This is a genomic window from Streptomyces sp. NPDC024555 (assembly GCF_055559335.1).
Map to the genome: position 1 here is coordinate 280,474 of NZ_JBVHKV010000009.1, position 56,821 is coordinate 337,294.

A 56,821-nucleotide genomic window follows, 5' to 3' on the forward strand; every position below is an offset into this window, starting at 1 on the left:
ACCGGCACACCGCCGGACGGCGCGTAGGAACCGGGATCGCCTTCCAGAGCCCCGGGCCGGGCGTAAGCGTCGCGACCGCTCTCCCCCGCCCCGGACGAGGCGTAGGAGTCGGAGCCCCCCTCCGGAGCCCAGGGCCGGGCGTAAGCGTCGAGACCGCTCTCATCCGCCCCGGACGGCCCGTGGGAATCGGCACCAACGTCCGAACTCCCGGGCCCGGCGTAGGAATCGAGACCGCTCTCCCCCGCCCCGGACGACGCATAGGCGTCGGAACCACCCTCCAGGGCCCCGGGCCGAGCCTGGGCGTCCGGTCCGGCCTCCAACGCCCCGGGCCTGCCGTAGGCGTCGTGGCCGCCCTCCAGGGCCTCCGCCCGGGCGTAGGCGTCCGGCCCGGCCTCCAGTGCTCCGGGCGCGGGTGGTCCGTAGGGGCCGGCCTGTCCGGTGGGGCCGGGTTCCAGGCCCGGCGGGACGTACGGGCCGGTGGGGCCCGACTCTATGCCCGGCGGGCCGTACAGGCCCTCGCCGTCGTCGTCGCGCGGCATCGGCACATAGCCGCACAGCGCCTCCTCCGCCGCCCCGGCCGCGAGGCCGGTCAGCACCACGCGGCCGTCGTCGCAGACGAGGACCGTGCGCACGGTGATGTTGCGGTGGGTCCAGCCGTGGGCGTGCAGCACATGCAGCGCGGCCAGCACGTCGGAGCCGATCTCGGCGGCCCGGAACGGGTTCAGCGGGCGTTCCGCGAGCAGCGCCGCCAGCGGCCGGGCCGCCACCAGTTCGCTCACGATCCACAGCGAGCCCGCCTCGGCGAACACGTCGAAGACCTGGTCCAGACGGGGGTGGTCGGGCACCTGGGCCGCCGCCTGGGCGGCCTCGATGGCGCGCCGGACGGCCGGATCGGAGGAGCGCCGCACGGTCCGCCCGCTGGTGCGCCGTGCCGCCGTCGGCTGTCCGTCCGCGTCGAGCACCTCGGCGTCCACGACCTCCGGCAACGGCACCTGCCGGACCAGGACTTCCTGGCCGCTGTAGGTGTCGAACGCCCGGGTCTCGACCAGTTCGTACTCGTCGGACGGGGGCAGCGGAAGGCGGTACCGGTCGGCAAGCACCCGACCCGCGTAGTCGTCCACGACGCCTCCCCAGAGCGCGCTGTTCCCCCGGTCACCCGAACCGCACGAAGCCGTCAATTACGGTCGTCCGCCGTGGCCTTGACGTGCGATCCGGCTGCGTACGGTCTTCGGCCTCTCACCATACGTGGCAGGAGGCCGCCGCGCGGCAGGGTCGGCGCAACCCGGCCGGACGGCGGCGCCCCGGGTCGGGGCCCGGGGCGCGACTTTCGGACAGTCCCTAGTCGAGGGGCTTGAACGTGTCGAACGCGGTCTTGCGCAGGGAGCGGCATTCGGCGCCGTCCCAGGCGTCGGCCGGGCAGCTGATCATGATCGCGTAGCCGTGCGTGGCGTCGACCTTGAAGCCGCGGTTGATGACCCGGACCCGCTGGCCCTGCTGGGTGCGCTCGAACTGCCAGTCGGCGACCGTCGGGTAGCCGTTGTACTGGACCGTGTTGATGCCCAGGTGGTGGTAGTCGTTGCTGCTGCCCGCGACGGCGCCCCTGGCCGCCCGCCAGGACCCGGCGGCGTCGCCGCCGGGCGAGGACGTGAAGTCGACCTGGATACGGGGGAAGCCGCCGTCGACGTTGTAGATGGCGCCGGAGTTGGCGCCCGCCGTCTTGTTGAAGCGGAAGTCCTCGGGCATCGCGAGGCTGAAGTGGAACTTCTTGTTCTCGACGGTGCGGAATCCGGCCGGGACCGCCTCGTCGTCCTTCTTCTTGCCGTCGCCCCGGGAGTCGTCCGCGCCGGAGCCCTTGCCGCCGGTGCCGTCCTGCCCGTCCTCGCCCTTGGCGTCCTCGCCCTTGCCCTGCTCCTTGCCGCTGCCCTGTTCGCTGCCCGCGGTGCCGGCGGAGCCGCCGTCGGAGGGGCCTGCCGTGGCGGTCGCCCCGACCGCGCCCTTGCCCGCGCCGTCGGAGTCCTTGTCGTCCCCGCCGAGGCTGAGGGCGAGGATCGTGCCGAGCACGGCGAGCACGACGACGGCCGCGATGATCGCGAGCGTGCGGCGCGGCACCACATCGGTCAGGGAGGCCCGGGGCGGCGGCACCGGGGAACTCGCCGGACGCGGCGGCGGCACGGCGGCCGAGGCCCCCGCGGCGCCGCCCCGGCCGGCCGGGGCGGCGGGCCCCGTCCTGGCGTTGCGGACCGAGCGCAGCGCCCCGCGCAGCCGTTCGCGGCCCTCGCCCGCCCCGGTGGACACGGCCGTGGGCTTCGCGGCCTTCGCGGGTGCCGGGGTGCCGCTCGCCGGAAGGGCCATCACCTGGGTGGCCTCGGCCGGCGGCGGGACCGGCGCGTCCGTCGTCCCGGGGGCGTTGATGACGTCGTTGAGCAGGGCGCGGGCGCCCGCGTCGTCGAGCCGCTGCTCCGGGTCCCGGGCGAGCAGCCCGTAGATGACCTCCTCCAGCGGGCCCGCGTTCTTCGGCGGGTCCAGCGGTTCGGTCATCACCGCGGTGAGGGTCGCGATGGCGGAGCCCTTGTCGTAGGGCGGGCAGCCCTCGACGCTCGCGTACAGCAGTCCGCCGAGCGACCACAGGTCGGCGGGCGGTCCCGGCTTGTGCCCGCGGGCGCGCTCCGGGGAGATGTACGAGGGGGCGCCGACGAGCATGCCGGTGGAGGTGACCGAGGGGTCGCCCTCGACCTGGGCGATCCCGAAGTCGGTGAGGACGACCCGGCCGTCCTCGGCGATCAGCACGTTGGACGGCTTCACGTCGCGGTGCAGGATGCCCTCGCGGTGGGCGGAGCGCAGCACGTCGAGGATGGCGAGGCCGACCTCGGCGGCGCGCCTCGGCGTCAGGACGCCGTCCTCGCGGACCGCTTCGGCCAGCGACTTGCCCTCGATGAGCTCCATGACGATCCACGGGCGGTCGTCCTCGTCGACCACGTCGTAGACCGTGACCGCGCCGTTGTTGCGGATCCGGGCGATCGCCTTGGCCTCGCGCAGGGTGCGCGTGATGAGCCGGCGCTTCTCGTCCTCGTCGATGGCCGAGGGAAAGCGCAGTTCCTTGACCGCGACCGTGCGGCCCAGCGTCTCGTCCACGGCACGCCAGACCGTGCCCATACCGCCCCGGCCGAGCACCTCCCCGAGCCGGTAACGCCCCGCAAGGAGTCGTGCGTCCTTGTCCCGCTGGGGCTCCCGTGCCTGCTCAGCCTCCGACATGCGTCCCCTCTGCGATCAACCCGCCCTGGCAGAGCGTTCATTGTCCCTCACCCCCGGGCCGCCTCCGGTGCCGGGGCCGGGGAGCGTGCCGACGGGCCCGGCGGGGGCCTGTCCCCGCCGGATCGGCACCGCGCGGGGCGCTGCCCGCGCCCGCCCGTGAACCCCTGCCCAGCGAACCACATCTCACGCGGTGTCCGGTGCCGCACCCCCGGAATCGGACGCGGTACGGCCCGCCGCCCGGATCCGGGGCCCGGCTCAGAGCGGCACGATGTCGGGCGCCCCGAGCCGGGCCGCGTCCGCCGTCAGATCGTCCGGCTGGCGCTGCGACTCCCGTTCCGCCTCCACCCGCTTCTCGTAGTGCGTGACCTCCCGTTCGATCTGGTCGGTGTCCCAGCCGAGCACCCGGGCCATCAGTTCCGCGCAGAGCCGGGCGGAGCGGGTGCCCCGGTCGAAGGTCTCGATGGAGATCCGGGTCCGCCGGGTCAGGACGTCGTCGAGGTGGCGGGCGCCCTCGTGGGAGGCGGCGTAGACGATCTCCGCCTTCAGGTAGTCGTCGGCGGCCGGGAGCGGTTCGCCCATCACCGGGTCGGCGACGATCAGTTCCAGGATCTGCTCGGTCATCGAGCCGTAGCGGTTCAGCAGGTGCTCGACCCGGGCGACGTGCAGTCCGGTGCGGGCGGCGATCCTGGCGCGCGCGTTCCACAGGGCGCGGTAGCCCTCCGCGCCGAGCAGCGGGACGTCCTCGGTGACGCAGGCGGCGACGCGCTGGTCGAGGCCGTGCACCGCCTCGTCGACGGCGTCCTTGGCCATGACCCGGTACGTGGTGTACTTCCCGCCCGCGACGACGACGAGGCCGGGCAGCGGATGGGCCACGGTGTGCTCGCGCGAGAGCTTGCTGGTGGCGTCGGACTCGCCGGCCAGCAGCGGGCGCAGCCCGGCGTAGACGCCCTGGACGTCGTCGCGGGTGAGCGGGGTGGCGAGGACGGCGTTGACGTGTTCGAGCAGGTAGTCGATGTCGGCGCTGGACGCGGCGGGGTGGGCCTTGTCGAGGTCCCAGTCGGTGTCCGTGGTGCCGACGATCCAGTGGCGCCCCCAGGGGATGACGAAGAGCACGGACTTCTCGGTGCGCAGGATCAGTCCGGTGGAGGAGTGGATGCGGTCCTTGGGGACGACCAGGTGGATGCCCTTGGAGGCCCGGACGTGGAACTGGCCGCGCTCCCCGATCAGGGCCTGGGTGTCGTCCGTCCAGACACCGGTGGCGTTGACCACCTGTTTGGCCCTGACCTCGTACGTCCCGCCCGCCTCGACGTCCTCCACCCGGGCGCCGACGACGCGCTCGCCCTCGCGCAGGAAGCCGACGACCCGTGCCCGGTTGGCGACGTGCGCGCCGTAGCCCGCGGCGGTGCGCACCAGGGTGGCGACGTAGCGGGCGTCGTCCATCTGGGCGTCGTAGTACTGCAGGGCGCCCACCAGCGCGTCGCGCCGGAGCGCCGGGGCGACGCGCAGGGCCTGCCGGCGGGAGAGGTGCCGGTGCACGGGCAGTCCGCGGCCGTGGCCGGAGGAGACGGACATCGCGTCGTAGAGCGCCACGCCCGAGCCCGCGTACAGCCGCTCCCACCCCTTGTGCTGCAAGGGGTAGAGGAACGGCACGGGCCGCACCAGATGGGGGGCCAGGCGCTCCAGCAGCAGTCCGCGCTCCTTCAGGGCCTCGCGGACGAGGGCGAAGTCGAGCATCTCCAGATAGCGCAGCCCGCCGTGGATCAGCTTGCTCGATCTGCTCGACGTGCCGGAGGCCCAGTCCCGCGCCTCGACGAGTCCGGTGGAGAGGCCGCGCGTGACGGCGTCCAGCGCCGTCCCGGCGCCGACCACTCCCGCCCCCACGACCAGCACGTCCAGTTCGCGCTCGGCCATCGCGGCGAGCGCCTCGGCGCGCTCCGCGGGTCCCAGTGTCGCTGTCCTCACCGCTGCCTCCCGGTCGGTCGGGCTGGTCCGGCACGGGGATGCGGCCCCGGCCGTCCGGCGGGGCCCCGTGCCCACCCCTCGATTCTGTCCGCGCTCCGCGACTTCAGCCACCGCCTGTGGACAACACCCGGACGACGAGACCCACACAATGCGACATATAGGTCATATTTACGCCTAGTCTGACATTGCGTTGTCCCCAGCAGTTGCGCAATCCGTCTCCCGGCCCTAGGGGAGGAGCCCTCCACCATGCCCGCAGACCTCGCCGTCATCGGTCTCGGCCACCTCGGCCTGCCCCTCGCCCAGGCCGCCGTGGCCGCCGGCATCCAGACGGTCGGCTACGACACCGACCCCCGGGCCTACACCGAGCTGTCCGCGGGCCGCACCCCCGTCGAGGGCTCGCTCACCGCCTCCGAGGTCCGCCGGATGCTCTCCGGCGGCTTCCGCCCCACCACCGACCCGGCCGAACTGGGCCGGGTCCGCACGGCCGTGATCTGCGCCCCCACCCCCCTCGGCCCCGACCGCACCCCCGACCTCACCGCCGTCGGCGACGCGGCCCGCGCCCTGGCCGCCCGGCTGCGCCCGCACACCACCGTGCTGCTGGAATCGGCCGTCCCCCCGGGCACCACCGAGAACGTCCTGCTGCCCCTCCTGGAGGAGGGCTCGGGGCTGCGCGCCGGCCGCGACTTCCACCTCGCCCACTCCCCCAGCCGGCTGGACCCGGGCAACCGCACCCACGGCTACACCGGCACCCCCAAGGTCATCGGCGGCCTCACCCCCGCCTGCACCGAGTCGGCCGCCGCCTTCTACGGCCGGCTCACCGACAAGGTGGTCCGCGCCCGGGGACCGCGCGAGGCCGAGATGACGAAGGTCCTGGAGACCAACTTCCGGCATGTGAACATCGCCCTGGTCAACGAGATGGCGGTGCTCTGCCACGACCTCGGCGTCGACCTCTGGGACGTCATCCGGTGCGCCGAGACCAAACCCTTCGGCTTCGAGCCCTTCCGCCCCGGTCCGGGCGTCGGCGGCCACGGCGTCCCGGTCGACCCGGGCTTCCTCCCGTACGCCGGCCGCACCGCCGGCCCCCCGCTGCGGATGGTCTCGCTCGCCCGGGAGATCAACGACCGGATGCCCGGCTATGTGATCCAGCGCTGCGCCACACTCCTCAACGAGCACGGGAAATCCGTGCGCGGCGCCCGGGTCCTGCTGCTCGGGGTCACCTACAAGCCCGATCTGGCCGACCAGGAGGGCTCGCCGGCCCGCGAGATCGCCACCCGGCTGAGGGAGATGGGCGCCCAGATCGGCTACCACGATCCGCACGTCCTGGACTGGCGGCTGCGTGAACTCCCGGTCCCGCGTGCGGAATCGCTCTACGAGGCCGCGGCCGGCGCCGACCTCACGGTGCTGCTCCAGCACCACCGCACGTACGACCTCCAGGGTCTCGCCGTGAAGGCCCAGCTCCTCCTGGACACCCGCGGAGCGACCCCCGCCGGGGCCGCGCACCGGCTCTGATCCCAGTTCTCCCAAGGATTCCGCTGGGTCGATGTCGGATCCGGCTGCTAGCCTGCGGCGTCACTCCTCGCACATTCGTGCGCGCCACCGCCCCAGGGGGAATCCACCATGAGCACGCCCGTTCCACCGCCGAACCCGTACGACGGCCAGCAGCAGCAGCCCTACGGCGCCCCGCAGCCCCAGGGGGGCAACCCGTATCCCCCGCACCCGGGCCAGCCCCAGCCCGGCAATCCCTTCGGCGGCCAGCAGCAGCCCGGCGCCCCCTTCGGCGGTGGCGCCCCGTTCGCGCCCGCGGCCCCGACGCGGGAGAACCCCGGGCTCGGTGTGCTGATCGCGTTCGTCGCGGCCGTCGTCGCGGCCGGGATCTACGGCGCCATCATCGGCGCCACCAAGCACGAGATCGGCTACGCGGCCGTGGGTGTCGGCGCCGTCGTCGGCTTCGCCGCGGGCAAGCTCGGCGGACGCAACCCCGTCCTGCCCGTCGCCAGCGCCGCCTTCGCGCTGATCGGTGTCTACCTGGGCCAGCTGCTCGGTGAGGCCATCATCATCAGCAAGCAGCTGCCACTCTCGGTCACCGAGATCTTCTTCGACCACTTCAGCGACCTGAACAAGGTCTGGAAGGAAGACTCCGACTTCCTCAGCGTGGTCTTCTTCGTGATCGCCGCCGTGGTCGCGTTCTCCACCACCAAGAAGGTGGCCGAGTAGCACGGCCGGGCGACCGCCCGAACACGCCGAAGGGCCCGGACCGCGCGTGCGGTCCGGGCCCTTCGGCGTACGGGAAGGTCAGCGGCGGTGCTGCGAGTCCGCCACCGTCACCTCGACGCGCTGGAACTCCTTGAGCTCGCTGTAGCCCGTCGTGGCCATCGCCCGGCGCAGCGCGCCGAAGATGTTCATCGAACCGTCCGGGGTGTGCGAAGGACCGGTCAGGACCTCCTCGGTCGTCCCGACCGTGCCGAGGTCGACCAGCTTGCCGCGCGGCACGTCCTCGTGGACGGCCTCCATGCCCCAGTGCCGGCCGCGGCCGGGGGCGTCCGTGGCACGGGCCAGCGGGGAGCCCATCATCACGGCGTCGGCGCCGCAGGCGATGGCCTTCGGCAGGTCGCCGGACCAGCCGACACCGCCGTCCGCGATCACGTGCACGTACCGGCCGCCGGACTCGTCCATGTAGTCGCGGCGGGCACCGGCGACATCGGCGACGGCGGTCGCCATCGGGACCTGGATGCCGAAGACGTTGCGCGTGGTGTGCGCGGCGCCGCCGCCGAAGCCGACGAGGACACCGGCCGCGCCCGTACGCATCAGGTGCAGGGCCGCGGTGTACGTGGCGCAGCCGCCGACGATCACCGGGACGTCCAGCTCGTAGATGAACTGCTTCAGGTTGAGCGGCTCGGCGGCGCCCGAGACGTGCTCGGCGGAGACGGTGGTCCCGCGGATGACGAAGATGTCCACGCCCGCGTCGACGACGGCCTTCGAGAACTGGGCGGTGCGCTGCGGGGAGAGCGCGGCGGCGGTGACGACGCCGGAGTCGCGCACCTCCTTGATGCGCTGCCCGATCAGCTCCTCCTGGATGGGGGCGGCGTAGATCTCCTGGAGCCGGCGGGTCGCGGTCGCGGCCGGCATCTCGGCGATCTCGTCGAGCAGCGGCTGCGGGTCCTCGTAGCGCGTCCACAGCCCTTCCAGGTTGAGGACGCCCAGACCGCCCAGCTCGCCGATGCGGATGGCGTGCTGCGGGGAGACCACGGAGTCCATGGGAGCGGCCAGGAACGGCAGCTCGAAGCGGTAGGCATCGATCTGCCAGGCGATCGAGACCTCCTTCGGGTCGCGCGTACGGCGGCTCGGGACGACGGCGATGTCGTCGAACGCGTACGCCCGGCGGCCGCGCTTGCCCCGCCCGATCTCGATCTCAGTCACGATGATGTGGCCTTTCCCTCTACGTCTGCGCTGTCCAGTATCCCCGACACACAGGTGAGGGGCGGTCCCGGGAACCCCGGTCCGCCCCTCACCTGCGCCGTCGCGTTACTTCCTGCTGTAGTTCGGTGCCTCGACCGTCATCTGGATGTCGTGCGGGTGGCTCTCCTTGAGGCCCGCCGAGGTGATCCGGACGAAGCGGCCCTTGCTCTCCATCTCGTCGATGGAGGCGGCGCCCACGTAGCCCATGGTCTGGCGCAGGCCGCCGACGAGCTGGTGCAGCACGTTGGCCAGCGGGCCGCGGTAGGGGACCTGGCCCTCGATGCCCTCGGGGACGAGCTTGTCGTCGGAGGAGACCTCGGCCTGGAAGTAGCGGTCCTTCGAGTACGACCGGCCCTGGCCGCGGGACTGCATGGCGCCCAGCGAGCCCATGCCGCGGTACGACTTGAACTGCTTGCCGTTGATGAAGAGCAGCTCGCCCGGGGACTCCTCGCAGCCCGCGAGGAGCGAGCCCAGCATCACGCTGTCGGCGCCGGCGGCGAGCGCCTTGCCGATGTCGCCCGAGTACTGCAGGCCGCCGTCGCCGATGACCGGGACGCCCGCCGCGCGGGCGGCCAGGGCGGCCTCGTAGATCGCGGTGACCTGCGGGACGCCGATGCCGGCGACCACGCGGGTGGTGCAGATGGAGCCGGGGCCGACGCCGACCTTGACGCCGTCGACACCGGCGTCGATCAGGGCCTGGGCGCCGTCGCGGGTCGCGACGTTGCCGCCGATGACGTCCACGTTCACGGCCGACTTGATCTTGGCCATCCAGTTGAGCGCGTTGCTGTTGTGGCCGTGCGAGGTGTCGACGATCAGGAAGTCGACGCCCGCCTCGGCCAGCGCCTGGGCGCGGTCGAGCGCCTCGGGGCTCGCGCCCACGGCGGCGCCGACGAGCAGCCGGCCGTCGGCGTCCTTCGCCGCGTTCGGGTACTGCTCGGCCTTCTTGAAGTCCTTGACCGTGATGAGGCCCTTGAGCAGACCCGCCTCGTCGACCAGCGGAAGCTTCTCGATCTTGTGGCGGCGCAGCAGCTCCATGGCGTCCACGCCGGAGATGCCGACCCGGCCCGTGACCAGCGGCATCGGCGTCATGACCTCGCGCACCTGGCGCGAACGGTCCGACTCGAAGGCCATGTCGCGGTTGGTGACGATGCCGAGCAGCTTGCCGGCCTGGTCGGTGACCGGGACGCCGCTGATGCGGAACTTGGCGCAGAGCGCGTCCGCGTCGCCGAGCGTGGCGTCCGGGCCGACCGTGATCGGGTCGGTGACCATGCCGGACTCGGAGCGCTTCACCAGGTCGACCTGGTTGACCTGGTCCTCGACGGACAGGTTGCGGTGCAGCACGCCGACGCCGCCCTGCCGGGCCATGGCGATGGCCATGCGGGCCTCGGTCACCTTGTCCATCGCGGCGGAGAGCAGCGGGATGTTGACCCGGACGTTGCGCGAGATGAGCGTCGAGGTGTCGACCGCGTTGGGGAGCACCTCGGATGCGCCCGGCAGCAGCAGCACGTCGTCGTATGTCAGCCCGAGCGTCGCGAATTTCTCGGGCACTCCGTCGACGTTTGCAGTCATGACACCTTCCCCAAATGGCCTTGATCGGTGCGGATGTCCATGCTAACGGCCTCAGGAGGTGTCTCATTCCACGAGCAAGATCACCTGGAGGTTCTGTAGCTTCCTACGGCGGTGCCGTACGCCCCCGGGGCCCTGCCCGAGGCCCGATTCACTGTTCCGCGAGGGCCCTCAGCCGGCTCAGCGCGCGGTGCTGGGCGACCCGGACCGCGCCCGGGGACATGCCGAGCATCTGCCCGGTCTCCTCGGCGGTGAGTCCGACGGCGACCCGGAGGACCAGCAGCTCGCGCTGGTTCTCCGGAAGGTTGGCGAGGAGCTTCTTGGCCCAGGCGGCGTCGCTGCTGAGCAGGGCGCGCTCCTCCGGGCCGAGGGAGTCGTCCGGCCGCTCCGGCATCTCGTCGGAGGGCACGGCGGTCGATCCCGGGTGCCGCATCGCGGCCCGCTGGAGATCGGCCACCTTGTGGCCGGCGATGGCGAAGACGAAGGCCTCGAAGGGCCTGCCGGTGTCCTTGTAGCGCGGCAGCGCCATCAGCACCGCCACGCAGACCTCCTGGGCCAGGTCCTCCACGAAGTGGCGGGCGTCACCGGGCAGCCGGTTGAGCCGGGACCTGCAGTAGCGCAGCGCGAGGGGGTGGACATGGGCCAGCAGATCGTGCGTGGCCTGCGCGTCCCCCTCGACGGCACGGTGCACCAGAGCACCGATCACCGTCGTTCCGTCGTCGCGCATCGAACCATGGTGCCCCGGCGCGGCGCCGTCCGCGGCACCGCGTCCGTAGTTGTGCACCGAAGCGTTATGAGCGGGTGCGCCGGAAGTCATGTCCTGCGCCCTCCCCTTCCGCTCGACCGAATCGTTCCCGAGGAACTCCACGTATCAAGGATGCGTCATCGGCCGGGAAGCGTCACATGCCGCCGTGGCGGCGGGGTGCGGCCGGGGCCGGACCCCTCCGGACGGGGGCCTGCCCGGGTCTCCCCGTCCGCCGGCTTGCGGACGGGGCGTGGATGCGCCGGCCGGTCACGGCCGGTCCGTCATCGGACCAGGCCCCAGCGGAAGCCGAGCGCCACGGCGTGCGCGCGGTCCGAGGCGCCGAGCTTCTTGAAGAGCCGCCGGGCGTGCGTCTTCACCGTGTCCTCGGAGAGGAACAGCTCGCGCCCGATCTCCGCGTTGGAACGGCCGTGGCTCATCCCTTCGAGGACCTGGATCTCCCGGGCGGTGAGCGTGGGCGCCGCCCCCATCTCGGCCGACCGCAGCCGGCGCGGGGCGAGCCGCCACGTCGGATCGGCCAGCGCCTGGGTGACGGTCGCCCGCAGCTCGGCCCGTGAGGCGTCCTTGTGGAGATAGCCGCGGGCCCCCGCGGCGACCGCGAGCGCGACGCCGTCCAGGTCCTCCGCGACGGTCAGCATGATGATCCGCGCCCCCGGATCGGCGGAGAGGAGCCGCCGGACGGTCTCCACACCCCCCAGTCCGGGCATGCGCACATCCATGAGAATCAGATCCGAACGGTCGGCGCCCCAGCGGCGGAGGACTTCCTCGCCGTTGGCCGCCGTCGTCACACGCTCGACGCCGGGCACGGTCGCGACCGCGCGACGGAGCGCTTCTCGGGCAAGCGGGGAGTCGTCGCAGACGAGGACGGAAGTCATGACCGCCCTCCGCAGCTGATGCGCGTCACCTTGAGCCTCCAGGCTGTTACAAGTCGTCACCTGTGCGGTTGACGCTCTCGGACACCTGCCCGATCGCTTTCTCTGTCAACCGCTTCCGCCCTCTCAACGATGGTCACTCGAAAGAGTTACGGGTCGGACAACCGAATTCGGCACTCTACGTGAGGTCGCGTGTACGGAGGAGAGCGCCACGGGTTTGTCCAGTCCTCAACCGAAACTTTTCGCGAACACATGCCCCATTTAGCGGGATTTCTTCCCTTTTGCTGGTGTCTGTGGCTAGATTCGCAATCAGTCATATTTACATCTACTAGCACCGTAGATGTACGGTCATGGGCACAGTCTCAGACGATGACCACGACGCTTCCGACTCAGCACGGTTTCGAGGAGACAAGCAATGGCAGATTTCTCCCGCCTTCCCGGACCCAACGCCGATCTGTGGGACTGGCAGCTGCTGGCGGCCTGCCGAGGAGTCGACAGCTCGCTCTTCTTCCACCCCGAGGGGGAACGCGGAGCCGCCCGGAGTGCCCGCGAGACCTCCGCCAAGGAGGTCTGCATGCGGTGCCCGGTGCGCGCCGAGTGCGCGGCCCACGCCCTGGCCGTCCGCGAGCCCTACGGAGTGTGGGGCGGCCTGACCGAGGACGAACGCGAGGAGCTGATGGGCCGCGCCCGCAACCGGCTGATCACGGCCGCCGCGCCCGCGTCCCCGCCGGGACACGGCTGACTCTTCCGTACGACAGCAGGGAAGAAACGTTCCTTCAAACGTTCTTTCACCGCATCGCCGCACCATGGGCACACGCTCAGCGGGCGGCCGCCAGGGAGAGCTGGTCCAGGGTGGCCGCCACGGCCGGGACCTGCGCCAGATCGGGCAGGGTCAGCGCGACGATCTCGCGCTCGATGGCCGGCTCCACCGTGACGGTCCTGGCACCCATCGGGCGTACCGACTCGATCGCGAGGGCCGGCAGCACCGCGACCCCGAGCCCGGCGCCCACCAGCCCGACCACCGCCGGGTAGTCGTCGGTGGCGAAGTCGATGCGCGGGGTGAAGCCGGACTCCTCGCAGACCTCCACGAGCTGGCGGCGGCAGCGCGGGCAGCCCGCGATCCACGATTCCGCGGCCAGTTCGCCGATGCCCACCTCGGTCCGGTCCGCGAGCGCGTGCCCGTCCGGGACCAGGCCGGTCAGCCGGTCGGTGAGCAGCGGCCGGACCACCAGGTCGTCCCATTCGGCGCCCGGAGTGCCGTAGCGGAAGGCCAGCGCGATGTCGCAGTCGCCCTCGCGCAGCATCTCCACCGAGCGGGGCGGTTCGGCCTCGACCAGGGAGACCCGGGTGCCCGGATGGGCGGCCCGCAGGGCCGCGAGGGCGCCCGGGACCAGGCCGGAGCTGCCGCTGGGGAAGGAGACCAGCCGGACCCGGCCGGCCCGCAGTCCGGCGATGGCGGCGACCTCCTCCTCGGCCGCGGTGAGCCCGGCCAGGATGCCCGAGGCATGGCGCACCAGCGCCTCTCCGGCCTGGGTCAGCCGCATCTCGCGTCCGGTGCGGATCAGCAGCGGGGTGCCGGCGGAGGCCTCCAGGGCCTTCATCTGCTGGCTCACGGCGGGCTGGGTGCAGCCCAGCTCGCGGGCCGCGGCGGAGAAGGATCCGGTGGTGGCCACGGCGCGCAGGACGCGGAGATGACGGGCTTCAATCACCCTTCGACTATAAGTGATGCTTGGGTAAGGTGCGAATTATTGACCAGCATCTTTGGGTCAGGAGTCGCTAGCGTGCGGGTATGAACGCGATGACTGTGCTGACCGTGAACGCGGGGCGCCCCACCAGGTCCGTCCACACCGACTCCCCGGGCGGCGTGACCGGGATCGACAAGCACCCCGTGGAGGGTTCCGTCCACGTCGCGGACCCCGGGGCCAAGGGGGAGGGCGGCAGCGGCGTGGCCGGCGACGCGGTCTGCGACCTGCGCCACCACGGCGGCTCCGACCAGGCCGTGTACGCCTTCGCCCGCGAGGAACTCGACGCCTGGGAACGGGTGCTGGGCCACCCCCTGGCCAACGGCGCCTTCGGCGAGAACCTGACCACGCGCGGAGTGACCGTCAGCGGCGCGCTGATCGGGGAGCGCTGGCGGATCGGCGACGAGCTGGTCCTGGAGGTGACCTCCGGCCGGATCCCCTGCCGCACCTTCGCCGGCCACCTCGGCGCCGAGCGGTGGGTCAAGCGCTTCACCCGGGCCGGCGCCCCCGGGGCGTACCTCCGGGTGATCACTCCGGGCAGCATCCGGGCCGGCGACCCGGTGGAGATCGTGCACCGCCCCGGCCACGAGGTGACGGTCGAGATGCAGTTCCGGGCCGTGACCACCCGGCGCGACCTGCTGCCGCGCATCCTCGCGGCCGGTGAGGCCCTGCACCCCGAATCACTGCGCAGGGCGCGGGAGTACGAGGAGAAGCGCGCGACGGTCTCCTGAGCCGTCCGCCCGCCGCCTAGGGGCCCGGTCAGGGGCGCGTCAGGGATCGGCCCCATGTGCCGGGGTGCCCGGGGGCGGAAGCCTGGACGCCATGGAGAAGAGCAGGGGACGGCGGCGGCTGCGACGGGTGCTGATCACGGTGGCCGTGGTGCTGGGGGTACTGGGGGCGGCGGCCGGCGGCGGGTTCGCCTGGCTGTGGACGCGGGCCGATGTGAGCACGGTGGGAAAGGTCGACTTCAACCGGCGGCTGGCCGTGCCGCCCCTGGCGGAGTCCACCGTGACGGCGGACGGCACCCGCGTCTTCGACCTCCGCATGCAGTCGGGCGAGACGGAGTTCCGGCCCGGCCGGGCGACGCCGACCTGGGGGTTCAACGGCAGCTATCTGGGCCCGACGCTGCGCGCGAAGCGCGGTGAGCGCGTGAAGGTGCGGGTGCGCAACGCCCTGGACGAGGCGTCCGGCGTGCACTGGCACGGCATGCACCTGCCCGCCGCGATGGACGGCGGCCCGCATCAGACGGTGGCGGCGGGCGGGAGCTGGTCGCCGTCGTGGACGGTGGACCAGCCGGCCGCGACCCTCTGGTACCACCCGCATCCGCACGGGGCGACCGAACGGCACGTCCAGCGCGGGCTGGCCGGGATGTTCCTGCTCGACGACGACCGTTCCCGGGACCTCGCGCTGCCGAAGACGTACGGCGTGGACGACCTGCCGGTCATCGTGCAGGACGTCCGCTTCGACGGGGACCGCCTCGACCACGGGCACTCCTTCCTCGCCAACACCGGCTTCCTCGGGGACCGCACACTGGTCAACGGCACCCTCGGCCCGTACGCCGAGGTCCGCGACGAACGCGTACGCCTGCGGCTGCTCAACGCGTCCACCGCCCGTATCTACACCTTCGGCTTCGACGACGACCGCTCCTTCGACCTGGTCGCCACCGACGGCGGACTGCTGGAGAAGCCCGCACCCCTGGACCGGATCCAGCTCTCGCCGGGCGAGCGCGCGGAGGTCGTCGTGACGATGCGGCCGGGCGAGCGGACCGTGCTGCGCAGCCATCCGTGGCGCCGGGGCGACTTCTGGGAGAAGCGGTTCAACGGGGGCGACGACTCCTTCGACATCCTGCAACTGCGCGCGGCGAAGACCCTGCGCCCCTCCCCCGCCGTCCCCGCCGCGCTCGGCGAGCCGGGGCTGGAGCTGCCCGACGGCGCGAACGCCGCGCACGGACGGTACTTCGAGCTGCGCCGGTCCGGCATCAACGGGAGGCCGATGGCCATGGACCGGGTCGACGAGACGGTGGTGCGCGGCACCACGGAGACCTGGACGGTCCGCAACGGCGGCGACATGACGCACAACTTCCACGTCCACGACGTGCAGTTCAGGGTCCTGGAGGTGAACGGGCGGCCCCCCGCGCCCGAGTTGCGCGGTCGGAAGGACACGGTGGCGGTCCCGATGGGCACCACGGTGAAGCTCGCGCTGCGCTTCGACGGACCCGCCGATCCGGACACCCCGTACATGTACCACTGCCATCTGCTCTCCCACGAGGACACCGGGATGATGGGCCAGTTCGTCGTGGTCGACCGGGGACAGCGGGCCGGAACCCCGGGTGCGCACGGGGACCACCGGGGCACGCGTTAACGTGCCGCGTATGACGACTGCACTGATTACGGGCGCGACCGCGGGCATCGGGGCCGCCTTCGCACGGCGGCTCGCGGCCCAGGGTCACGATCTCGTGCTGGTGGCCCGTGACACCGAACGGCTGCGGGAGCAGGCCACCGAACTCCACGACCGGCACGGCGTCGAGGCCGAGGTGCTGACCGCCGACCTGTCCCGGGACGACGGGATCGCCTCGGTCGAGAAGCGGCTCGCCGACCCCGGCCGCCCGGTCGATCTGCTGGTCAACAACGCCGGGTTCGGCAACAAGGGCCAGTTCCTGGACGTGCCGATGGCCGACGAGCTGACGATGCTCAAGGTGCACTGCGAGGCGGTGCTGCGGCTGACCTCGGCGGCCTCCGCGGCGATGAGGGAGCGGGGCAGGGGCGGGGTCGTCAATGTGGCCTCCGTCGCCGCGTTCGTGCCGCGCGGCACCTACGGGGCCTCGAAGGCGTGGGTCGTGCAGTTCACCCAGGGCGCGGCGCGGGACCTGGCCGGTTCCGGGGTGCGGCTGATGGCCCTCTGCCCCGGCTTCGTCCGTACGGAGTTCCACCAGCGGGCCGGGATGGGCACGGAGAACATCCCGGGCTGGATGTGGCTGGACGCCGACAAGCTGGTGGCGACGGCGCTGGCGGACCTGGCGCGCGGGAAGTCGCTGTCGATTCCCGATCCCCGGTACAAGGCGCTCATGGGACTGGTGAAGGTGACGCCGCGCGGACTGCTCGGCGGGGTCACCTCCCGTACCGGCCGCAAGTACGGCCCGCGGTAGGTCACCGCGACGGCCGGACCGGGACCGGACGCGCGAAGGCCCGGCACCCCGAGGGGGTGCCGGGCCTCACCGCTGGTGCGGAGGGTGCCGTGCGTCAGTGCGCGTGGCCGTGACCGTGACCGGCCTCCGGCTCCTCCTCGGCCGGCTTCTCGACGACCAGGGTCTCGGTCGTGAGCAGCAGGGAGGCGATGGAGGCGGCGTTCTCCAGGGCGGAGCGGGTGACCTTGACCGGGTCGATGACGCCGGCCTTCACCAGGTCGCCGTACTCGCCGGTGGCGGCGTTGAAGCCCTGGCCCTTGTCCAGCTCGGAGACCTTGGAGGTGATGACGTAACCCTCCAGGCCGGCGTTCTCGGCGATCCAGCGCAGCGGCTCGACGGCGGCGCGGCGGACGACCGCGACACCGGTGGCCTCGTCGCCGGTCTTGTCGAGGTTGCCCTCGAGGACCTTGACGGCGTGGACGATGGCGGAGCCACCACCGGAGACGATGCCCTCCTCGACCGCGGCGCGGGTCGCGGAGATGGCGTCCTCCAGACGGTGCTTCTTCTCCTTGAGCTCCACCTCGGTGGCCGCACCGACGCGGATCACGCAGACACCGCCGGCCAGCTTCGCCAGGCGCTCCTGGAGCTTCTCGCGGTCCCAGTCGGAGTCCGTGGCCTCGATCTCGGCCTTGATCTGGTTGACGCGGCCGGCGACCTCGTCGGACTTGCCGCCACCGTCGACGATGGTGGTGTCGTCCTTGGAGACGGTCACGCGGCGGGCGGTGCCCAGCACGTCCAGACCGGCCTGGTCGAGCTTGAGGCCGACCTCCTCGGCGATGACGGTCGCACCGGTGAGGGTGGCGATGTCGCCGAGCATGGCCTTGCGGCGGTCGCCGAAGCCCGGGGCCTTCACCGCGACGGCGTTGAAGGTGCCGCGGATCTTGTTGACGACCAGGGTCGACAGGGCCTCGCCCTCGACGTCCTCGGCGATGATCAGCAGCGGCTTGGAGCCACCGGCCTGGATGACCTTCTCCAGGAGCGGCAGCAGCTCCTGGATCGAGCCGATCTTGCCCTGGTGGATCAGGATGTACGGGTCGTCGAGGACGGCCTCCATACGCTCCTGGTCGGTCACCATGTACGGCGACAGGTAGCCCTTGTCGAAGGCCATGCCCTCGGTGAAGTCGAGGTCCAGACCGAAGGTGTTGGACTCCTCGACGGTGATGACGCCGTCCTTGCCGACCTTGTCCATCGCGTCCGCGATGAGCTCGCCGACCTGGGCGTCCTGCGCGGAGAGCGCGGCCACGGCGGCGATGTCGGACTTGTCCTCGATCGGGCGGGCGGTCGCGAGGAGCTCCTCGGACACGGCCTTGACCGCGGCGTCGATGCCCTTCTTCAGGGCGGCCGGGGAGGCACCGGCGGCGACGTTGCGCAGACCCTCGCGGACGAGCGCCTGGGCGAGGACGGTGGCGGTGGTCGTACCGTCACCGGCGACGTCGTTGGTCTTGGTCGCGACCTCCTTCACCAGCTGGGCACCGAGGTTCTCGTACGGGTCGTCCAGCTCGACCTCGCGCGCGATGGTGACACCGTCGTTGGTGATGGTGGGGGCACCGAACTTCTTGTCGATGACGACGTTGCGGCCCTTGGGGCCGATCGTCACCTTGACCGTGTCGGCAAGCTTGTTGACGCCGCGCTCGAGGGCGCGACGGGCGTCCTCGTCGAACTTCAGGATCTTCGCCATGGAGCTGAACTGTCCTCTCGAAACAAGAACTGCGCCCCTGCCGCCCGGCTAGTCATTTCGCTGGGGGCCAGGGGCGCAGAAGAAAGCGATGGTGGGTGAATTACTTCTCGATGATCGCGAGAACGTCGCGAGCCGAGAGGACGAGGTACTCCTCGCCGTTGTACTTCACCTCGGTGCCGCCGTACTTGCTGTACAGGACGACATCGCCGGTCTTGACGTCGAGCGGCAGACGCTCGCCGTTCTCGAAGCGGCCCGGACCCACGGCCAGGACGACGCCCTCCTGGGGCTTCTCCTTGGCGGTGTCCGGAATAACCAGGCCGGAGGCCGTGGTCTGCTCGGCGTCGAGCGGCTGGACCACAATGCGGTCCTCGAGCGGCTTGATCGCAACCTTGGAGCTGGCGGTCGACACGATCCGGTCTCCCCCTTCGGAGATCTCACGGGGTCAAAAGTGTGGGGTGGCGACCGCATGGGCCCGTCGTCGCGGGTGCCGGACCGGTCGGTCGCACGGAACTGCTGGCACTCTCCCTCGGGGAGTGCCAGAACCGAGACTATGACCGCGATTAGCACTCGGTCAAGCGGAGTGCCAACGCGCGCCGCTCGTGGCGGCCCGGGATCCCCCTCCGGGGCGACGGTACGCACGGCTGCGCGCCCGCAACGTTCGGGTCACCGTAAGGACAACGCGGGGGCCGGGCGGAGCGTTCCGGTGGACGGTGGCCCCATGCGCCCCCGTGTCCCCGGCACCGCCCGCCCGGCCCCCGCCCGCCTCGGCCCCCTGGTCAGAAACGGTCTCGACCTGACGGCCGGACTGCTCGCCGCCGTCCTGGAGGCCCTGGTCTGCGCGATGGTGGTCTTCATCGTGGACCGTCCGGACCGGGACTTCCTCCAGCCGCCGCCACCGGATCCCGGTCCGCCCCCGATGGACTGGACGACCACGCTCGTCCTCGGTTCGTTCGCCGCGGCCGTCTGCCTCATCGGCGTGGTGCTGCTGCGTCACGGACTGCCGCTGGCGGGCGGCGTGCAGCTGCTCGCGGCGGGGGTCTTCTGCGTGCTGGCGCTGGTGTCCTGGCACAGCCACTACCGGGTGGCGCACCCCGAGGGCGCCGCACCGGCCGTCTCCGCCCCGGACCGCGCCGGCCACCGGTGGACCGGCCGCGCCCCGGACCCCCGGCCCGCGCCGGGGCGGCCGCAGGCGACGACGACCACGGCCCCCGGCGCCCCGTGGTCCCCGCGCACGGACGCGGGCCGCGCGCGCTTCGCGGCCGGCGAGGGGTTCATCCGCTGAGCGGCCTTGCGCCCCAGCCGTTCGATCGGGTCGACCGACTGCGCGCAGCCCGCGGTGGCGGTGAGGAGCGCACCGGCGGTCAGCAGTCCGGCCAGCAGCCGGTGCGCGCTTCTCATACGTAGTCCTCCAGCCGGGCCACCGCGTACCCCTTGTCGGTGATGACCTTCATGACGGAGCGGATCAGGTCGGGCATGCTGCCCTTCCAGTCCTTCTCGCCCCGGAAGTGGGTGAGGATGATGTCGCCGGGGTGCAGGTCCTGGTCCTCCTCGCGCCACTCCATGTGGTCGGGGAAGGCCTCGGCCGCCCAGAGCGGTACGGCGGTGACGCCGCAGGACTTGGCGATGCGCAGGGTGTCGCCGTTGTAGTTGCCGTACGGCGGCCGGAAGAGCCGGGGGCGTTCGCCGTACTGCTGCTGGAGGATGTCCTGCTGGTCGCAGATCTCGCGCTTCTGCTCCGCGTACGAGAGTCCCGGCAGATAGCGGTGGTTCAGGGTGTGGTTGCCGATGACGGCGCCGCGGGCCTCGGCCTCCTTGAAGTAGGCGTAGTCGTCGCGCACCAGGTAGTCGGTGAGGAAGGCGCTGTACGGGATGTTCAGCTCCGACATCATCCTGATCAGCTCGGGGTCCTTGTCGTCCCCGTCGTCCATCGTCAGGAAGACGACCTTCTCCTTGGTGGGGACGGTGGTGAAGACCGGCGGCAGCGAGGCGTCGCCGCCCTCGACCTCGAAGCCCTTGCGGGTGGTGAGGCGCGGTTTGACGGCCGGGGGCAGCGGCGGGGTCAGCGGGGTCTTGGCCAGCCCCCACTTCCTGGCGGCGACCGCGCGGGCGGCCTGGGCCCTGCGGGCCTTCTCCGCCTGTCCGGCGACCGTGCCGGCCGCTCCGGCCGGGGGTCCGGCCGCGGGTCCGCCCGGCTGTCCGGCGCGGGCGGCGGCGGCCTTCGCGGGGTCGGTCACCTGCTTCTCGCCGGTCTCGGCCGCGCAGCCGGAGCCGACGGCGGCGACCAGCAGCGCGGCGAGGACCGCGAAGCCGGGCCGGCGCCGCAGATGCCCGGTGCCGGTCCGTCCGTGCCCCCGCCCGCCCACTGCCTGAACCGGTCTGCGCCATTTCATGAGGAATTCTTCCTTTTGTCGTACTGGCTGCATGGCGCCGCATCCTGCCAGCCCGGAACCGGGCGGCCGGGCCGACACAGCGCCCGCCGCACACGGTCCCCCGGCTGGCGCGCAGCCGACTGGCCCACAATGGGGCGGGTGAACGCTCTCGCCCCGACCGGCCCGTCCGGTGACTCCGACGCCCTCGCCGCCTTCCGGGCCCTGCGCACCCCCGAGGGGGCCGAACTGCTGGCCGGGCTGCGCGACTACGACCCCGCCGCCGAACTGGCCACCGCCACCCGGCTGCGCCGCGACCACCCGGCCGCGCTCGTCTCGGCGGCCCTGGGGCAGGCCCGGCTGCGGCAGCGGGCGGTGGCGAAGTTCGGCGCCGAGGACGCGCACCGGATGTTCTTCACGCCCCACGGGGTGGAACAGGCGACCCGGACCTCGGTGGCCTCGTACCGGGCGCGGCGGTTCGCGGAGGCGGGGGTGCGCCGCGTGGCCGATCTGTGCTGCGGGGTCGGCGGCGACGCCGTCGCGCTCGCGCGGGCGGGCATCGCGGTGCTCGCCGTGGACCGCGATCCGCTGACGGCCGAGGTGGCGAGGGCCAACGCGGCCGCGCTCGGGCTGGACGGGCTGATCGAGGTGCGGTGCGCGGATGTCGCGGACATCGACACCGGGCCGTACGACGCGGTGTTCGTCGATCCGGCCCGGCGCGGCGGGCGGGGCCGGATCTTCGATCCCGAGGCGTACTCACCGCCGCTGTCCTGGGCGACCGGGGCCGCGCTGAAGGCTCCCAGGGCCGCGCTGAAGATCGCCCCGGGGGTGCCGCACGAGGCGATCGACCCGCGCGCGGAGGCCGAGTGGATCTCGGACGGCGGCGAGGTGAAGGAGGCGGTGCTGTGGTTCGGCGAGGGCTTCACGGCCGGGGCGTTCCGCGCGACGGTGCTTCCGTCGGGGGCCACCCTGTCCGCGCCGGCCGCGCTCCCCGCCCCGCCGGTGGGCCCGGTGGGCCGCTATCTGTACGAGCCGGACGGCGCGGTGATCCGGGCGCATCTGGTCGCGGAGATCGTGGAGCGCTGCCGGGGCCGGCTGATCGACCCGATGATCGCGTACGTCACGGGCGACGAGCTGTACGAGTCGCCGTTCACGGCCGGGTACGAGATCACCGATCAGCTGCCGTTCCACGTGAAGCGGCTCAAGGCGCTGCTGCGGGAGCGCGAGGTCGGCGTCCTCACGGTCAAGAAGCGCGGTTCGGCGGTCGAACCGGAGGAGCTGCGCAGGAAGATGAAGCTGCACGGGCCGAACGCGGCGACGGTCTTCCTGACCCGGGTCGCGGACGTGCCGACGATGCTGGTGGGCCGCCCGGTGACCGGCCCGGAGGCCGGCCACCGGTAGCGGCGGGCGGGTTCAGCCGAGGTCGGTCAGCTCGTCGGCGTACACCTGCGAGAGCGGCTGCGGGCCCACGTACTGCTGGCAGTTGCACTGGCCGGACTCGAAGCGCACCGGCTTCTTCTGCTCGTCCCAGGCGGTCGGCACCTCGACGCGTTCGTGGCAGCGGCCCTGCTTGTCGTGCTTGGCGAGGTGGTGCGTGCAGCCGCAGACCGGCTCGGGCGGCCGGTTCGCCGCCTCGACGGCCAGCCGCTCCTGCTTACCGGCCTCCAGCAGTTCGAGCCTGCGGGCGTGCCGGTTGCGCAGCGCCGTACGGACGTTGTCGACCACCCAGCCGAATCCGCCCGTCCAGAAAATGATGAGCACCCACCAGTACCACTCCATGACGCCTCCCCCTGTGGTGTTCGTGTACGGACCAAGGGTAGGGCCGAAGTCAGCGGTGGGCGCCGCCGGTTGACGCTTCGGTCCGGCCGGCCGCGGGGACGCCCGGAATGGTCAGACAGGCCCTAGGAGGGAGAGGACCCAACGGCGGTGCCAGAAGGCCTTGGTGACGCCGATGAGGCCGATGAGCCAGCAGATGAGGCCGAGGCCCATGATCAGGGCCATCAGCCCGTAGGTGTCCTGGCCGCGCACCGCGCCCGCCGGAACCGCGACGCAGGCGTACAGCCCGAGGGCGCAGAGCGCGAAGGACGGGAGCAGCCAGCCGAGGCTCGGCCCCGGCAGCCGCAGCGCGGCGTCGCGTGCCGGATCGCGGTCCAGCCGCCCCCACTGCGCGAGGAGCCGGCGCACCGCACGGTCGCGGCGCAGCCCCAGGACCACGAGGATCGCGGCGGGCACCAGACAGCCGGCGCCCAGCGCGATCAGCACCACGCCGAGGATCGCGGAGACGACGTCGTACGACTCCTCGAAGGTGATGAGCGCGGTCCCGGTCAGCGACCAGCCGAGCGCCGCGAGCAGCCCCCACGTCCACAGGAGCGCGAACCGCCCGGGGCCCAGGTGCGTCCGCACCAGCGCCCCGAGGACATGGGCCCGGTCGGCGAGCAGGGCTCCCCGGTCGGGCCAGGCGCGTATCTCCACGGGCGGCGGGGGCGGCGGCAGCGCCGGGCGTGCGGACATGGCCCCGACCCTATCCAGCGCCGGACCGGGCCCGGCCGCCGCGGCGGTCAGGCGTTGCGCAGGGCCTCGATGTCCAGGCGCTTCATGCCCATCATCGCCTTCATGGCCCGTGCCGCCTTCTCCGGGTCGGGGTCGGTCAGGGCCTCGCCGAGGCCCGGCGGGACGATCTGCCAGGACACCCCGAAGCGGTCCTTCAGCCAGCCGCACTGGCTCTCCTGGCCGCCGTCCGAGGTGAGCTTCGCCCACAGCTCGTCGGCCTCCTCCTGCGACGCGCAGTCGACGGAGAGCGACACGGCCTCGGTGAAGGGGAACTCGGGGCCGCCGTCGAACGCGATGTACTCGGTGCCGTCCAGCTGGAACCGCACCGTCATCACCGCGCCCTCCTCGCCGACCGAGGCCGCGGTCCAGCGGGTCACCTCCAGGACGCGCGAGTCGCCGCCGACGACGGAGACGTAGAGGTCCGCCGCCTCCTCGGCCTGGCCCTTCTCGAACCACAGGAACGTGGTCACCTTCGGCATGGTCTTCTCCTCACTCGGTGGTGCGGAACGCGCTACGGGGTAGACCGGCGGCGGGCCCGGAACTCATCGGCCGGCCCGGTCCAGCAGCAGGGCCCGTTCCCGTGCGTTGCGGGTCAGCTCCGCCGCGCGTACGAACTCGGCGCGCGCCTCGTCCGTACGCCCCATCCGTTCCAGCAGATCCCCGCGCACGCTGGGCAGCAAGTGGTAGGCGCGGAGCGCGGGGTCGGCGGCCAGGGCGTCGACCAGGGCGAGTCCGGCGGCCGGGCCCTCGGCCATGGCGACGGCGACGGCGCGGTTCAGCTCGACCACCGGGGACGGGGTGAGGGCGGCGAGCCGGCCGTAGAGCGCGGCGATGGCCGGCCAGTCGGTGTCCTCGTAGCGCACCGCCCGCGCGTGGCAGGCGGCGATGGCGGCCTGGAGGCCGTAGGGGCCGAGTCCGGTGCCCGCGTCGGCGGCGCTCTCCGCCGAGCGGAGCAGGGCGGCGAGGCCCCGGCGGATCAGCAGCCGGTCCCAGCGGGTGCGGTCCTGGGCGGCGAGGAGGACCGGGGCGCCGTCCGGTCCGGTGCGGGCGGCGGTGCGCGAGGCCTGGAGCTCCAGCAGGGCGGCCAGCCCGTGCACCTCGGGTTCGCGCGCCATCAGTCCGGCCAGGACCCGGGCCAGCCGCAGCGCGTCCTCGCAGAGCGCCGGGCGCAGCAGGTCGTCGCCGGCGGTGGCGGCGTAGCCCTCGTTGAAGACGAGGTAGATCACCTCCAGCACCGAGCCGAGCCGGGCGGTGCGCTCGGGGCCGTACGGCACCTCGAAGGGGACCCCGGCCCTGCCGAGGCTCCGTTTGGCGCGGACGATCCGCTGGGCCACCGTCGCCTCGGAGGTGAGGAAGGCGCGGGCGATCTCCTCGGTGGTGAGGCCGCCCAGCAGGCGCAGGGTGAGGGCGATCCGGGCGTCGGTGGAGAGCACCGGATGGCAGGCGGTGAAGATCAGCCGCAGCAGGTCGTCGTCGATGGAGTCGGGGTCGGTGTCGCCGGGGTCGTCCGCCCGGGGCAGGGCGTCCGGGTCGCGGCCCATCTCGGCGAGTTTGCGGGCGTACGTCTCGCGGCGGCGCACGAGGTCGATGGCGCGGTGCCGGGCGGTGGCCATGAGCCAGGCCCCCGGATTGTCCGGGACGCCGGACTCCGGCCACTGCTCCAGGGCGGCGACGAGGGCGTCCTGGGCCAGTTCCTCGGCGATGCCCACGTCACGGACGATCCGGGCGACCCCCGCGATGATCCGCGCGGACTCGATCCGGAACACCGTCTCCACCGCGCCCGCTGCCGTCACGGCCACCCATCAGAGCAGCCCGCCCCCGGCCGGGCAAACGCGGCCGGGGGCGGCGGGGGCGTCCGGTCAGCCGGCGGGCTCGTCGATGGCCCGGACCTCGCAGGTGACGTTCCAGCTCTCCGGGTGGACGCTCAGGAAGCGGCGGGCCCACTCCAGGGCCTCCTCCTTGTCCTTGCACTGGAGGATGGCGTAGCCGCCGACGACCTCCTTGGTCTCGGTGAAGGGGCCGTCGGTGTGGCTGAGCGTGCCGCCGGACCAGTGGACGCGGGTGCCCTGGGCCGTCGGGGTGAGACCGGCGGTGTCCAGCATCACGCCCGCCTTGTTGATCTCCTCGAAGAGCGCGGTGACGCGCTCGTCGAAGCCGGGGTCGGGCTCGTAGGACTCGGCGGCCCGCTCGTCCAGGCGGATGAGCGACATGAAGCGCGGCATGGTGACTCCTCGGGTCGGGAGGGCGGGGTCCGTTCCCCCGCCTCTCACCCCTGCGTCGAACGGGCGGCCGCCGGATCGACAGCGCCCCGGAAATTCTTTTCGGAAGTGTCCGGGGCGGCCACCCGGCCGCGCCGCCCGGCCGCCGCGCTCAGCCCTCCGCCGGTCCCAGGGACTCGAACCGCCAGCGGTGCACCGGCCGGGTGACGGCGTCCGCGTCCGGCTCGGGCAGTTCGGGGAACGTGTCGCCGAGGCCGCCCTCCCACCAGGTGATGACGAGCACCCGGTCCTGCGGGGCGCGGAGCAGTTCGCTGCGCAGCGGCGTCCGGGCGAGGACGGCGGTCCGGGCGCGCGCCCACTCCAGCAGCTCCGCGCCCCGCCCCTCGGCCGCGCGCGCCTCCCACATCAGGGCGACGGTGGTCCCGCTCATGAGTAGAGGTTGTCCTTGCTGATCTCGTGCACGTGGTCGTGGTCGTGCGCGTGCGCGCCCGGGACGTGCGGGTCGGTGACCGGCAGCGAGGAGTCCGCGGACAGCTCCAGGTCGGAGGCGGGGCGGTTGCGGGCCACCATCTCCGCGCCGAGCGCGGCGACCATGGCCCCGTTGTCGGTGCACAGACCGGGCCGGGGCACGCGCAGCCGGATGCCGGCCCGCTCGCAGCGCTCCTGGGCGAGGGCCCGCAGCCGGGAGTTGGCCGCGACGCCGCCGCCGATCATCAGGTGGTCGACGCCCTCGTCCTTGCAGGCGCGGACGGCCTTGCGGGTGAGCACGTCCACCACGGCCTCCTGGAAGGACGCGGCCACGTCCCGGACCGGCACCTCCTCGCCCGCGGCGCGCTTGGCCTCGATCCAGCGGGCGACGGAGGTCTTCAGCCCGGAGAAGGAGAAGTCGTACGCGGGGTCGCGCGAGCCGGTCAGTCCGCGCGGGAAGGCGATGGCGGCCGGGTCCCCCTCCTTCGCGAGGCGGTCGATGACGGGGCCGCCGGGGAAGCCGAGGTTCAGCACCCGGGCGATCTTGTCGAAGGCCTCGCCCGCCGCGTCGTCGATGGTCGCGCCGAGCGGCCGCACGTCGGCGGTGATGTCCGGGGCGAGCAGCAGCGAGGAGTGCCCGCCGCTGACCAGGAGCGCCATGGTGGGCTCGGGCAGCGGGCCGTGCTCCAGCTGGTCGACGCAGATGTGCGAGGCGAGGTGGTTCACCCCGTAGAGCGGCTTGTTCAGGGCGTACGCGTACGCCTTGGCGGCCGAGACGCCGACGAGCAGGGCGCCGGCGAGGCCGGGTCCGGCGGTGACGGCGATGCCGTCGAGGTCGCGTCCGCTGACCCCGGCCTCCTTCAGGGCGCGCTCGATCGTGGGGACCATGGCCTCCAGATGGGCGCGGGAGGCGATCTCGGGGACGACGCCGCCGAAACGGGCGTGGGTGTCGACGCTGGACGCGACGGCGTCGGCGAGCAGCGTCGTCCCCCGGACGATGCCGACGCCGGTCTCGTCGCAGGAGGTCTCGATGCCGAGTACGAGCGGTTCGTCAGCCATCAGTCAGTCTCTGTTCCTGTTCCCGGTGCGTCGTGGTGTGCGTCGTCGCCCGTGTCGCCGCCCAGCTCCTCGTGCAGGTGCAGGCGCATGACGAGCGCGTCGATGTTGCCGGGCTGGTAGTAGCCGCGGCGGAAGCCGATCGGTTCGAAGCCGAAGCGTTCGTAGAGCTTCTGCGCCCGGAGGTTGTCGACGCGGACCTCCAGCAGCACCTCGGCGCATTCGAAGGCCGTGGCGTGCTTGAGGAGGTCGGTCAGCAGCGCGGCGCCGAGCCCGCCGCCCCAGTGGTCGCGGGTGACGCCGATGGTCTGGACGTCGGCGAGGTCGCCCGCGGCGGCGAGGCCCGCGTAGCCGACGATCCGGCCGGTGGCGGGGTCCTCGGCGACGACGTAGCGGCGGGTGGCCCCGGCGCCCCGGGCGTGGGCCAGCTCGGACCAGAACATGCCGGACGACCAGGAGTCCTCCGGGAACAGCTCGTGCTCCAGGGCGAGCACCGGTTCGATGTCCCACCAGCGCATCTCGCGCAGCACCGCGGTCGTGACGGTCACTGGGGCGTGACCACCTTGTAGTTCTTCGGCACCTGCGCGTCGGGCCTGCGGAGGTAGAGCGGCTGCGGGGGCAGCAGCGCGTCCCCCGCGGCCAGCCGTTCGGCGGCGAGGGCGGCCAGCTCGCCGGCCGCCACGTGCTCGGGGCCGCGCGCGTCGGGGAAGGCCTCCGGGTAGAGCACCGCGCCGGCGCCGACGACGGGCAGTCCGGCGAGCCGTTCGGCGAGGTCGGCGGGCCGGTCGACGGCGGGCCCCTCGGTCCGGGTGCGGGCGTCCTCGTAGCGCGCCCAGTAGACCTCCTTGCGGCGGGCGTCCGTCGCGACGGCGAAGGGGCCGGTGAGCCCGGCCCGTCCGGCGGCGTACGCGAGGCCGTCCAGGGTGCAGACGCCGTGTACGGGGACGGAGAGCGCGGAGCCGAAGGTGGCGGCCGTGACCAGGCCGACCCGCAGTCCGGTGTAGGGGCCGGGGCCGACGCCCACGACCACGCCCGTCACGGCGTCGAGCGTCGTCCCGGCCTCGGCGAGGACCCGGTCGACGGCGGGCAGCAGCAGTTCCCCGTGCCGGCGGGCGTCGACCTGACCGGACTCGGCGACGACGCGGGTCCCGTCGTGGAGGGCGACGGTGACGGCGGGGGTGGCGGTATCCATGGCGAGCAAGAGCACGCAAACAGCCTACGGCGCCGCCGCGGGCGGGGCGGCGCCCCGTACGGCGTCCCGGGAGCGGCCGCCCCGGCTGCTACCGTCACCGGGTGCACGCGAAATACGTGTAAACGCTTGTACGACATACCGCACACGCGTGGACGCGGAGAACGGCGAAAGGGGCCGCACGGTGTCAAGGCGCAGCTCGGGAATCGTGGCCGGGCTCACCGCGGCGGCCGTCGCCGTGGTCGGCTTCCTGGCCTACCAGGCGTCGGCGAACGTCCCCGACGACCTCTCCGCCGCCCCGAAGGCCTCCGCCAGCGCCCCGGCCAAGGACGGTCACGCCGTCAAGCCGAAGCCGAAGCGGGACCCGCTCGCGGTGCCGGCCGCCTCCGGGACCGGGACGCGCGTGGTCTACGCGCTGCACGACCGCCGGGTGTGGCTGGTGGACGCGCACGGCAAGGCGACCCGGACCTTCAAGGTGATGCCGGGCACGGTCTCGCCGGCCCCGGGCACCTACCGGGTCGGCTCGCGCTCCGGCAAGGTCACCGGTTCGGACGGGGTGCCGATCGAGCACGTGGTCCGCTTCACCTCCGTCGACGATGTGACGATCGGTTTCAGCGCGGCCCAGGACGGCTCGATGGACGCCCCCGATCCGTCGGTGAAGGCGGGCGGGGTGCGCATGGCGCGGGCGGACGGCGACGCGGTGTGGACCTTCGCCACGGTGAACGCGAAGGTGGTCGTGGTCCCGTAGGGACCGGTGGGAGGTGCCGCGGAACCGTCCCCCTCCCGGGGTCGCCCGCCCCGTCTCAGGACCGTCGCGCGCCCGCGCCCGTGCTCTCGCGCGGCGCGGGCGTTCTGTTTCCGGGCGGCGGGCAGGCGGGCGGGGTGGAGACCGCGGTGGCCGCGGCCCCCGCGGCGAGCAGGTCTCTCATCGATACCGCCCGCGGCGGTCGGGCTTCGCGCTCCGGTGTCGGCATGGACGCCTCCTGGGGCTCTGCGGGAAGGCACGTTAGGCAGACCTAACCTGCTCTCGTCCTCCATGTGACCACGCGCGCACCGCCCGGCGCAACATCTTCCCGACACCTTGTCGGAAACAGCCTCCGGCGCCCCGGCTACCGGACCGTCTCCCAGGGCGCCCAGGACGAGGAGCGCAGCCCCGACCAGCGGGCGCCGACGCCGACGAGCGTCACCACGCGCCGCTCGTCGTCGGTGTCGCCGACCGCCCGGTCGATCAGCACCCGGAGCCGGTCGTCGGACAGCTCCTCGACCTTGCCGTCGCCCCATTCGACGACCACCACCGACTCCGGCAGCGACACGTCCAGGTCCAGGTCCTCCATCTCGTCGAGCCCGCCGCCGAGCCGGTAGGCGTCGACGTGCACCAGGGCGGGGCCGTCGCCCAGCGGGGGGTGGACGCGGGCGATGACGAAGGTCGGCGAGGTGACGGCGCCCCGCACCCCCAGCCCCTCGCCCAGGCCCCGGGTCAGGGTGGTCTTCCCGGCGCCCAGTTCGCCGGTGAGCATCACCAGGTCGCCGGGGCGCAGCACGGACGCGACGCGGCGGCCGAGGGCCCGCATCTGTTCGGGGGAATCGACGGTGAGCTTCAGGGTGACGGTGCCGGGGGCGGGCTCGGCGGCCGGGCCGTTGTGCGGTGCTTCCATGCCCGCCAACGTTAGGGCCTTTCGGCCTCGGGCACGGCGCCCGCCCGTACCAGCAGATCGGCGAGGCGGTCGGTCACCGTTTCGGGGTGCTCCAGCATCACCAGGTGCCCGGCGTCCGGGACGATGACCAGTTCCGCGTCGGGCAGCCGGTCGGCGATGGCCTCGCTGTGCGAGCTGGGGGTCACCAGGTCCTTGTCCCCGGCCAGGATCAGCACGGGCACGTCCCGGAAGAGGTGCAGGGCGTCGGTCTTGTCGTGCTCGGCGAAGGCGGGGTAGAACTCCGCGACGACGTCGATGGGCGTGGACTCGATGAGCCGTTCCGCGAACCGGGCGACGGCCGGGTCCACGTCCCGGGAGCCGAAGGAGTAGCGCTTGATCAGCCCGGCGAACAGGTCCGCCGTGGCCCGCCGGCCCCGTTCCACCAGCTCCGCCTGGGAGCCGAGCGCCTTCAGCACGCCGGGCAGCACCCGCCGCACGGCGTTCATCCCGGCCACCGGCAGCCCGAAGCTGACCTCGTTCAGCCGGCCGCTGGAGGTGCCGACGAAGGCGACGGCGACGACGCGCTCGCGCATCAGCTCCGGGTACTGGTCGGCGAACGACATCACCGTCATCCCGCCCATGGAGTGGCCGACCAGGACCAGCGGCCCCTCGGGGGCGGCGGCGTCGACGACCGCCTTGAGGTCGCGGCCCAGCTGGTCGATGCCGACGTGCACGCCCTGCGCCTGGGCCCGGCCGCGCTCGGAGCGGCCGTGGCTGCGCTGGTCCCAGTGGACGGTGCGCACGAGACCGCGCAGGGCCGCCCGCTGGAAGTGCCAGGAGTCCTGGCCGAGGCAGTAGCCGTGGCTGAAGACGACGGTGACGGGGGCGGGGGCCTTGCGCCCGAAGAGCCGCCGCCTGCGGTGCCCGGCGGCGGCGGGCGCGCCACCCGCCCCGGCGCCGGCCGCCGGCCCGGCCTCGTCGATCTCGTAGTACAGCTCGGTGCCGTCGTCGGCGACGGCCCTCCCCGGCAGCCCGCGCAGCGAGCCGTACGGTCCGGTGGCGTCCAGGGCCAGCCGGGCCCGCTTGCGCATGCTCCGGCCGACCGTCAGCCGCTCGACCGCGACACCGGCCGCGGCCCCGGCGGCGAGCACGCCTATGGCCGCCCCGGCGATCCCGGCCCGGCGCCATCCGGCCGCCGAAGCGGCCGCCGCCGCGTCCTGCGCGCTGATCCCACTCACCGTGCCGCACTCCTCGTCCGTCGGTCGTCCCGTCCCGGCCGGAACCGGCCGGGCTTCGATCGTGCCTGGTCAGAGAGATTTCCCGGTGCGGCTCCGGGCTGTGTCGGGGGTCCTGCGGGCACCGTCCTCCAGGACACGCCCTAAGGAGCGCCGTCCCGGTAGACGCGCGGCACCCGTCCGCCGATGCGGGTGACGATCTCGTACGCGATGGTGTCGGCGGCCCGCGCCCAGTCCTCGGCGCTCGGCTCGCCCCGGTCCCCCGGGCCGAACAGCACCGCGTCGCTGCCCACCGCCGGCTCGTCGCCGTGCAGGTCGACGACGAACTGGTCCATGGCCACCCGGCCCGCGACGGTCCGCCGGACCCCGCCGACCAGGACCGGGCCGCGCCCCGAGGCGTGGCGCGGGATGCCGTCCGCGTACCCGACGGGCACCAGGCCGAGCGTGGTCTCGCCGGACGTCGTGTAGTGGTGCCCGTAGCTGATGCCGTGCCCGGCGGGCACCCGCTTGACCAGGGCGACCGAGGCGGCGAGCGTCATCACCGGGCGGAGCCCGAAGTCGGCGGGGGTGCCCAGCTCGGGGCTGGGCGAGATGCCGTACATGGCGATCCCGGTCCGCACCAGGTCGAAGTGCGACTCGGGGACCGTGAGCGTGGCCGGGGAGTTGGCGATGTGCCGCACCTCGGGGTCGAGGCCGGCCTTCTCCGCGTACGCCACCATGTCGCGGAAGGTCTCCAGCTGGGCGGTGATCGAGGGGTGGCCTGGCTCGTCGGCGCAGGCGAAATGGGACCAGAGGCCGGTGACGCGGACGGTGCCGGAGCGCTCCGCCGCACGGGCGGCGGCGACCAGCTCGGCCCAGTCGGCGGGCTGGCAGCCGTTGCGGCCGAGGCCGGTGTCGGCCTTGAGCTGGATCCTGGCGGGGCGTCCGGCCTCCCCGGCCGCCGCGGTGACCTCGCGCAGCGCCCACATCCCGCTCACCGAGACGTCGACATCGGCCTCGATCGCCTCGCGCCAGGGTCCGCCCGGTGTCCACAGCCAGCACATCACCCGGCCGCCGAGGCCGGCGGCGCGCAGCGCCAGCGCCTCCTGCGGGGTCGCGGTGCCGAGCCAGGTCGCCCCGGCCTCCAGCGCGGCGCGCGCGCAGCGCTCCGCGCCGTGCCCGTACGCGTCGGACTTGACCACGGCCATGAGCTGCGCGCCGGAGGCCCTGGCGCGCAGAACGCGCACGTTCGCGCGCAGTGCGGCGAGGTCGATCTCGGCTCGGGCTCTCAGGGACGCAGTCTCGTTCATCGCGCCCAGTCTCTCAGAGCCGTGCCCCGCGCCCTCCGGCCGCGTCCGGAAAGTCCCGTACGGGATGATTGCGGGAGGGCGCGGGAGGGTTCAGTGGTGGTGCAGTTCGTGCTCCAGCTGGTCGACGAGGACCGGGACGTGGCTGTGCGGAACGTCCTTGACGGCGGTGACGAGGGTCACGGGGCCGTCGTGGACCAGGCCGACCAGTTCGTCCAGGGCGGCGGCGTGCGCGGAGTCGGCCAGCTCGGCGCGGTAGCGGTCCACGAAGTCGTCGTAGCGGCTGCCGGGGTCCTGGTGGTACCAGGAGCGCAGCTCGGACGAGGGGGTGACGTCCTTGAGCCAGTGGTCGATCGCGGCATGCTCCTTGGAGACGCCGCGCGGCCAGAGCCGGTCGACGAGGACCCGGGTGCCGTCGTCGTCCTCCCGGGGGTCGTACGCCCGGCGTACGCGCACGTCGGTGCCGCTGTCGCTGCCCATGGCCGGTCTCCTCTCGCCGTCCGTCTCCCAGGATCGCTCAGGCCCGGACGTCCCGCCAGGCCGCCGGGAGGGCGTCCGCGACGTCCTGGGCGGCGACCGGGGAGCCGTCGGCGGCGTGCCGGGCGGCGAGTCCGTGCAGATGGGCGCCGACGGACGCGGCGTCGCGCGCGGCGAGTCCGGCGGCCAGCAGCGAACCGGTCAGCCCGGAGAGCACGTCGCCGCTGCCGGCGGTGGCCAGCCACGGGGTGCCGGTCGGGTTGACCCGGACCGGGGTGTGCGGGTCGTCGGTGGCGACCAGGGTGGTGGAGCCCTTGAGCAGCACGGTGGCGCGGTAGCGGGCGGCGAGGGCGCGTACGGCGGTGAGCCGCCCGGCCTCGACCTCCTCGCGGGCGACGCCGAGCAGCGCGGCGGCCTCCCCGGCGTGCGGGGTGAGGACGGTCGGGGCGGTGCGGGCGCGGACGACGTCGGCGTCCAGCAGCCGCAGCCCGTCCGCGTCGACGAGCACCGGCACCTCGGCGGCGAGCACGTCGGCCACGGCCAGGGCGGCTTCGGTGCCGTCGCCCAGTCCGGGCCCGACCACCCACGCCTGGACGCGCCCGGCCCGTGACGGCGGCCCGTCGTGGACCAGGGTCTCCGGATGCCGGGCGATGACGGCCCCGGCGCCGGGGCCCACGTACCGGACCGCGCCCGCGCCCCCGCGCAGCGCCCCGGACACGGCGAGCACCGCCGCGCCGGGGTAGCGGGCCGATCCGGCGGCCACGCCGACGACGCCCCGCCGGTACTTGTCGCTCTCGGCGGCGGGCCGCGGCAGCAGCGCGGCGACGTCCGCGTACTGGAGGGCTTCCAGGTCGGGGACGTCCGGCAGTTCGGGCCCGAGCCCGATGTCGACGAGGCGGAGGGCGCCGGCGCGTTCGGCGGCCGGGTCGATCAGGAGCGCCGGTTTGTACGCCCCGAAGGTGACGGTGGCGTCCGCGCGCACCGCCTCGCCCAGGACCTCCCCGGTGTCCGCCTCGACGCCGGAGGGCAGGTCGACGGCGAGCATCGGCGCGGGGTGCGCGGCGTACCGCTCGACGAGCGCGGCCGCCGCCGGGCGCAGTCCGCCGCGTCCGCCGATGCCGGTGATCGCGTCGACGACGAGGTCGACGCGGCCCGCCCAGTCCCGGTGCGGGCCGAGGTCGTCGGGGTCCACGACCCGCCCGCCCGCGGCGAGGAGCGCCGCGCTGCCGCCCTCGTGGGCCCGGCCGGGGGCGGTCCGCACGGCCACGACGCCCGCGCCGCGCCGGGCCAGCCGGGCCCCGGCGTACAGCGCGTCGCCGCCGTTGTCGCCGGTGCCGACGAGGAGGACGACCCGGGAGCCGTAGACGCGGCCGCCGCGCCGCAGCAGATCGGCGCAGGCGGCGGCGAGCCCGGCGGCGGCGCGCTGCATCAGCGCGCCCTCCGGCAGCCGTGCCATCAGGGCCTGTTCGGCGGCCCGTACGGTGGAGACGCTGTAGGCGGTACGCATGGCTCCAACGTAGGCCGGAACGCCGCTCCCCGCGCCGCTTCACCACCCGACGCGGAACGGAGACGGCCCCGCCTCACCCCTCGGCGATCACCACCGCGGAGGCCACCCCGGCGTCGTGGCTGAGCGAGACGTGCCAGTGGCGGACGCCGAGTTCGGCGGCGCGGGCGGCGACGGTGCCGCGCACCCGCAGCCGGGGCCGGCCGCCCTCCTCGACGTACACCTCGGCGTCCGTCCACAGCAGCCCGGCGGGGGCGCCGAGCGCCTTGGCCAGGGCCTCCTTGGCGGCGAAGCGGGCGGCCAGGGAGGCGACGCCGCGCCGTTCGCCGTCGGGGAGCAGCAGCTCGCTGTCGACGAACAGCCGCGCGGCCAGCCGCGGCGAGCGCCGCAGCGCGGCGTCGAACCGCTCGATCTCCGCCACATCGATCCCCACCCCGATGATCACGTACGCACCTTCGTTCTCTCCCGGCTCACTCCACGGTGACGGACTTCGCCAGATTGCGCGGCTGGTCCACCTCGTTGCCGCGGGCGGTGGCCAGTTCGCAGGCGAAGACCTGCAAGGGGACGGTCGCGACCAGCGGCTGAAGCAGCGTAGGCGTTGCGGGGACGCGGATGAGGTGGTCGGCGTACGGGACGACCTCGTCGTCGCCCTCCTCGGCGATGACGACGGTGCGGGCGCCGCGGGCGCGGATCTCCTGGATGTTGGAGACGATCTTGTCGTGCAGCACGGAGCGCCCGGCCGGTGAGGGGACGACCACGACGACCGGCAGCCCGTCCTCGATGAGCGCGATGGGCCCGTGCTTGAGCTCGCCCGCGGCGAAGCCCTCGGCGTGCATGTACGCGAGTTCCTTGAGTTTCAGCGCGCCCTCCAGGGCGACCGGGTAGCCGACGTGCCGGCCGAGGAAGAGGACGGTGTCGTGGCCGGCGAGCGAGCGGGCCAGTTCGCGGACCGGCCCCATGGTCTCCAGGACCCGGTCGACGGAGCGGGAGATCTCGGAGAGCTGGCGGATGACGGCGCGGATCTCGTCGCCCCATTTCGTGCCGCGGATCTGACCGAGGTAGAGCGCGACGAGGTAGCAGGCGACGAGCTGGGTCAGGAACGCCTTGGTGGAGGCGACGGCGACCTCGGGCCCGGCGTGGGTGTAGAGCACGGCGTCGGACTCGCGGGGGATGGTGGAGCCGTTGGTGTTGCAGATGGCGAGGACCTTGGCGCCCTGTTCGCGGGCGTGCCGCAGGGCCATCAGGGTGTCCATGGTCTCGCCGGACTGGGAGATGGCGATGACGAGGGTGTGCGGGTCGAGGATCGGGTCGCGGTAGCGGAACTCGCTGGCCAGCTCGGTCTCGCAGGGGATGCGGGTCCAGTGCTCGATGGCGTACTTGGCGATCATCCCGGCGTGGAAGGCGGTGCCGCAGGCGACGACGACGACCTTGTCGACCTCGCGCAGTTCGCCGGGGGTGATGCGGACCTCGTCGAGGTGGAGGGTGCCCTCGGGGTCGATGCGGCCGAGGAGGGTGTCGGTGACGGCCTTGGGCTGTTCGGCGATCTCCTTGAGCATGAAGGAGGCGTAACCGCCCTTCTCGGCGGCGGAGGCGTCCCAGTCCACGTGGTACGCACGCGTCTCGGCGGGCTCCCCGTCGAAGCCGGTGACGGTGACGCCCTCCCGGCGCAGCTCCACGACCTGGTCCTGGCCGAGTTCGACCGCCGAGCGGGTGTGGGCGATGAAGGCGGCGACGTCGGACGCGAGGAAGGCCTCGTCCTCGCCGATGCCGACGACGAGCGGGGAGTTGCGCCGGGCCCCGACGACCGTGTCGGGGGCGTCCGCGAACACGGCCACCAGGGTGAAGGCCCCCTCCAGACGGCGGCAGACCTGGCGCATGGACTCGGCCGGGTCCCCGCTCTGCGCGTACGCCTCGGCGAGCAGGTGGGCGACGACCTCGGTGTCGGTCTCGGAGCGCAGATCGTGGCCCCGGCCGCCCAGTTCGGTGCGGAGCGCGGCGAAGTTCTCGATGATGCCGTTGTGGACGACGGCGACGCGTCCGGCGTTGTCGAGGTGCGGGTGGGCGTTGGCGTCGGTGGGGCCGCCGTGGGTGGCCCACCGGGTGTGGCCGATGCCGGCGGCACCGACCGGCAGCGGCCGTTCGGCCAGCGCCTTCTCCAGGTTGACGAGCTTCCCGGCCTTCTTGGCGGCGGCCAGCCCGCCGTCGGCGAGGACCGCGATCCCGGCGGAGTCGTAGCCCCGGTACTCCAGCCGTTTGAGACCCGCGACGACGACGTCCTGCGCCGACTGCCCACCGACGTAACCCACGATTCCGCACATGGCTGCCCTTTTCTGCCGATTACCCCCTATTCATCGCATATTCGCAGAAGCGAGCCCCTTTTCAAGCCCTGCGCGCGCACCGCCTCCGCCGTGGTCCGCCGCCCGTCCGCCCTTCACGAGGAGGAGGACCAGCAGCCCGGCGACGATCCCGGTGGCCCCGGCGACGGCCGCGGCCGTGTTCAGGCCGGAGGCGAACGCCGAGCGCAGCACCTGCTCCGGCGCCCCGGCCGCGCGCAGCCCCTGCGCCCCGCCGCCCGCGAGGGCGTGCGCCCGCTCCGCGCCGAGCGTCGTGCCGATCCGGGAGGTGAGGACCGTGCCGAGCACGGCCACGCCGAGGGCGTATCCCAGCTGGCGGAAGGTGTTCACGGCACCGCCCGCCATGCCGGAGCGCTCCGGCGGTACGGCGGCGAGGGCGGCGCCCGCGAGGGCCGGGGAGACCAGTCCGGTGCCGAGGCCGGCGACGACGAGGCCGGGCAGCAGGGCGGGCCAGGAGGAACCCGCGCCGAGGACCGCCGTGCCGAGCGTGCCGGCCCCGGTCAGGACGAGGCCGGTGCCGAGCGTCCAGCGCGGCGCGACCCCGTGCAGCAGCCGCCCTCCGGCCGCCGACACCACGAACGCCGTGGCGGCCAGCGGCAGGAGCGCCAGCCCGGCCCGGACCGGGCTGAGCCCGAGCACCGTCTGGAGCCAGATGGAGGTGTACGGGAGGACGGCGAAGGCCGCCGTGTTGTACGCGAGCGCCCCGGCCATCACCCCGGTGAACGCGGACGTCCGGAACAGCGACAGCTCCAGGAGCGGGTGGGCGGCGCGCCGTTCGACGAGCACGAAGCAGAGCAGGGCGAGCGCGGCGACGGAGAACGCGGCGAGGGCGCGGCCCGAGGTCCAGCCCCCGCCGCCGGCCCCGACGACGCCGTACGTGGCGGCCGCCGCGAAGACGGCGAAGGCCGCGGTCCCGGCCCAGTCGGTCCGGCGCCCGCGCTCGCCGTACGACTCGGGCAGCGTCCGGGCGGTCAGCCAGACGGCGGCGACGCTGACCGGGAGGTTCACGTAGAAGATCCAGCGCCAGCCGGGCCCCTCGGTCAGCAGTCCGCCGACGACGGGGCCGACGGCGGCCGCGCCGCCGCTCACCGCGCCCCACAGCCCGAGCGCGACGGAGCGGTCGCGCCCCTGGTAGGCGGCGGCGATCAGCGGCAGCGTGGTCGCGAACATCGCGGCGGCGCCCACTCCCTGCACCCCGCGCGCGGCGACCAGCACGGCGGGCGAGCCGGCCAGCCCGCAGGCGAGCGAGGCGGCGGCGAAGAGCACGGTGCCCGCGAGGTGGACCCGCCGCCGTCCGAGCCGGTCGGCCGCGGCTCCGATGCCGAGCAGCAGGGCGGCGAGCGCCAGCGCGTACCCGTCGATGACCCACTGCAGATCGGCGAGCGACGCGCCGAGCGCCCGAGCCATGTCGGGCAGCGCGACGATGACGATGGTGACGTCGAGCAGCAGCATGAACGTCCCCAGACAGACCGCGGTGAGCGGCCCCCACTTGCGCATGTCTTCTCCCGGCGGTGTCGGTGCGGCACCGTCCCGGATGGCCGGCGACCGCCCCCGTACGATCGCTCCAGGCCGGAGTACTCCCCCAGCCACGGCCGGACATCCGACGGAATCCGACATCACCGAGGCCGCCTCGCATGAAATCCGCCCGCTCGCACGATCTCCTCGACCTCCAGCTGCTGCACGCGCTGGAGCTGGACGGCCGCGCCCCCTACAGCCGGATCGCCGCCGTGCTCGGCGTCTCCGACCAGACGGTGGCGCGGCGCCTGCGCCGGCTGCGCACGGACGCGGCCCTGCGCGTGGTCGGGGTGCGCTGCGCGGCCACCGACGACGCGCTCGACCACTGGCTGCTGCGCGTGCGCTGCGCGCCCGAGGGGGCGACGGCGATCGCGGAGGCCCTGGCCAAACGTCCGGACACCTCGTGGGTCACCCTCACTTCGGGCGGTACGGAGGTCACGTGCACCGCCGGGACGCGCTCCCGGGGCGGCACCGACGACCTGCTCCTCGGCCGGCTCCCGCGCACCCCGCACATCGTGGACATCCGCGCCCAGCAGTTGCTGCACCGGTTCTACGGCGGCCCGTACGGCTGGCTCCACAAGAGCGGCGCGCTGACGCCCGGCCAGATCGCCGCCCTCACCCCGCCCCCGTACCCGGGCCCGCCCGGCGCCCCCCTCATCACCGCCGAGGACGAACCCCTCGTCGCCGCGCTGGAATGCGACGGGCGGACTCCGTACCCCGAGCTCCAGAGGGCCACCGGCCGTTCCGAGTCCGCCGTCCGCCGCCGCCTCGCCCAGCTCGTGGCCTCGGGCGCCCTCTACATCGACACCGAATACAGCACCGACTACTTCGGCTACCGCATGCAGACCCTCTTCTCCATCACCACCGCCCCGCACGCCCTCCACCGCGTGGGCCGGACCCTCGCCGCCCACCCCGAGGTCGCCTACGCCGCCGCCATGACGGGCCCGTCCAACCTGATGGCCGTCACCGTCACCCGCGACACCGCCCACCTCTACCGCTACCTCAGCGAGAGCCTGGGCGGCCTGGACGGCGTCGAACACGTCGAGACGATGCCGTGCCTGCGCCGGCTGAAACAGCTGACGTACCGGCCGTTCCGGGGGTAGCGGGTGCGCGAACGGCGGCCGGACTCCCCCCAAGGAGTCCGGCCGCCGCGTTCGGTGGTGCCGTTGTTCCGTTGTCGCGCCGGCTAGGCCGGTGTCAGCACCTGCCCGCCGGGCGGTCGCGCTTGACGAGGTTGGTGGAGCCGGTGGTGCCGTCGAGCCAGAGGACGCGCTGCCCCTCGTCGGAGTCGCCGTAGGCCTGCTCACCGCGGTTGCAGGAGACGCGCTGCGGGCCGCCCTTGCCGTCGGGCGCGACCTGGTAGAGCTTCATCATCGTGTCGTTGGCCCACCAGGTGGCCGGGAGGACGGTCGAGACGTTGACGGCGTCGTCCGAGGCGGAGAGGGAGTAGGCGTAGAGGGAGCCCGCGCCCGCCTCCGGGGTGAGGGTGAGGAGGTCGGAGCCGTCGAGGCCGGCGCGGCGCACGGCGGCCTGGCCGTCGTCGGTGGCGTCGCCGTCCTCGATCCAGAAGACGCCGTCGTCGGTGATCGCGGTCTGGCCGACGCCCATGGCGTCGGGGGCGACGGGCATCGATGTCGTGGTGTGGGTGGCGCCGTCGAAGACGTCGACGCCGAGGACCGGGTTCCCGTTCGCGTCGGGCGCCAGCTTCACGTACGCGATCTTGCCGTCCTTGACGGAGGGCAGACCCGAGACACGGGCGGGGCGGCCGCCGTCGACCAGGCCGACCTCACCGGTCTTCATGTTGACGTACCGGACGTTGGTGACCCCGTACTGCGGGTTGACGACGGTGTACGCGACGTAGTCGCCGTCCACGACGAGACCGGAGACGTTGCTGCCGACGGCGTCGACCACCTTGGCGAGGCCGCCCTTGACGGGGCGCGCCATGATCTTGACGCCGCCGCTGCTGTAGTCGGCCCAGACCACCGTCTTGCCGTCGGTGTTGGCGTAGACGTTGTAGTCGCCGTTGTTGGCGCTCACCAGCTGCGGCTGGCCCTTGCCGGAGGTGTTGCCCAGCCACACCGAGTACGGCTCGCTGCCGTCCTCGTTGGAGCGGGAGACGGCGTACTTGCCGCCGCCGGCGCCGACGCCGGTGTTGTAGATGTTGACCTTGGACATGAGCGTGTCGGTGTCGACGCCGAGCGCCTTCTCCCAGCCGGGCACGATGCCGTGGGCGTCGAAGGAGCGCGTGACGATCTTCAGCTGGGCCTTGGTGGCGCCCAGCTCCTTCGCCGCGGCGACGACCGCGGCGCGGCCCTCGGTGAAGCCGTCGAGCGGCGTCATGTAGGCGGAGAGCGCGCGGTAGACGATCTGGTCGGCGAACTCGGCGCCGAGGTCCTGGCGCATGTCCCAGAGGGAGCCGGAGAAGATCGTGGAGTTGAGGTGGACGCCGCCGTTGTCACCGCCGTAGGTGACGCCGATGAAGTTCTTCGACGTGGTGGCGCCGTCGTTCAGGTCGCGCAGGGCGCACTCGCGGGGGCCCGCGGTGGTGCACAGGTCCTCGCCGAGCAGGCCCGCGTCCGGGTCGTCCATCGACTGGCCGTTGGCCTCCAGGTCGATGGCGTTGCCGAAGTAGTCGGCGATGGCCTCGTTCATCGCGCCGGACTGGCCCGCGTAGACCAGGTTCGCGGTGTGGGTGACGACGCCGTGGGTCATCTCGTGGCCGACGACGTCGGTGTCGGCGGAGAAGGTGCGGTAGTCGCCGCCGCCCTGGCCGTACACCATCTTGGTGCCGTCCCAGAAGGCGTTGTTGTACGGCATGCCGTTGCTGACGACTCCGACCAGGGAGTAGATGTACCCGTCCTTGTCGTCCAGGCTGTTCCGGTCGAAGTGCTTCTTGTAGTAGTCGTACACCTTCCCGGCCGCCCAGTGGGCGTCCACGGCACCGGACTCGGTGTAGTCCTCGCCGAGCTCCGGGGTGGTGGGCTGGAAGTACTTGACGCCGACGGGCCAGACTCCGGAGGCTGCGCCGGCCTCCCGGCCACGGGCGTCGTAGGTGGCGATCATGGGACCCTCGTACGGGGAGTCCGCGGCGCGCTTGCTGTAGTCGATCATCTGCAGGCCACCCTTGGTGTCCTGGTACAGATTGATGTCGACCTTCTGACCGTTGTAGCGGACACCGCTTCCCTTGACGACCAGCTGGTCGGCCGCCGCGGCCGAGGCGTCGGCGGGGGCCGCCGGGGTCTCGGCGGAGCCGGTGGCCGCGGTCGTCGCGCCGAAGGTCTGGATGCCGCTGTACTGCATGACCGGGAAGCCGGAGTGCGCGTCGATGTACACCTCCTGCTGGACCGGCGAGCCGTCGGCCGGGTTCACGCCCGTGACGGTGATGTGCCGGGTCAGCACGCCGGTGCCCTGCGGAAGGACCGTGACATCGCCGGCCGTGCCGGTGAACGCCCGCGTCCCGGCCTTCTCCCCCTTGGCCGGGGCGCGCAGGAGGCCGCCGCCGAACTGCGCGGAGACGGCGGCGACGGCGCGGTCGACCGCGGTCTTCTCCGAGACCTTCGGGGTGACCGTGTCCAGCTTCAGCTCGGTGAAGTAGTTGCCGGAGGTGCCGGTGACGGCGCGCTTGCCGTCCTTCTTCGTCATCCGGACGACGTACTGGCCGCCGAGGACCTCGACGCCCTTGTACTTCTGCTGGAGACGGACCGTCTCCTTGCCGCCCTTCTCGGTGGTGGTCCCGAGGGAGGCGAGCTCCTTCGCGGAGGTGTCCGCGATGTGGTAGCGGCCGGTCTTCGCCCTGAGGTGGCCGCGGGCCGCGTCGGCGGCCGGGGCGGTGGCGGACACCTGCTCGTTCAGACCGGTCACCAGCGACGGGGTGTCCGTCTCGGTGCCGGGGGTGACGTCGGACGCGGCGGCCGCCGGGGCGGTGTCCGCGTGGGCGGCGGGCAGGGCCGTCATGACGAGGCCGGCGGCGGCGAGCAGCGCCGCCACGCCCTGGCCGACGGCTGTGCCGCCACGGGCTCCTGACGATCTGACCGCTCTGCGTGCTGAGCTCCGCACGATGGTTCCCTCCAGTGGCACGACATTGCTTCACGGGGTTCGCGAGGTCTTCGCTGCCGCCATGGAAGTGGCGCTACGGGCCGCAGACAATGCGTGACCGGTGGCCACTAGTGGGGGTGCCCACTTCTCTGCACCCCCGCCACGGGGGCTGCGCCGCGCCCGGGTGCCGAGGTAAGGGAGACCCCTGTTTTGCATGATCATGCGAGATGATGCATAATCTTCCTATGTCTAAGGTCCTCACCTCCCTGCCGGCCGGCGAGCGCGTCGGCATCGCCTTCTCGGGCGGCCTCGACACCTCGGTCGCGGTCGCGTGGATGCGCGACAAGGGTGCCGTCCCGTGCACCTACACCGCCGACATCGGCCAGTACGACGAGCCCGACATCGCCTCCGTCCCGGGCCGCGCCAAGGCGTACGGCGCCGAGCTGGCGCGCCTCGTCGACTGCCGCGCCGCGCTCGTCGAGGAGGGCCTGGCCGCGCTGACGTGCGGGGCGTTCCACATCCGCTCGGGCGGCCGGGCGTACTTCAACACCACGCCGCTGGGCCGCGCCGTCACCGGCACGCTCCTGGTGCGCGCGATGCTCGAGGACAACGTGCAGATCTGGGGCGACGGCTCCACCTTCAAGGGCAACGACATCGAGCGGTTCTACCGCTACGGCCTGCTCGCCAACCCGCACCTGCGGATCTACAAGCCCTGGCTGGACGCGGACTTCGTCACGGAGCTGGGCGGCCGCAAGGAGATGTCGGAGTGGCTGGTCGCCCACGGCCTGCCGTACCGCGACAGCACCGAGAAGGCGTACTCCACCGACGCCAACATCTGGGGCGCCACGCACGAGGCGAAGACCCTGGAGCACCTGAACACCGGGGTGGAGACCGTCGAGCCGATCATGGGCGTGCGGTTCTGGGACCCCTCGGTCGAGATCGAGACCGAGGACGTCACGATCGGCTTCGACCAGGGCCGCCCGGTCACCATCAACGGCGAGAAGTTCGAGTCCGCCGTCGCCCTGGTCATGGCGGCCAACGCCATCGGCGGCCGCCACGGCATGGGCATGTCGGACCAGATCGAGAACCGGATCATCGAGGCCAAGAGCCGCGGCATCTACGAGGCCCCGGGCATGGCCCTGCTGCACGCCGCGTACGAGCGTCTGGTCAACGCGATCCACAACGAGGACACCCTCGCCCAGTACCACAACGAGGGCCGCCGCCTCGGCCGTCTCATGTACGAGGGCCGCTGGCTGGACCCGCAGGCGCTGATGGTGCGCGAGTCCCTCCAGCGCTGGGTCGGCGCCGCCGTCACCGGCGAGGTGACGCTGCGGCTGCGGCGCGGCGAGGACTACTCGATCCTCGACACCACGGGCCCGGCGTTCAGCTACCACCCGGACAAGCTCTCCATGGAGCGCACCGAGGACTCCGCGTTCGGCCCCGTCGACCGCATCGGCCAGCTCACCATGCGCAACCTCGACATCGCCGACTCCCGCGCCAAGCTGGAGCAGTACGCGGGCATCGGCCTCATCGGCACCGCCAACCCGGCGATCGGCGCGGCCCAGGCCGCCGCGACCGGCCTGATCGGCACCCTGCCCGAGGGCGGCGCCGAGGCCATCGCCTCCCGCGGCGAGGTCTCCGACGACGACGAGATGCTGGACCGCGCCGCGATGGAGTTCGGCACGGACTAGTCACCGCGACGCATCACCGACACCTCACCGCGACGCGTCCGCACGAAGGCCGGCCGGGCCCCTGCTCCAGGGGCCCGGCCGGCCTTCGTCTCATGTACGGCGGGGCGGCCGGCCGTCGCGACCGGCCGCCCTCACCTCAGTGCGCGCGCCCCTTCCCCGGCCGCCGCCGCGTCAGGAACAGCGTGCCGCCCGCGGCCATGGCCACCGCGGCGATCCCGAGGGGCATCAGGTCCGACGCTCCGGTGTCGGGCATCTGGCCGCCGTGGTGTCCGCCGCCGCTGGACGTCGGTCCGGGCCACGGAGGACGGTTCGTGGGCCGGTCGGTGTGGGTGGGGCCGTGGGTGGGGCGGTGCGTGCGGGTGGGGCTGTGGGTGGGCTTGGGCCCGTGGGTGTGGGTGTGCGTCGGGTGCGGGGTGGGGGTCGGGGTCGGGGTCGGAGTGGGCGTCGGGGTCGGCGTCGGCGCGGTGACCTCGATCGCCGCCTCGGCCGGCGGGGACGTCACCGAGCCGCCGTTGCCGGTCGCCACCGCCGTGTTGTGCACGCGCCCGCGCTCCACGTCCTCCTCGCTCACCGTGTACGTACCGGTGCACGTGGTGCTGTCGCCCGGCGTCCCCTTCGGGGCCAGCGTCGTGGACGCGCAGGTGACGTCGCTCAGCCGGTCGTCGTGGACCGCCACGTCCTCGATCGGGGTGTCGGTGACGTTGCTGACGACGTACGTGTACTCCACCTCGTCCCCGGCCTCGTACGGCTCCGAGTCGTCCACCAGCTTGTCGAGGGCGAGGCCGGTGCGTCCGCCCAGCGGGAGTTCGTTGCTCGACGGCGGGGACTCGACGTCCTCGTCACCGCTCTTCCCGTGTCCCCGCGCCGTGTTCGCCACGTAGCCCCGGGCCGCGTCGGCGGGGGTGACGGTGTACGCCGCGGTGCAGGTCATCGTCGCGCCCACGGCCAGCGTCGTGGACGGGCAGTCCACCGGCCCGACCGTGGGGTCGTCGACCGTGACGTCGGTGAGGTCGGTCTCCCCGGCGTTCGTCACGACGAACTCGTACGGCACCCGCGTCCCCGGCACGATCACCTCGGGCAGGGGTTCGGCGATGCTGACCTGCTTCACCAGGTTCAGCCGGGGCAGCGGCTTCAGCGACCGCGCGGACAGGGTGCGCAGCAGGTGGACGTCGGTGAAGGCACCGGTGGAGGCGCCGAAGCCGAACTTGTACGTCGCCGGGACCGGCTGCGGCGCGGCCGTCTCCAGGACCTGCTGGGCGCCGTTGCCGTCGTGGAAGTCGACGAGGACCGTCAGCACCGGGTCGGGGGCCGGGCTGAGCCGGACCGTCACCGTGCGGCGGGACGCCTCCAGGATCTGCTCGGCCTGCTCGGGCGTCGTGCCCGCGGGGAGGTCGGCCGCCGTCGTCGGCCCCTGCAGCGTGCCCGGCAGGGTGGACGGCCAGGGCGCGTCCGTCGTCAGGTTGTCCGTGGTCGCGGCCAGGAAGCAGTAGCCCTCGGTGCCGTTGCCGGGGCCGCGCACCGTGACCATGTTGGCGCCCGGCCCGGGGATGCGGAACCCCGTACCGGCGGGGGAACGCCGCGCGCAGCCGTTGCCGCGGTGCTCCCAGTCGCCGAAGTAGTTGCCCAGGACGTCCAGGCCGACACCGAGGTAGCCGTGGGCGACGCCCGGCAGGAACTCCCGGCCCGGATCGTCGTCCGGCAGCTTCTGCGCGTATCCCAGGCTCCCGCCGAAGGCGCCCGGCGCGGAGAGGTCGGCGGCGCCGTCGACCAGGAAGAACGAGATGCCGTCGGCCGGGTTCGCGACGGGCGAGCCGCCGTACTGCCACTGGTCGAAGGAGACCTCCAGGCCCTCGTTGGCGGGCAGGGCCTTGTTGTGGATCACCGCGGCCGAGCGGTCGTTGCCCGCGTCGGTCAGCTGGAGGTAGCCGTGCGGCGCCGCGTTGCGGGGCGGTACGGGGCCCACCCCCGGGTCCGGGCAGCCGCCCAGCGGGTGGGCCGCGTCGTCCGACGGCGGGGTGGCGGGCGCGGCCCCGGTCAGACAGGCCGGGCCCACGGCCGTGAAGTCGCTGTCGGCCGTCGCTCCGGTGAACGTCTCGTCCACCAGGGCGGGGCCCGTGGCGGCGGCGTGGCCGACCGGCACGGTCCCGGGGACGAGGAGGGCGGCCATGACGGCCGCGGTCAGGGCCACGGCTCCGGTCGCCGGCACCACACGGCTGCGGCGGGACGCCTTGGGATGGTTTCGTAGCATAAAGTGACAGTAAGAACGCGTTCGAGGCGGTTCGCGCACCACGCCGCCCGCCCCCGGCCGGGCGCCGCAATGGCGCAACCGGTACGGACCCGAACGGCCGGGCCCGGCGTACGACGGCGTGACCGAGCCCACCCCCCGTCCCGTTCGTACTCCTGTCGAACTCCCGCAACAATGTTCCCGTGATCACCTCGCCGTCCCGGAGCACGCAGCGTCGCACCGAGCCCGCCGCGACGCCGTACGTCGACCTGTCCCGGGCCGAGTGGAGCGCACTGCGCGACCGGACGCCGCTGCCGCTCAGCGCCGAGGAGGTCGAGCGGCTGCGCGGACTCGGGGACGTCATCGACCTGGACGAGGTCCGCGACGTCTATCTGCCGCTCTCGCGGCTCCTGAACCTGTACGTCCAGGCCACCTCCGGGCTGCGCGGCGCGCTGAACACCTTCCTCGGGGACGCCGGGAACGGGCACGGGGCGCAGCGCGGCACCCCCTTCGTCATAGGGGTCGCGGGCAGCGTCGCCGTCGGCAAGTCCACCACGGCCCGCATCCTCCAGGCGCTGCTGGCCCGCTGGCCGGAGCACCCCCGGGTGGAGCTGGTCACCACGGACGGCTTCCTGCTGCCGATGAAGGAGCTCCGCGCGCGCGGCCTGATGTCGCGCAAGGGCTTCCCCGAGTCGTACGACCGGCGGGCCCTGACCCGTTTCGTCGCCGACATCAAGGCCGGCAAGGACGAGGTCACCGCGCCCGTCTACTCGCACCTGATCTACGACATCGTGCCCGGCGAACGGCTCACCGTGCGCCGCCCCGACATCCTCATCGTCGAGGGGCTGAACGTGCTCCAGCCCGCCCTGCCCGGCAAGGACGGCCGCACCAGGGTGGGGCTCGCCGACTACTTCGACTTCAGCGTGTACGTGGACGCCCGCCCCGAGGACATCGAGACCTGGTACCTCAACCGTTTCCGCAAGCTGCGCGCGACGGCGTTCCAGGACCCCTCCTCGTACTTCCGGAAGTACACCCAGGTCTCCGAGGAGGAGGCGATGGAGTACGCGGCGACGATGTGGCGGACCATCAACCGGCCCAATCTCGTGGAGAACGTGGCCCCGACACGCGGCCGTGCCACCCTGGTGCTGCGCAAGGGCCCGGACCACAAGGTGCAACGGCTGTCGCTGCGCAAGCTCTAGGGGGACGGGCCCCGGGGCCGAGCCTTCCGAGGAGCGTCGTGCTGCATCTGCGCCTGATCGTCCCCGCCGGCCGCACCGGCGAGGTGACCGCTCTGCTGGAGTCGACGGTCGGCACCGCGCATCTGGTGGTCCTGCCCGGGGCCGCGCGCGACCCGGCGGGCGACGTGGTGCTCTGCGATGTGGCCCGTGAGGCCGGGGACGCGCTGATCGGGGAGCTGAGGGCGCTCGGGCTGGCCCGCTCCGGGGCGATCAGCGTGGAGAACACGGCCCTGACGCTGTCGGCCCGCGCCGACCGCGCCGAGGAGGAGGCGCCGGGCGAGGGCGCGGACGCCGTCCTGTGGGAGGAGCTGACCGACGTCACCCACGAGGAGTCGACGTTCAGCCTCACCTATGTGGCGTTCCTGTCCGTGGCGACCATGCTGGCCGCCTGCGGTGTGATGCTCGACAACGCGATCCTGATCGTGGGCGCGATGGCGGTGGGCCCCGAGTTCGGGCCGCTCGCCGGAATCTGCACGGCCCTGGTCCAGCGCGCGCCCCGGCTGGTGTGGCGCTCGCTGTGGGCGCTGGTCGCCGGCTTCGCGGTGGCGATGGCGTTGACGGTCGGCTTCGCCTATCTGATGGACGCCTTCGGGCTGTTCAACGCGTCGATGATCGAGGCGCCCCGGCCCAACACGTCGTTCATCTGGCAGCCCGACTGGATGTCGTTCGTCGTGGCGTTCCTCGCCGGAATCGCCGGAACGCTCTCGCTGACCTCCACCAAGTCGGGCGCGCTGATCGGGGTCGCGATCTCCGTGACGACGGTGCCGGCCGCCTCGAACGCCGCGATGGCCTTCAGCTACCGCGACTACAGCCAGATGACGGGCTCGGTCCAGCAGCTGCTGGCCAACCTCGGGGGCATCGTGCTGGCCGGAACGCTGACCCTGCTCGCGCAGAAGGGCCTGTGGGAGCTGGCCCTGCGCCACCACCGCAGGCACCCCGAGCGGTACGCCGAGAGCGGGGCGCGCCTGCCCCGGTGACGGCCCGGCAGGATCGGGCCCGCCGAGACTGCCGTGTTCGCCACAAGCGCCGGACACCCCACCGCTGCGACCCTCGGGGTCATGAACGAACCGGGGGAAGTGACCTTCCGCGTTCCCGCGCGGAACGTGTCGTGGTGGGGCTCCGCGGTCTGCGCGGTCGCGGCGGTCGTGGCCGTGCTGCTGGCCTGCCTCCGGCGGGACGTCCTCGGCGCCGCGTTCTGGGTGTGCGCGGTGATCGCGATGCTGGGGCCGGTCTTCCTGTACCTGGCCACCGCGCGGCTCACCGCCGACGCGTACGGTCTGCGCTCCCGGACCCTGCTGCGCCGCCGCACGGTGCCGTGGACCCGTGTCGTGGACCTGCGCCGCTACATCCAGTACGGGCGGCACACCGACATCCACCGCGTCAGCGTGCTGCTCGACAACGGGCGGACCTGGCGGCTGCCGATGCCGATGAGCGGCGAGGACCTCGGGCGGTTCGACGCGGAGCTGGCGGCGCTGCGCGCGCTGCACCGCCGTCACGGCACGGCCCCCGCGTCCGAGGAGGCGCCCGTCATCGCACGCGGCGCGGCGGGGCGCCGGGCCGTCCTCCCGTGGATCGTGGGCGCGGTGCTGCTCACCGCGTCGGGCGTGGCCGCGACCTACGTGGCGGACGCCGCCTCGGAACAGCGGGCGTGGCGGGCGGCCGTGCCGTGCACCCCCGCCACCCCGGCGGCCGGAATCCGTGACTGCCTGAGCACCCTGACGGGCGTGATCGAGCGGACCGACGTCAACCGGGGCAAGGGCAGCAGCTGGCTGTACTTCACCGGCGACCGCCCGCTCCACCGGCTCGGGGTCTCCCAGGACGACGCCGCCGCGTTCCGCTCCGGCGAGCAGGTCGAGCTGGTCTTCTGGCACGGCCGGCCGAGATCGGTCACCGGCGAGCACCACGTCTGGCACGACCACCTCACCGGCCCCGGGGAGATCGCCGTCTTCTCCGCCGTCTGCGCGCTCGGCGCGGGGTACGCGGGGGCGCTGCTGCTGATCCGCAGGCGCGGGCGGGGACTGCGGGACGACGAACTGCTGCCCTCGGCGCTGCCGTTCGCGGGCGCGCTGGCCGTCACGGCGGTGTGGCTGCTGCCCCTGTGCGCCCTGCACCCCACGGACCCGCTGGGCTCACCGCCCACCGTGATCTGGGCGGCGGCGGGCACGGCGGTGACCCTGGCCGCCCTCGTCCTGGCCTGGCGCGCCACCCGCGTCCGCGCACCGTCCGGGACCAGCCCGTCCCCCGCCCCGGACGGGCGGGACCACTTCCTGTCCGCCCGCTTCCTGGAGCCCACCGCGTACAACCCGCACCTCTTCGGGACCCATGTCGTCATCGGCGCCGGCCCGCCCGCCGTGACCCCGCACGCCGGCCCCGGCCGCTTCGCCGCCCGGCCGATCCCCGCGGAACGGCTCACGGTCGGGGAGATACGGCGGGCCCGGGGCGGCGAGGGCGACACCGTCCCCGCGAGCTGGCACATCGCCGAGATCGACGACGGCGGCGAGCCGGTGCGCCTGGCGGCCGCCCCCGCGGACCTGGCCGCGATCGTGGCCGCCCTGGAGAGCGCGCGCGGCACCGCGGAGGACTCCCCGGAAACGGGAACGACCCGGCCGTGAGACCGGGTCGTTCCGTGCCGTTCGGGTCCGCTCAGCCCAGCGCGGACTTCACCACATCGGCCAGCCGTCCGGCCACCGCGCGCGCCTGCTCGATGTCGGCGGCCTCGACCATGACCCGCACCAGCGGCTCCGTACCGGACTGGCGCAGCAGCACCCGGCCGGTGGAGCCCAGCTCGCGCTCGGCCTCGGTGACGGCGGCGGCCAGCTCCGGGGAGGTGTTCACCCGGGACTTGTCGACGTCCGGCACATTGACCAGGACCTGCGGCAGCCGCTCCATGACGCCGGCCAGCTCGGCCAGCGAACGGCCGGTGGCGGCGACCCGGGCCGCCAGCATCAGACCGGTCAGCGTGCCGTCGCCGGTGGTGGCGTGGTCGAGCACGATGACGTGCCCGGACTGCTCGCCGCCCAGGGCGTAGCCCTCGGCCTTCATCGACTCCAGGACGTAGCGGTCGCCGACGGCCGTCTGGACGAGCTGGATGCCCTCGCGCTCCATGGCCAGCTTGAAGCCGAGGTTCGACATCACGGTGCCGACCACGGTGTCCTTGCGCAGCTGCCCGGCCTCGCGCATGGCGAGGGCCAGCACGGCGAGGATCTGGTCGCCGTCGACCTCCTCGCCCGCCGCGTCCACGGCGAGGCAGCGGTCGGCGTCGCCGTCGTGGGCGATGCCCAGGTCGGCGCCGTGCTCGACGACGGCGGCGCGCAGCAGCTCCAGGTGCGTGGAGCCGCAGCCGTCGTTGATGTTCAGCCCGTCGGGCGTGGCACCGATGGTGACGACCTCGGCCCCCGCACGGGCGAAGGCCTCGGGCGAGACGTGGGCGGCGGCGCCGTGCGCCTCGTCCAGGACGACCTTGAGGCCGTCGAGGCGGTTGGGCAGCACACCGATGAGGTGGGCGACGTAGCGGTCGAAGCCCTCGACGTAGTCGGTGACGCGGCCGACGCCCGCACCGGTCGGCCGGCTCCACGGCTCGCCCGTGCGGTGCTGCTCGTAGACCGTCTCGATCCGGTCCTCCAGCTCGTCGGCGAGCTTGTGGCCCCCCCGGGCGAAGAACTTGACACCGTTGTCCGGCATGGCGTTGTGGCTGGCGGAGAGCATGACCCCGATGTCGGCGCCCAGGGCGCCGGTCAGATAGGCCACGGCCGGCGTCGGGAGCACGCCCACGCGCAGGACGTCGACGCCCGCACTGGCGAGGCCGGCCACCACGGCCGCCTCCAGGAACTCTCCGGAGGCGCGGGGGTCGCGGCCCACCACGGCCGTCGGCCGATGGCCTTCAAAGGTGCCCGCCTCGGCCAGTACGTGCGCCGCCGCGACCGAGAGTCCGAGCGCGAGCTCGGCCGTCAGGTCCGCGTTGGCGACGCCGCGCACGCCGTCCGTGCCGAAGAGTCGTCCCACTGGTGTCCTCCGAAGGTGCTCCGAAACGCAAAAACCAAAAATCAGACTAAGCAGCCAACAGGCCTATGAACGCCTTATGCCGTTATATGCCCGAGGCTGTCAATAAACGAACGCCCCGGCAGCACGAGGAGTGCCGCCGGGGCGAACGTGTAACGCGGTTGAGCAGGCGGTTTAGCGCTTGCTGTACTGCGGGGCCTTACGGGCCTTCTTGAGACCGGCCTTCTTGCGCTCGACCGCACGGTCGTCGCGGGAGAGGAAGCCGGCCTTCTTCAGCGTGGCGCGGTTGTTGTCCACGTCCGCCTCGTTCAGCGCGCGGGCCACACCGAGACGCAGGGCGCCGGCCTGACCCGAGACGCCGCCGCCCGAGATGCGGGCGATGACGTCGTAGCGGCCGTCGAGCTCGAGCACCTTGAAGGGCTCGTTGACTTCCTGCTGGTGCACCTTGTTGGGGAAGTAGTCCTCAAGGGTGCGACCGTTGATCTTCCACTTACCGGAGCCCGGAACGATCCGGACGCGGGCGATGGCGTTCTTGCGACGGCCCAGGCCGGCGGCGGGCTGCGGGTCACCGAAGCGGCCCGCGAGCGACTCGGAGGTGTACTCACCCTCGACGGGGACCTCCGACTCGAAGGTCGTCACCTCGGCGTAGGTCTCCTCGCCGTCGGTGCCCTCGATGGGCGTCTCAACAGTGGTCTCGGCCACGATTCTCCTCAGATCTTTCTTTACGTCTTTGGGGGGAGGCCGGAACTACTGCGCGACCTGGGTGATCTCGTACGGGACCGGCTGCTGCGCAGCGTGCGGGTGCTGGTCACCCGCGTAGACCTTCAGCTTCGAGATCATCTGGCGGCCCAGGCTGTTCTTGGGGATCATGCCCTTGATGGCCTTCTCGACGGCCTTCTCGGGGTTGTTCGCGAGCAGGTCGTCGTACCGCACGGAGCGGAGACCGCCCGGGAACCCGGAGTGGCGGTACGCCATCTTCTGGGTCCGCTTGTTGCCGGACAGGTGAACCTTGTCGGCGTTGATGATGATGACGAAGTCGCCCATGTCCATGTGGGGGGCGTAGATCGCCTTGTGCTTACCCCGGAGGAGGTTGGCGGCCGTGGTGGCCAGACGGCCCAGGACCACGTCCTGCGCGTCGATGATGTGCCACTGGCGAGTGACATCGCCGGGCTTGGGGCTGTACGTACGCACTTCGTAGCCTTCGCTTCTTCAGTGGATGAGGGCACATGGCACCCCTGAAGCGATCATGCAGCTGGAGCTCACAATGCCGGGACGAGCCCGTATGCGAGCCACTGGGAACTGCTCCAGAGAACCTGCGTCAGGGCCTAGCCCATACGCATAACAGTGCAAGAGCCTACCCGGCCGTACCCGGACGGGTCAAAACGGGGTCCCCGGGCGGGGCGCACCCCGCGCGGGCACCCCGCCCGCCCCGCCCCGGAGGGGCTACCGCACCCGTTCCACCCGTCGTTCGTCCCACACCGGCTCGCGGGTCTCGCGGACGACCCCGTCGGAGCCGAAGACCAGGAAGCGGTCGAAGGACTTCGCGAACCAGCGGTCGTGGGTGACGGCCATCACCGTGCCGTCGTAGGCCTCCAGCCCGTCCTGGAGGGCTTCGGCCGATTCCAGGTCGAGGTTGTCGGTGGGCTCGTCCAGGAGCAGGGCCGTGGTGCCGGCCAGCTCCAGGAGGAGGATCTGGAAACGGGCCTGCTGTCCGCCGGACAGCTTCTCGAACGGCTGGTCCCCCTGCCGCTCCAGCTCGTACCGCCGCAGCACCGACATCGCCGCGCCCCGGTCCTTCGCGTGCCCGGTCCACAGGATGTCGACGAGCGTGCGGCCGAGCAGCTCCGGATGGGCGTGGGTCTGGGCGAAGTGGCCGGCGACCACGCGGGCGCCGAGCTTCCACTCCCCGGTGTGGGCCACGGGCTCACCGGCCAGCAGCCGCAGGAAGTGGGACTTGCCGGAACCGTTGGAGCCGAGGACGGCGACGCGCTCGCCGTAGTAGATCTCCAGGTCGAACGGTTTCATCAGACCGGTCAGCTCCAGACCGGTGCAGGTCACCGCCCGCACCCCGGTCCGCCCGCCGCGCAGCCGCATCCGGATCTCCTGCTCGCGCGGCGGCTCCGGCGGCGGTCCCGCCTCCTCGAACTTCTTGAACCGGGTCTGCATCGCGTGGTAGCGGTTGGCCATGTCGGGGCTGTTGGCCGCCTGCTGCCGCATCCGCAGGACGAGGGCCTTCAGCCGGGCACGTTCCTCCTCCCAGCGGCGCAGCAGCTCCTCGAAGCGGGCGAAGCGCTCCTTGCGGGCCTGGTGATAGGTGTCGAAGCCGCCGCCGTGGACCCAGACGTCGCTGCCGGCCGGACTGGGCTCGACGCTGACGATCTTCTGGGCGGCGCGGGAGAGCAGCTCCCGGTCGTGGGAGACGAAGAGGACCGTCTTGCGGGTCTCCCTCAGCTTCTCCTCCAGCCAGCGCTTGCCGGGGACGTCGAGATAGTTGTCCGGCTCGTCGAGGAGCAGCACCTCGTCCGGGCCGCGCAGCAGCGCCTCCAGCACGAGCCGCTTCTGCTCACCGCCGGAGAGCGTGCGCACCTCGCGGAACTGCGCCTTCTCGTACGGGACGCCGAGCGCCGCCATCGTGCACATGTCCCAGACGGTCTCGGCCTCGTAGCCGCGCACCTCCGCCCAGTCGCTGAGCGCCTGCGCGTACGCCATCTGCGCGGCCTCGTCGTCGACCGTGAGGATCAGCTCCTCGGCCCGGTCGACGGCCTCGGCGGCCTTCCGGATGCTGGGCTGGGCGACCGAGACGAGCAGGTCGCGCACCGTGCGCTCGTCGCGCACCGAGCCGACGAACTGCCGCATCACCCCGAGCCCGCCGCTCACCGAGACCGAGCCGCCGTGCGGCTGGAGCTCTCCGGAGAGCAGGCGCAGCAGGGTGGTCTTGCCGGCGCCGTTCGCCCCGACGAGGGCGACCACCGCCCCGTCGGCCACCCGGAACGAGGCATCGCCGAGCAGCACCCGCCCGTCCGGTAGGTAGTACTCCAGATGACCCGCTTCGAGATGTCCCATGCACAGCATTGTCACGGGCGGGGAAGCGCAGGCCCAACCGGTTTAGGATTCGCCGCATGAGCTTTGGGCAAGGGGGGCCCTCGTGGGGGCCCGGGAGCAATGGGACTCCGGACTGGGCGGCGCTCGCGGACGCGTCCGCCGCACGCGCCAGGCGCAAGAGGTGGCTGATGATCGGCGGGGGCGCGCTGGCCACCGCCGCGGTGGCCGCCATCGTGGCCACGGCGGTCATCTCGACCAACAAGAACGGCTCGGGCGGCACCTCGGGCAAGCACGCGAGCGAGCTGCCGTCCGCCTCCGACCTGCCCAGCGAGACGGCGCAGCCGGAGCCCTCCTTCTCCTCGGTGGCACCGCCGCCCCCGCCGGATCCGAAGGACTACATATCCGATGTGAAGAAGGACCGGGCGCCCGTGACGGTCGACGCCTTCTTCCCGGGCAAGAAGCTCACGATGGGCGACCGCGTGTACGCCAAGGGCGCCACGCACCACACCCCGAAGTGCGCCACCGCCACCCAGGGGGCGCTCGGCTCGATCCTCGTGAACAACGGCTGCGACCAGGTCATCCGGGCCACGTACAGCCGTGACGGCGTCGCCGTGACGCTGGGTCTCGCGGTCTTCGAGACGGAGGCGCAGGCGAAGAAGGCCGCGCAGCAGGCCAGCGGCTCGGTCGCCTCGCTCAGCGGCTCGGGCGTCCCGGTGTTCTGCCGGGGCGGCGCGGTCTGCCGCCGCACCGCCAACTCCTACGGCCGGTACGCGTACTTCGCGATCAGCGGCTTCACCAACGGCAAGAGCGTCACCAAGGCCGACAAGAAGGTCTTCGCGGTCGGCGACGACCTGACCAACTTCACCTTCCGCCAGATCCGCCACCGCGGCGAGGTCCAGGCCTCGGCGGCCGCCACGGCGCCGGCGAGCTGACCCCCTCCGGCCCGGTCGGGTCCCGTCTCCCGGATGCGAAGGACCGCTGTCGTGCGTCTCTTCTTCCTCGTCGCCTTCCTGCGCATCCTGCGCCACCGCGACGCGGTCGGTGCCGATCTGGCTCCGGACGAGGCCGTCGTCGTGGACCCGCCGGATCCCGCGCTGCGGGCCGCGCTCGGCGCGGCGGCGGCGGGGCGGCACGGGCCGGCGCGCGAGCTGCTGGCGGCGACCCGGGCGCATGCGCAGTGGGAGCGCCGGGACGCGTACGTGGGGCGGCTGGCCCGGACGGCGCTGCACCACGACGGCTGGCTGGACGCCTGGCTGGAGGAGGCGCCGCAGGACCCGGACGCCCTGCTGGTGGTCGCCGACCTCCAGCTCCACCAGGCGTGGAAGGTCCGCACGGGGGCCCGCGCCCGGGACGTCGAGCGCGACCGCTTCCAGGCCTTCTTCGCCCTGCTGGAGGACGCCGTCCCGGTCATCGGGGCCGCCGCCGAGGCCAATCCGGCCGATCCGGTGCCCTGGCGGGTGGCGCTCGCCCACGCCCGTTCCATCCAGGCCCCGCGCGAGGTCTTCGACTCCTATCTCGCGGAGGCGGTGGCGCGCGATCCGCACCACTTCGGCTGCCACGCGCAGGCGCTCCAGTACCTGACCGCCCGGTGGTACGGCTCGCACGAGGAGATGTTCGGGTACGCCGAGCGCGTCGCGGACTCGGCCCCGCCCGGCTCCCGGCTGCACGCCCTGCCGCTGCGGGCGGCGCTGGAGTACCGGCTGGCCGGGGACGAGGGGCCGCCGGACCCCGATCCGTACGCCGCCCGGGTGGACGCCGCCCTGGACCGCGCCCGGGACCTCTCGGACACCTACGCCGGGGCGGGCGACCACGAGGCCGCCGGATTCCGCAACGAGACGGCCCTGCTGCTGATCCTCCTGGACCGTCCCGAGGAGGCCCTGGACGTGTTCCGGGCCATCGGGGTGCACGCCACGGAGTACCCGTGGAACCGGCTCGGCGAACCGCGTACCGAGTTCCTGGAGGCCCGCTCCGAGGCCCGGCTCGATCTGGCGGCGGAGATCCCGTTCTTCGCCCGCCCGCCCGAGGCCCCGGCGCCCGTGCCCGACTGGGCGGCGCTCGTCCCGCGCGCGGTCGCGCTCGTGCCCGTGCCCCCGGCCGAGGTCGCCCAGGCGGCCCTGCTGTGCGGGGTCTCGCTGCGTACGGCTCCGGCGGGCGAGGGCGGCAGCTATGTGGAGGTGGCCGCGGAGACCGCCCCGGGGCGGCGGGCGGCGCCGCTCCCGCACGAACCGCTGACCGCGGCGGCGGAGACGTTCACGACCGGGGAG

The 56,821-nt window shown here is 73.1% G+C and carries 49 protein-coding genes and 1 pseudogene (2 of these 50 running past the window's edge); 16 read left to right on the top strand and 34 right to left on the bottom strand.

Features of this window, described 5'->3' with window-relative positions; genetic code table 11:
- The 3 genes from ACZ4FH_RS18075 to ACZ4FH_RS18085 form a co-directional block, all read right to left on the bottom strand.
- On the bottom strand, positions 1–1,121 hold the 5' end (the start) of the coding sequence (locus ACZ4FH_RS18075) for a protein kinase (protein ID WP_467305723.1). It extends 2,095 nt beyond the left edge of the window; 1,121 of the gene's 3,216 nt are visible here — the first part of the coding sequence; the start codon lies at positions 1,119–1,121; the stop codon falls past the left edge of the window.
- A 217-nt stretch (positions 1,122–1,338) separates the two neighbouring features.
- On the bottom strand, positions 1,339–3,252 hold the full coding sequence (locus tag ACZ4FH_RS18080) for a serine/threonine-protein kinase (protein ID WP_467305724.1): 1,914 nt from the start codon (positions 3,250–3,252) through the stop codon (positions 1,339–1,341).
- A gap of 255 nt (positions 3,253–3,507) precedes the next feature.
- On the bottom strand, positions 3,508–5,214 hold the full coding sequence (locus ACZ4FH_RS18085) for a glycerol-3-phosphate dehydrogenase/oxidase (RefSeq protein WP_467305726.1): 1,707 nt from the start codon (positions 5,212–5,214) through the stop codon (positions 3,508–3,510).
- Positions 5,215–5,460: 246 nt separating this feature from the next.
- Here ACZ4FH_RS18085 and ACZ4FH_RS18090 point away from each other — a divergent pair, with 246 nt between their 5' ends.
- Positions 5,461–6,723 carry a nucleotide sugar dehydrogenase gene (locus ACZ4FH_RS18090; RefSeq protein ID WP_467305727.1) on the top strand — a complete coding sequence of 421 codons (1,263 nt, stop codon included), beginning with the start codon at positions 5,461–5,463 and terminating at the stop codon, positions 6,721–6,723.
- A gap of 108 nt (positions 6,724–6,831) precedes the next feature.
- Positions 6,832–7,428: a hypothetical protein gene (locus tag ACZ4FH_RS18095; protein WP_467305729.1), complete on the top strand. Its 597-nt coding sequence runs from the start codon at positions 6,832–6,834 to the stop codon at positions 7,426–7,428.
- Positions 7,429–7,506: 78 nt separating this feature from the next.
- Here the strand turns inward: ACZ4FH_RS18095 and ACZ4FH_RS18100 are convergent, their stop codons facing one another.
- The 4 genes from ACZ4FH_RS18100 to ACZ4FH_RS18115 all read right to left on the bottom strand — a co-directional run bounded on the left by ACZ4FH_RS18100 (position 7,507) and on the right by ACZ4FH_RS18115 (position 11,874).
- The gene (locus tag ACZ4FH_RS18100; RefSeq protein WP_383639862.1) at positions 7,507–8,631 is read right to left on the bottom strand and encodes a GuaB3 family IMP dehydrogenase-related protein; all 1,125 of its coding nucleotides are present in this window, start codon (positions 8,629–8,631) and stop codon (positions 7,507–7,509) included.
- Positions 8,632–8,736: 105 nt separating this feature from the next.
- On the bottom strand, positions 8,737–10,239 hold the full coding sequence (guaB, locus tag ACZ4FH_RS18105) for an IMP dehydrogenase (RefSeq protein WP_467305732.1): 1,503 nt from the start codon (positions 10,237–10,239) through the stop codon (positions 8,737–8,739).
- A gap of 148 nt (positions 10,240–10,387) precedes the next feature.
- Positions 10,388–10,963 (bottom strand): sigma-70 family RNA polymerase sigma factor, encoded by a 576-nt coding sequence (locus ACZ4FH_RS18110; RefSeq protein WP_018101160.1) that lies wholly within the window; start codon positions 10,961–10,963, stop codon positions 10,388–10,390.
- A 299-nt stretch (positions 10,964–11,262) separates the two neighbouring features.
- On the bottom strand, positions 11,263–11,874 hold the full coding sequence (locus ACZ4FH_RS18115) for a response regulator transcription factor (RefSeq protein ID WP_003948568.1): 612 nt from the start codon (positions 11,872–11,874) through the stop codon (positions 11,263–11,265).
- A 412-nt stretch (positions 11,875–12,286) separates the two neighbouring features.
- On the opposite strand from ACZ4FH_RS18115, the gene ACZ4FH_RS18120 reads away from it, so the two are divergent.
- Entirely contained in the window at positions 12,287–12,613 is a 327-nt protein-coding gene (locus ACZ4FH_RS18120; RefSeq protein ID WP_018101161.1) for a WhiB family transcriptional regulator, read from the top strand.
- 76 nt (positions 12,614–12,689) lie between these two features.
- On the opposite strand, the gene ACZ4FH_RS18125 is transcribed toward ACZ4FH_RS18120, so the two are convergent.
- Positions 12,690–13,580 carry a LysR family transcriptional regulator gene (locus ACZ4FH_RS18125; RefSeq protein WP_467305735.1) on the bottom strand — a complete coding sequence of 297 codons (891 nt, stop codon included), beginning with the start codon at positions 13,578–13,580 and terminating at the stop codon, positions 12,690–12,692.
- An 89-nt stretch (positions 13,581–13,669) separates the two neighbouring features.
- Here ACZ4FH_RS18125 and ACZ4FH_RS18130 point away from each other — a divergent pair, with 89 nt between their 5' ends.
- The 3 genes from ACZ4FH_RS18130 (at position 13,670) to ACZ4FH_RS18140 (ending at position 16,758) form a co-directional block, all read left to right on the top strand.
- Complete coding sequence (locus ACZ4FH_RS18130; protein ID WP_467305806.1) at positions 13,670–14,344, top strand: MOSC domain-containing protein; 675 nt, start codon at positions 13,670–13,672, stop codon at positions 14,342–14,344.
- 91 nt (positions 14,345–14,435) lie between these two features.
- The gene (locus ACZ4FH_RS18135; protein ID WP_467305736.1) at positions 14,436–15,974 is read left to right on the top strand and encodes a multicopper oxidase family protein; all 1,539 of its coding nucleotides are present in this window, start codon (positions 14,436–14,438) and stop codon (positions 15,972–15,974) included.
- 10 nt (positions 15,975–15,984) lie between these two features.
- Positions 15,985–16,758, top strand: a complete 774-nt coding sequence (locus ACZ4FH_RS18140; protein WP_467305738.1) for an SDR family NAD(P)-dependent oxidoreductase — start codon at positions 15,985–15,987, stop codon at positions 16,756–16,758.
- A 94-nt stretch (positions 16,759–16,852) separates the two neighbouring features.
- On the opposite strand, the gene groL is transcribed toward ACZ4FH_RS18140, so the two are convergent.
- The gene (gene groL, locus ACZ4FH_RS18145; RefSeq protein WP_467305739.1) at positions 16,853–18,475 is read right to left on the bottom strand and encodes a chaperonin GroEL; all 1,623 of its coding nucleotides are present in this window, start codon (positions 18,473–18,475) and stop codon (positions 16,853–16,855) included.
- A gap of 100 nt (positions 18,476–18,575) precedes the next feature.
- A complete protein-coding gene (gene groES, locus ACZ4FH_RS18150; protein WP_018101172.1) occupies positions 18,576–18,884 on the bottom strand; it encodes a co-chaperone GroES in 309 nt (102 codons plus the stop codon).
- A gap of 309 nt (positions 18,885–19,193) precedes the next feature.
- Between groES and ACZ4FH_RS18155 the strand changes: the two genes are divergently transcribed.
- Entirely contained in the window at positions 19,194–19,757 is a 564-nt protein-coding gene (locus ACZ4FH_RS18155) for a hypothetical protein (RefSeq protein ID WP_467305741.1), read from the top strand.
- 112 nt (positions 19,758–19,869) lie between these two features.
- Here the strand turns inward: ACZ4FH_RS18155 and ACZ4FH_RS18160 are convergent, their stop codons facing one another.
- Positions 19,870–20,865: a polysaccharide deacetylase family protein gene (locus tag ACZ4FH_RS18160; RefSeq protein ID WP_467305743.1), complete on the bottom strand. Its 996-nt coding sequence runs from the start codon at positions 20,863–20,865 to the stop codon at positions 19,870–19,872.
- Positions 20,866–20,994: 129 nt separating this feature from the next.
- Here ACZ4FH_RS18160 and ACZ4FH_RS18165 point away from each other — a divergent pair, with 129 nt between their 5' ends.
- Positions 20,995–22,242 (top strand): class I SAM-dependent methyltransferase, encoded by a 1,248-nt coding sequence (locus ACZ4FH_RS18165; protein WP_467305745.1) that lies wholly within the window; start codon positions 20,995–20,997, stop codon positions 22,240–22,242.
- Positions 22,243–22,254: 12 nt separating this feature from the next.
- Here the strand turns inward: ACZ4FH_RS18165 and ACZ4FH_RS18170 are convergent, their stop codons facing one another.
- From ACZ4FH_RS18170 to tsaB, 9 genes are all read right to left on the bottom strand, one after another.
- Entirely contained in the window at positions 22,255–22,620 is a 366-nt protein-coding gene (locus ACZ4FH_RS18170) for a hypothetical protein (RefSeq protein WP_467305746.1), read from the bottom strand.
- Between the two features lie 111 nt (positions 22,621–22,731).
- Entirely contained in the window at positions 22,732–23,352 is a 621-nt protein-coding gene (locus tag ACZ4FH_RS18175) for a hypothetical protein (protein ID WP_467305748.1), read from the bottom strand.
- Between the two features lie 47 nt (positions 23,353–23,399).
- Positions 23,400–23,870 (bottom strand): VOC family protein, encoded by a 471-nt coding sequence (locus tag ACZ4FH_RS18180; protein WP_467305750.1) that lies wholly within the window; start codon positions 23,868–23,870, stop codon positions 23,400–23,402.
- Between the two features lie 63 nt (positions 23,871–23,933).
- The gene (locus ACZ4FH_RS18185) at positions 23,934–25,184 is read right to left on the bottom strand and encodes an RNA polymerase sigma factor (RefSeq protein ID WP_467305752.1); all 1,251 of its coding nucleotides are present in this window, start codon (positions 25,182–25,184) and stop codon (positions 23,934–23,936) included.
- Between the two features lie 66 nt (positions 25,185–25,250).
- Positions 25,251–25,613: a YciI family protein gene (locus tag ACZ4FH_RS18190; protein ID WP_383639902.1), complete on the bottom strand. Its 363-nt coding sequence runs from the start codon at positions 25,611–25,613 to the stop codon at positions 25,251–25,253.
- Between the two features lie 148 nt (positions 25,614–25,761).
- Complete coding sequence (locus ACZ4FH_RS18195) at positions 25,762–26,040, bottom strand: hypothetical protein (RefSeq protein ID WP_467305754.1); 279 nt, start codon at positions 26,038–26,040, stop codon at positions 25,762–25,764.
- The gene (gene tsaD, locus ACZ4FH_RS18200) at positions 26,037–27,137 is read right to left on the bottom strand and encodes a tRNA (adenosine(37)-N6)-threonylcarbamoyltransferase complex transferase subunit TsaD (RefSeq protein ID WP_383639908.1); all 1,101 of its coding nucleotides are present in this window, start codon (positions 27,135–27,137) and stop codon (positions 26,037–26,039) included. The genes ACZ4FH_RS18195 and tsaD overlap by 4 nt, the downstream gene beginning before the upstream one ends.
- Positions 27,137–27,682 (bottom strand): ribosomal protein S18-alanine N-acetyltransferase, encoded by a 546-nt coding sequence (gene rimI / locus ACZ4FH_RS18205; protein ID WP_467305755.1) that lies wholly within the window; start codon positions 27,680–27,682, stop codon positions 27,137–27,139. Before rimI ends, tsaD begins: the two co-directional genes overlap by 1 nt.
- The gene (gene tsaB / locus ACZ4FH_RS18210; RefSeq protein ID WP_467305808.1) at positions 27,679–28,326 is read right to left on the bottom strand and encodes a tRNA (adenosine(37)-N6)-threonylcarbamoyltransferase complex dimerization subunit type 1 TsaB; all 648 of its coding nucleotides are present in this window, start codon (positions 28,324–28,326) and stop codon (positions 27,679–27,681) included. The genes rimI and tsaB overlap by 4 nt, the downstream gene beginning before the upstream one ends.
- Positions 28,327–28,531: 205 nt before the next feature.
- On the opposite strand from tsaB, the gene ACZ4FH_RS18215 reads away from it, so the two are divergent.
- Entirely contained in the window at positions 28,532–29,071 is a 540-nt protein-coding gene (locus ACZ4FH_RS18215) for a hypothetical protein (protein WP_467305810.1), read from the top strand.
- Positions 29,072–29,432: 361 nt separating this feature from the next.
- Here ACZ4FH_RS18215 and tsaE read toward each other — a convergent pair whose 3' ends face one another.
- The 8 genes and pseudogenes from tsaE to ACZ4FH_RS18255 all read right to left on the bottom strand — a co-directional run bounded on the left by tsaE (position 29,433) and on the right by ACZ4FH_RS18255 (position 38,310).
- Positions 29,433–29,978, bottom strand: a complete 546-nt coding sequence (gene tsaE / locus ACZ4FH_RS18220) for a tRNA (adenosine(37)-N6)-threonylcarbamoyltransferase complex ATPase subunit type 1 TsaE (RefSeq protein ID WP_467305757.1) — start codon at positions 29,976–29,978, stop codon at positions 29,433–29,435.
- A pseudogene (locus ACZ4FH_RS18225) lies at positions 29,947–31,195 on the bottom strand (alpha/beta fold hydrolase); the annotation flags it as partial. The gene tsaE and the pseudogene ACZ4FH_RS18225, both read right to left, overlap by 32 nt.
- Before the next feature lie 140 nt (positions 31,196–31,335).
- Positions 31,336–32,481 carry an alanine racemase gene (alr, locus tag ACZ4FH_RS18230; RefSeq protein ID WP_467305759.1) on the bottom strand — a complete coding sequence of 382 codons (1,146 nt, stop codon included), beginning with the start codon at positions 32,479–32,481 and terminating at the stop codon, positions 31,336–31,338.
- 90 nt (positions 32,482–32,571) lie between these two features.
- Complete coding sequence (locus tag ACZ4FH_RS18235) at positions 32,572–32,958, bottom strand: DUF488 domain-containing protein (protein ID WP_385106793.1); 387 nt, start codon at positions 32,956–32,958, stop codon at positions 32,572–32,574.
- 37 nt (positions 32,959–32,995) lie between these two features.
- On the bottom strand, positions 32,996–34,462 hold the full coding sequence (locus ACZ4FH_RS18240) for an NAD(P)H-hydrate dehydratase (RefSeq protein WP_467305762.1): 1,467 nt from the start codon (positions 34,460–34,462) through the stop codon (positions 32,996–32,998).
- A 73-nt stretch (positions 34,463–34,535) separates the two neighbouring features.
- Complete coding sequence (locus ACZ4FH_RS18245; protein WP_383639929.1) at positions 34,536–34,904, bottom strand: holo-ACP synthase; 369 nt, start codon at positions 34,902–34,904, stop codon at positions 34,536–34,538.
- 25 nt (positions 34,905–34,929) lie between these two features.
- Positions 34,930–36,777 (bottom strand): glutamine--fructose-6-phosphate transaminase (isomerizing), encoded by a 1,848-nt coding sequence (gene glmS / locus ACZ4FH_RS18250; protein WP_467305764.1) that lies wholly within the window; start codon positions 36,775–36,777, stop codon positions 34,930–34,932.
- A gap of 30 nt (positions 36,778–36,807) precedes the next feature.
- Complete coding sequence (locus ACZ4FH_RS18255; protein WP_467305766.1) at positions 36,808–38,310, bottom strand: MFS transporter; 1,503 nt, start codon at positions 38,308–38,310, stop codon at positions 36,808–36,810.
- A gap of 137 nt (positions 38,311–38,447) precedes the next feature.
- Here ACZ4FH_RS18255 and ACZ4FH_RS18260 point away from each other — a divergent pair, with 137 nt between their 5' ends.
- The gene (locus ACZ4FH_RS18260; RefSeq protein WP_467305768.1) at positions 38,448–39,431 is read left to right on the top strand and encodes an Lrp/AsnC family transcriptional regulator; all 984 of its coding nucleotides are present in this window, start codon (positions 38,448–38,450) and stop codon (positions 39,429–39,431) included.
- A gap of 94 nt (positions 39,432–39,525) precedes the next feature.
- On the opposite strand, the gene ACZ4FH_RS18265 is transcribed toward ACZ4FH_RS18260, so the two are convergent.
- Complete coding sequence (locus ACZ4FH_RS18265) at positions 39,526–42,384, bottom strand: M4 family metallopeptidase (protein WP_467305770.1); 2,859 nt, start codon at positions 42,382–42,384, stop codon at positions 39,526–39,528.
- Positions 42,385–42,608: 224 nt separating this feature from the next.
- On the opposite strand from ACZ4FH_RS18265, the gene argG reads away from it, so the two are divergent.
- Entirely contained in the window at positions 42,609–44,054 is a 1,446-nt protein-coding gene (gene argG, locus ACZ4FH_RS18270; protein ID WP_383639946.1) for an argininosuccinate synthase, read from the top strand.
- A 136-nt stretch (positions 44,055–44,190) separates the two neighbouring features.
- On the opposite strand, the gene ACZ4FH_RS18275 is transcribed toward argG, so the two are convergent.
- Positions 44,191–46,302 carry a DUF7507 domain-containing protein gene (locus ACZ4FH_RS18275; RefSeq protein WP_467305772.1) on the bottom strand — a complete coding sequence of 704 codons (2,112 nt, stop codon included), beginning with the start codon at positions 46,300–46,302 and terminating at the stop codon, positions 44,191–44,193.
- A 179-nt stretch (positions 46,303–46,481) separates the two neighbouring features.
- On the opposite strand from ACZ4FH_RS18275, the gene coaA reads away from it, so the two are divergent.
- From coaA to ACZ4FH_RS18290, 3 genes are all read left to right on the top strand, one after another.
- Complete coding sequence (coaA, locus tag ACZ4FH_RS18280) at positions 46,482–47,477, top strand: type I pantothenate kinase (protein ID WP_383639952.1); 996 nt, start codon at positions 46,482–46,484, stop codon at positions 47,475–47,477.
- 38 nt (positions 47,478–47,515) lie between these two features.
- A complete protein-coding gene (locus ACZ4FH_RS18285) occupies positions 47,516–48,493 on the top strand; it encodes a DUF389 domain-containing protein (protein WP_467305774.1) in 978 nt (325 codons plus the stop codon).
- A gap of 81 nt (positions 48,494–48,574) precedes the next feature.
- Positions 48,575–50,128: a PH domain-containing protein gene (locus ACZ4FH_RS18290; RefSeq protein WP_467305776.1), complete on the top strand. Its 1,554-nt coding sequence runs from the start codon at positions 48,575–48,577 to the stop codon at positions 50,126–50,128.
- Positions 50,129–50,159: 31 nt separating this feature from the next.
- Here the strand turns inward: ACZ4FH_RS18290 and glmM are convergent, their stop codons facing one another.
- The 4 genes from glmM to ACZ4FH_RS18310 form a co-directional block, all read right to left on the bottom strand.
- On the bottom strand, positions 50,160–51,518 hold the full coding sequence (gene glmM, locus ACZ4FH_RS18295; protein WP_467305777.1) for a phosphoglucosamine mutase: 1,359 nt from the start codon (positions 51,516–51,518) through the stop codon (positions 50,160–50,162).
- A 171-nt stretch (positions 51,519–51,689) separates the two neighbouring features.
- A complete protein-coding gene (rpsI, locus tag ACZ4FH_RS18300; protein WP_383639963.1) occupies positions 51,690–52,217 on the bottom strand; it encodes a 30S ribosomal protein S9 in 528 nt (175 codons plus the stop codon).
- Between the two features lie 45 nt (positions 52,218–52,262).
- Complete coding sequence (gene rplM / locus ACZ4FH_RS18305) at positions 52,263–52,706, bottom strand: 50S ribosomal protein L13 (protein WP_018101206.1); 444 nt, start codon at positions 52,704–52,706, stop codon at positions 52,263–52,265.
- A 252-nt stretch (positions 52,707–52,958) separates the two neighbouring features.
- Positions 52,959–54,587, bottom strand: coding sequence for an ABC-F family ATP-binding cassette domain-containing protein (locus tag ACZ4FH_RS18310; RefSeq protein ID WP_383640152.1), 1,629 nt, complete (start codon positions 54,585–54,587; stop codon positions 52,959–52,961).
- Between the two features lie 47 nt (positions 54,588–54,634).
- Here ACZ4FH_RS18310 and ACZ4FH_RS18315 point away from each other — a divergent pair, with 47 nt between their 5' ends.
- Together ACZ4FH_RS18315 and ACZ4FH_RS18320 are read left to right on the top strand one after the other, a co-directional pair.
- On the top strand, positions 54,635–55,489 hold the full coding sequence (locus tag ACZ4FH_RS18315; protein WP_467305778.1) for a hypothetical protein: 855 nt from the start codon (positions 54,635–54,637) through the stop codon (positions 55,487–55,489).
- A gap of 51 nt (positions 55,490–55,540) precedes the next feature.
- A protein-coding gene (locus tag ACZ4FH_RS18320; RefSeq protein WP_467305779.1) for a hypothetical protein crosses the window boundary here: on the top strand, positions 55,541–56,821 show its 5' portion. It continues 585 nt past the right edge of the window; 1,281 of the gene's 1,866 nt are visible here — the first part of the coding sequence; the start codon lies at positions 55,541–55,543; its stop codon lies beyond the right edge, outside the window.

Coding starts and splice junctions, on each gene's coding strand:
- ACZ4FH_RS18110 (WP_018101160.1), bottom strand. CDS start 10,963: ATGCGCGACGACGGAACGACGGTGATCGGTGCTCTGGTGCACCGTGCC.
- ACZ4FH_RS18255 (WP_467305766.1), bottom strand. CDS start 38,310: ATGCGCAAGTGGGGGCCGCTCACCGCGGTCTGTCTGGGGACGTTCATG.
- guaB (WP_467305732.1), bottom strand. CDS start 10,239: ATGACTGCAAACGTCGACGGAGTGCCCGAGAAATTCGCGACGCTCGGG.
- ACZ4FH_RS18090 (WP_467305727.1), top strand. CDS start 5,461: ATGCCCGCAGACCTCGCCGTCATCGGTCTCGGCCACCTCGGCCTGCCC.
- ACZ4FH_RS18290 (WP_467305776.1), top strand. CDS start 48,575: ATGAACGAACCGGGGGAAGTGACCTTCCGCGTTCCCGCGCGGAACGTG.
- ACZ4FH_RS18175 (WP_467305748.1), bottom strand. CDS start 23,352: ATGTCCGCACGCCCGGCGCTGCCGCCGCCCCCGCCGCCCGTGGAGATA.
- ACZ4FH_RS18190 (WP_383639902.1), bottom strand. CDS start 25,613: ATGCCGCGCTTCATGTCGCTCATCCGCCTGGACGAGCGGGCCGCCGAG.
- ACZ4FH_RS18170 (WP_467305746.1), bottom strand. CDS start 22,620: ATGGAGTGGTACTGGTGGGTGCTCATCATTTTCTGGACGGGCGGATTC.
- groL (WP_467305739.1), bottom strand. CDS start 18,475: ATGGCGAAGATCCTGAAGTTCGACGAGGACGCCCGTCGCGCCCTCGAG.
- ACZ4FH_RS18130 (WP_467305806.1), top strand. CDS start 13,670: ATGACTGTGCTGACCGTGAACGCGGGGCGCCCCACCAGGTCCGTCCAC.
- ACZ4FH_RS18080 (WP_467305724.1), bottom strand. CDS start 3,252: ATGTCGGAGGCTGAGCAGGCACGGGAGCCCCAGCGGGACAAGGACGCA.
- ACZ4FH_RS18095 (WP_467305729.1), top strand. CDS start 6,832: ATGAGCACGCCCGTTCCACCGCCGAACCCGTACGACGGCCAGCAGCAG.
- tsaB (WP_467305808.1), bottom strand. CDS start 28,326: ATGGATACCGCCACCCCCGCCGTCACCGTCGCCCTCCACGACGGGACC.
- tsaD (WP_383639908.1), bottom strand. CDS start 27,137: ATGGCTGACGAACCGCTCGTACTCGGCATCGAGACCTCCTGCGACGAG.
- ACZ4FH_RS18160 (WP_467305743.1), bottom strand. CDS start 20,865: ATGAAATGGCGCAGACCGGTTCAGGCAGTGGGCGGGCGGGGGCACGGA.
- ACZ4FH_RS18310 (WP_383640152.1), bottom strand. CDS start 54,587: ATGCTGTGCATGGGACATCTCGAAGCGGGTCATCTGGAGTACTACCTA.
- tsaE (WP_467305757.1), bottom strand. CDS start 29,978: ATGGAAGCACCGCACAACGGCCCGGCCGCCGAGCCCGCCCCCGGCACC.
- ACZ4FH_RS18165 (WP_467305745.1), top strand. CDS start 20,995: ATGGGGCGGGTGAACGCTCTCGCCCCGACCGGCCCGTCCGGTGACTCC.
- ACZ4FH_RS18115 (WP_003948568.1), bottom strand. CDS start 11,874: ATGACTTCCGTCCTCGTCTGCGACGACTCCCCGCTTGCCCGAGAAGCG.
- ACZ4FH_RS18140 (WP_467305738.1), top strand. CDS start 15,985: ATGACGACTGCACTGATTACGGGCGCGACCGCGGGCATCGGGGCCGCC.
- argG (WP_383639946.1), top strand. CDS start 42,609: ATGTCTAAGGTCCTCACCTCCCTGCCGGCCGGCGAGCGCGTCGGCATC.
- ACZ4FH_RS18195 (WP_467305754.1), bottom strand. CDS start 26,040: ATGAGCGGGACCACCGTCGCCCTGATGTGGGAGGCGCGCGCGGCCGAG.
- ACZ4FH_RS18275 (WP_467305772.1), bottom strand. CDS start 46,302: ATGCTACGAAACCATCCCAAGGCGTCCCGCCGCAGCCGTGTGGTGCCG.
- ACZ4FH_RS18155 (WP_467305741.1), top strand. CDS start 19,194: ATGCGCCCCCGTGTCCCCGGCACCGCCCGCCCGGCCCCCGCCCGCCTC.
- ACZ4FH_RS18315 (WP_467305778.1), top strand. CDS start 54,635: ATGAGCTTTGGGCAAGGGGGGCCCTCGTGGGGGCCCGGGAGCAATGGG.
- glmS (WP_467305764.1), bottom strand. CDS start 36,777: ATGTGCGGAATCGTGGGTTACGTCGGTGGGCAGTCGGCGCAGGACGTC.
- ACZ4FH_RS18235 (WP_385106793.1), bottom strand. CDS start 32,958: ATGGGCAGCGACAGCGGCACCGACGTGCGCGTACGCCGGGCGTACGAC.
- ACZ4FH_RS18260 (WP_467305768.1), top strand. CDS start 38,448: ATGAAATCCGCCCGCTCGCACGATCTCCTCGACCTCCAGCTGCTGCAC.
- ACZ4FH_RS18135 (WP_467305736.1), top strand. CDS start 14,436: ATGGAGAAGAGCAGGGGACGGCGGCGGCTGCGACGGGTGCTGATCACG.
- alr (WP_467305759.1), bottom strand. CDS start 32,481: ATGAACGAGACTGCGTCCCTGAGAGCCCGAGCCGAGATCGACCTCGCC.
- ACZ4FH_RS18180 (WP_467305750.1), bottom strand. CDS start 23,870: ATGCCGAAGGTGACCACGTTCCTGTGGTTCGAGAAGGGCCAGGCCGAG.
- ACZ4FH_RS18240 (WP_467305762.1), bottom strand. CDS start 34,462: ATGCGTACCGCCTACAGCGTCTCCACCGTACGGGCCGCCGAACAGGCC.
- ACZ4FH_RS18120 (WP_018101161.1), top strand. CDS start 12,287: ATGGCAGATTTCTCCCGCCTTCCCGGACCCAACGCCGATCTGTGGGAC.